This window comes from Haloplanus sp. XH21 (genome assembly GCF_023276355.1).
GTDB classification, from domain to species: Archaea; Halobacteriota; Halobacteria; order Halobacteriales; family Haloferacaceae; genus Haloplanus; species Haloplanus halobius.
This window is the reverse complement of record NZ_JALLPL010000001.1, coordinates 835,414-890,465: the sequence shown is the minus strand read 5'-3', so window position 1 is coordinate 890,465 and position 55,052 is coordinate 835,414. Positions and strand designations below refer to the sequence as shown.

General features: G+C 67.6%; 54 protein-coding genes (2 of these 54 only partly in view). 27 read left to right on the top strand and 27 right to left on the bottom strand.

The genetic code is table 11. The annotated features are described in order from the left end of the window. Both MXB53_RS04605 and MXB53_RS04600 read left to right on the top strand, forming a co-directional pair. Positions 1 to 619, top strand: the 3' portion of a protein-coding gene (locus tag MXB53_RS04605) for an aromatic ring-hydroxylating oxygenase subunit alpha (RefSeq protein WP_248896024.1). 548 nt of this gene lie to the left of the window's left edge; 619 of the gene's 1,167 nt are visible here — the last part of the coding sequence; its start codon lies off the left edge, out of view; its stop codon occupies positions 617 to 619. A gap of 8 nt (positions 620 to 627) precedes the next feature. Beyond that, the gene (locus MXB53_RS04600; RefSeq protein ID WP_248896023.1) at positions 628 to 966 is read left to right on the top strand and encodes a hypothetical protein; all 339 of its coding nucleotides are present in this window, start codon (positions 628 to 630) and stop codon (positions 964 to 966) included. A 26-nt stretch (positions 967 to 992) separates the two neighbouring features. Here MXB53_RS04600 and MXB53_RS04595 read toward each other — a convergent pair whose 3' ends face one another. Then, on the bottom strand, positions 993 to 1,643 hold the full coding sequence (locus MXB53_RS04595) for a helix-turn-helix domain-containing protein (protein WP_248896022.1): 651 nt from the start codon (positions 1,641 to 1,643) through the stop codon (positions 993 to 995). Between the two features lie 157 nt (positions 1,644 to 1,800). On the opposite strand from MXB53_RS04595, the gene MXB53_RS04590 reads away from it, so the two are divergent. Further along, positions 1,801 to 2,589 (top strand): SDR family oxidoreductase, encoded by a 789-nt coding sequence (locus MXB53_RS04590; protein WP_248896021.1) that lies wholly within the window; start codon positions 1,801 to 1,803, stop codon positions 2,587 to 2,589. A 46-nt stretch (positions 2,590 to 2,635) separates the two neighbouring features. After that, positions 2,636 to 3,709: a sodium:calcium antiporter gene (locus tag MXB53_RS04585; RefSeq protein ID WP_248896020.1), complete on the top strand. Its 1,074-nt coding sequence runs from the start codon at positions 2,636 to 2,638 to the stop codon at positions 3,707 to 3,709. A gap of 23 nt (positions 3,710 to 3,732) precedes the next feature. Here the strand turns inward: MXB53_RS04585 and MXB53_RS04580 are convergent, their stop codons facing one another. Together MXB53_RS04580 and MXB53_RS04575 are read right to left on the bottom strand one after the other, a co-directional pair. Continuing rightward, positions 3,733 to 4,944 carry a sodium:calcium antiporter gene (locus tag MXB53_RS04580; protein WP_248896019.1) on the bottom strand — a complete coding sequence of 404 codons (1,212 nt, stop codon included), beginning with the start codon at positions 4,942 to 4,944 and terminating at the stop codon, positions 3,733 to 3,735. Between the two features lie 99 nt (positions 4,945 to 5,043). Next, entirely contained in the window at positions 5,044 to 5,343 is a 300-nt protein-coding gene (locus MXB53_RS04575; protein ID WP_248896018.1) for an ArsR/SmtB family transcription factor, read from the bottom strand. Between the two features lie 56 nt (positions 5,344 to 5,399). On the opposite strand from MXB53_RS04575, the gene MXB53_RS04570 reads away from it, so the two are divergent. Genes MXB53_RS04570 through MXB53_RS04560 form a run of 3 tightly spaced genes read left to right on the top strand, consistent with a single transcriptional unit; the run spans position 5,400 to position 7,605 of the window. Beyond that, on the top strand, positions 5,400 to 5,690 hold the full coding sequence (locus tag MXB53_RS04570) for an amphi-Trp domain-containing protein (protein WP_248896017.1): 291 nt from the start codon (positions 5,400 to 5,402) through the stop codon (positions 5,688 to 5,690). Positions 5,691 to 5,743: 53 nt separating this feature from the next. Beyond that, positions 5,744 to 6,808 carry an ABC transporter substrate-binding protein gene (locus MXB53_RS04565; RefSeq protein ID WP_248896016.1) on the top strand — a complete coding sequence of 355 codons (1,065 nt, stop codon included), beginning with the start codon at positions 5,744 to 5,746 and terminating at the stop codon, positions 6,806 to 6,808. Further along, entirely contained in the window at positions 6,808 to 7,605 is a 798-nt protein-coding gene (locus MXB53_RS04560) for an ABC transporter permease (protein ID WP_248896015.1), read from the top strand. The genes MXB53_RS04565 and MXB53_RS04560 overlap by 1 nt, the downstream gene beginning before the upstream one ends. A 39-nt stretch (positions 7,606 to 7,644) precedes the next feature. On the opposite strand, the gene MXB53_RS04555 is transcribed toward MXB53_RS04560, so the two are convergent. From MXB53_RS04555 to MXB53_RS04545, 3 genes are read right to left on the bottom strand one after another with little or no spacing between them, the layout of a single operon-like run. Then, complete coding sequence (locus tag MXB53_RS04555) at positions 7,645 to 8,400, bottom strand: ABC transporter permease (protein WP_248896014.1); 756 nt, start codon at positions 8,398 to 8,400, stop codon at positions 7,645 to 7,647. Further along, on the bottom strand, positions 8,397 to 9,176 hold the full coding sequence (locus MXB53_RS04550; RefSeq protein ID WP_248896013.1) for an ABC transporter ATP-binding protein: 780 nt from the start codon (positions 9,174 to 9,176) through the stop codon (positions 8,397 to 8,399). The genes MXB53_RS04555 and MXB53_RS04550 overlap by 4 nt, the downstream gene beginning before the upstream one ends. Continuing rightward, complete coding sequence (locus MXB53_RS04545) at positions 9,173 to 10,456, bottom strand: ABC transporter substrate-binding protein (RefSeq protein ID WP_248896012.1); 1,284 nt, start codon at positions 10,454 to 10,456, stop codon at positions 9,173 to 9,175. The genes MXB53_RS04550 and MXB53_RS04545 overlap by 4 nt, the downstream gene beginning before the upstream one ends. Positions 10,457 to 10,598: 142 nt before the next feature. On the opposite strand from MXB53_RS04545, the gene MXB53_RS04540 reads away from it, so the two are divergent. The 5 genes from MXB53_RS04540 to MXB53_RS04520 all read left to right on the top strand — a co-directional run bounded on the left by MXB53_RS04540 (position 10,599) and on the right by MXB53_RS04520 (position 15,476). Then, entirely contained in the window at positions 10,599 to 11,114 is a 516-nt protein-coding gene (locus MXB53_RS04540; RefSeq protein WP_248896011.1) for a plastocyanin/azurin family copper-binding protein, read from the top strand. A gap of 166 nt (positions 11,115 to 11,280) precedes the next feature. Continuing rightward, positions 11,281 to 12,201: a hypothetical protein gene (locus MXB53_RS04535; RefSeq protein WP_248896010.1), complete on the top strand. Its 921-nt coding sequence runs from the start codon at positions 11,281 to 11,283 to the stop codon at positions 12,199 to 12,201. A gap of 3 nt (positions 12,202 to 12,204) precedes the next feature. Continuing rightward, a complete protein-coding gene (locus tag MXB53_RS04530) occupies positions 12,205 to 13,932 on the top strand; it encodes a pyrroloquinoline quinone-dependent dehydrogenase (protein WP_248896009.1) in 1,728 nt (575 codons plus the stop codon). Between the two features lie 113 nt (positions 13,933 to 14,045). Beyond that, on the top strand, positions 14,046 to 14,636 hold the full coding sequence (locus tag MXB53_RS04525; RefSeq protein ID WP_248896008.1) for a PGF-CTERM sorting domain-containing protein: 591 nt from the start codon (positions 14,046 to 14,048) through the stop codon (positions 14,634 to 14,636). 51 nt (positions 14,637 to 14,687) lie between these two features. After that, a complete protein-coding gene (locus MXB53_RS04520) occupies positions 14,688 to 15,476 on the top strand; it encodes a DUF8054 domain-containing protein (protein ID WP_248896007.1) in 789 nt (262 codons plus the stop codon). On the opposite strand, the gene fdhF is transcribed toward MXB53_RS04520, so the two are convergent. Further along, complete coding sequence (gene fdhF, locus MXB53_RS04515) at positions 15,473 to 17,599, bottom strand: formate dehydrogenase subunit alpha (RefSeq protein WP_248896006.1); 2,127 nt, start codon at positions 17,597 to 17,599, stop codon at positions 15,473 to 15,475. The two genes, MXB53_RS04520 and fdhF, sit on opposite strands and share 4 nt — an antisense overlap. Positions 17,600 to 17,765: 166 nt before the next feature. Between fdhF and MXB53_RS04510 the strand changes: the two genes are divergently transcribed. Then, the gene (locus tag MXB53_RS04510) at positions 17,766 to 18,365 is read left to right on the top strand and encodes a hypothetical protein (protein ID WP_248896005.1); all 600 of its coding nucleotides are present in this window, start codon (positions 17,766 to 17,768) and stop codon (positions 18,363 to 18,365) included. Here the strand turns inward: MXB53_RS04510 and MXB53_RS04505 are convergent, their stop codons facing one another. From MXB53_RS04505 to MXB53_RS04490, 4 genes are all read right to left on the bottom strand, one after another. Further along, the gene (locus MXB53_RS04505; RefSeq protein WP_248896004.1) at positions 18,366 to 19,334 is read right to left on the bottom strand and encodes an ABC transporter substrate-binding protein; all 969 of its coding nucleotides are present in this window, start codon (positions 19,332 to 19,334) and stop codon (positions 18,366 to 18,368) included. Then, positions 19,331 to 20,323, bottom strand: coding sequence for an ABC transporter substrate-binding protein (locus tag MXB53_RS04500; protein WP_248896003.1), 993 nt, complete (start codon positions 20,321 to 20,323; stop codon positions 19,331 to 19,333). Before MXB53_RS04500 ends, MXB53_RS04505 begins: the two co-directional genes overlap by 4 nt. A gap of 196 nt (positions 20,324 to 20,519) precedes the next feature. Further along, positions 20,520 to 21,512: an ABC transporter substrate-binding protein gene (locus MXB53_RS04495; RefSeq protein WP_248896002.1), complete on the bottom strand. Its 993-nt coding sequence runs from the start codon at positions 21,510 to 21,512 to the stop codon at positions 20,520 to 20,522. After that, positions 21,509 to 22,405: an ABC transporter substrate-binding protein gene (locus tag MXB53_RS04490; RefSeq protein ID WP_248896001.1), complete on the bottom strand. Its 897-nt coding sequence runs from the start codon at positions 22,403 to 22,405 to the stop codon at positions 21,509 to 21,511. Before MXB53_RS04490 ends, MXB53_RS04495 begins: the two co-directional genes overlap by 4 nt. 88 nt (positions 22,406 to 22,493) lie before the next feature. Here MXB53_RS04490 and MXB53_RS04485 point away from each other — a divergent pair, with 88 nt between their 5' ends. Continuing rightward, on the top strand, positions 22,494 to 22,835 hold the full coding sequence (locus MXB53_RS04485) for a cupin domain-containing protein (protein WP_248896000.1): 342 nt from the start codon (positions 22,494 to 22,496) through the stop codon (positions 22,833 to 22,835). A gap of 1 nt (position 22,836) precedes the next feature. Here the strand turns inward: MXB53_RS04485 and MXB53_RS04480 are convergent, their stop codons facing one another. Together MXB53_RS04480 and MXB53_RS04475 are read right to left on the bottom strand one after the other, a co-directional pair. Continuing rightward, positions 22,837 to 24,525, bottom strand: coding sequence for an aldehyde ferredoxin oxidoreductase C-terminal domain-containing protein (locus tag MXB53_RS04480; protein ID WP_248898067.1), 1,689 nt, complete (start codon positions 24,523 to 24,525; stop codon positions 22,837 to 22,839). A 113-nt stretch (positions 24,526 to 24,638) separates the two neighbouring features. Continuing rightward, the gene (locus MXB53_RS04475) at positions 24,639 to 25,205 is read right to left on the bottom strand and encodes a hypothetical protein (RefSeq protein ID WP_248895999.1); all 567 of its coding nucleotides are present in this window, start codon (positions 25,203 to 25,205) and stop codon (positions 24,639 to 24,641) included. Between the two features lie 74 nt (positions 25,206 to 25,279). Between MXB53_RS04475 and MXB53_RS04470 the strand changes: the two genes are divergently transcribed. After that, positions 25,280 to 25,957, top strand: coding sequence for an HAD family hydrolase (locus MXB53_RS04470; protein ID WP_248895998.1), 678 nt, complete (start codon positions 25,280 to 25,282; stop codon positions 25,955 to 25,957). Positions 25,958 to 26,026: 69 nt separating this feature from the next. Further along, complete coding sequence (gene msrB, locus MXB53_RS04465; RefSeq protein WP_248895997.1) at positions 26,027 to 26,428, top strand: peptide-methionine (R)-S-oxide reductase MsrB; 402 nt, start codon at positions 26,027 to 26,029, stop codon at positions 26,426 to 26,428. Here the strand turns inward: msrB and MXB53_RS04460 are convergent, their stop codons facing one another. The 5 genes from MXB53_RS04460 to MXB53_RS04440 all read right to left on the bottom strand — a co-directional run bounded on the left by MXB53_RS04460 (position 26,429) and on the right by MXB53_RS04440 (position 29,957). After that, the gene (locus MXB53_RS04460; RefSeq protein WP_248895996.1) at positions 26,429 to 26,860 is read right to left on the bottom strand and encodes a universal stress protein; all 432 of its coding nucleotides are present in this window, start codon (positions 26,858 to 26,860) and stop codon (positions 26,429 to 26,431) included. Positions 26,861 to 26,908: 48 nt separating this feature from the next. Beyond that, positions 26,909 to 27,217, bottom strand: coding sequence for an antibiotic biosynthesis monooxygenase family protein (locus tag MXB53_RS04455; RefSeq protein WP_248895995.1), 309 nt, complete (start codon positions 27,215 to 27,217; stop codon positions 26,909 to 26,911). Between the two features lie 55 nt (positions 27,218 to 27,272). Continuing rightward, positions 27,273 to 27,992, bottom strand: coding sequence for a fumarylacetoacetate hydrolase family protein (locus tag MXB53_RS04450; protein WP_248895994.1), 720 nt, complete (start codon positions 27,990 to 27,992; stop codon positions 27,273 to 27,275). A gap of 57 nt (positions 27,993 to 28,049) precedes the next feature. Then, on the bottom strand, positions 28,050 to 28,661 hold the full coding sequence (locus MXB53_RS04445; protein WP_248895993.1) for a translation initiation factor IF-2 subunit beta: 612 nt from the start codon (positions 28,659 to 28,661) through the stop codon (positions 28,050 to 28,052). Positions 28,662 to 28,739: 78 nt separating this feature from the next. Next, a complete protein-coding gene (locus tag MXB53_RS04440; protein ID WP_248895992.1) occupies positions 28,740 to 29,957 on the bottom strand; it encodes a CaiB/BaiF CoA transferase family protein in 1,218 nt (405 codons plus the stop codon). A gap of 85 nt (positions 29,958 to 30,042) precedes the next feature. Here MXB53_RS04440 and MXB53_RS04435 point away from each other — a divergent pair, with 85 nt between their 5' ends. Further along, entirely contained in the window at positions 30,043 to 31,203 is a 1,161-nt protein-coding gene (locus MXB53_RS04435; protein WP_248895991.1) for a lycopene cyclase domain-containing protein, read from the top strand. A 209-nt stretch (positions 31,204 to 31,412) separates the two neighbouring features. Here MXB53_RS04435 and ilvD read toward each other — a convergent pair whose 3' ends face one another. Continuing rightward, positions 31,413 to 33,152 carry a dihydroxy-acid dehydratase gene (ilvD, locus tag MXB53_RS04430; RefSeq protein ID WP_248895990.1) on the bottom strand — a complete coding sequence of 580 codons (1,740 nt, stop codon included), beginning with the start codon at positions 33,150 to 33,152 and terminating at the stop codon, positions 31,413 to 31,415. A gap of 68 nt (positions 33,153 to 33,220) precedes the next feature. Beyond that, positions 33,221 to 33,772, bottom strand: coding sequence for a MogA/MoaB family molybdenum cofactor biosynthesis protein (locus MXB53_RS04425; RefSeq protein ID WP_248895989.1), 552 nt, complete (start codon positions 33,770 to 33,772; stop codon positions 33,221 to 33,223). Between the two features lie 94 nt (positions 33,773 to 33,866). Here MXB53_RS04425 and MXB53_RS04420 point away from each other — a divergent pair, with 94 nt between their 5' ends. From MXB53_RS04420 to MXB53_RS04400, 5 genes are all read left to right on the top strand, one after another. Then, the gene (locus tag MXB53_RS04420) at positions 33,867 to 34,031 is read left to right on the top strand and encodes a DNA repair protein RadA (protein ID WP_248895988.1); all 165 of its coding nucleotides are present in this window, start codon (positions 33,867 to 33,869) and stop codon (positions 34,029 to 34,031) included. A 52-nt stretch (positions 34,032 to 34,083) separates the two neighbouring features. Then, a complete protein-coding gene (locus MXB53_RS04415; RefSeq protein ID WP_248895987.1) occupies positions 34,084 to 35,124 on the top strand; it encodes a zinc-binding dehydrogenase in 1,041 nt (346 codons plus the stop codon). After that, entirely contained in the window at positions 35,114 to 35,347 is a 234-nt protein-coding gene (locus MXB53_RS04410) for a DUF7977 family protein (protein ID WP_248895986.1), read from the top strand. Before MXB53_RS04415 ends, MXB53_RS04410 begins: the two co-directional genes overlap by 11 nt. Before the next feature lie 76 nt (positions 35,348 to 35,423). After that, complete coding sequence (locus MXB53_RS04405; protein WP_248898066.1) at positions 35,424 to 35,780, top strand: DUF5802 family protein; 357 nt, start codon at positions 35,424 to 35,426, stop codon at positions 35,778 to 35,780. Between the two features lie 103 nt (positions 35,781 to 35,883). Next, on the top strand, positions 35,884 to 36,777 hold the full coding sequence (locus MXB53_RS04400) for a Vms1/Ankzf1 family peptidyl-tRNA hydrolase (protein ID WP_248895985.1): 894 nt from the start codon (positions 35,884 to 35,886) through the stop codon (positions 36,775 to 36,777). Between the two features lie 4 nt (positions 36,778 to 36,781). Here MXB53_RS04400 and MXB53_RS04395 read toward each other — a convergent pair whose 3' ends face one another. From MXB53_RS04395 to MXB53_RS04370, 6 genes are all read right to left on the bottom strand, one after another. Further along, positions 36,782 to 38,842, bottom strand: coding sequence for an ArnT family glycosyltransferase (locus MXB53_RS04395; RefSeq protein WP_248895984.1), 2,061 nt, complete (start codon positions 38,840 to 38,842; stop codon positions 36,782 to 36,784). 3 nt (positions 38,843 to 38,845) lie between these two features. Next, complete coding sequence (locus tag MXB53_RS04390) at positions 38,846 to 39,997, bottom strand: ABC transporter ATP-binding protein (RefSeq protein WP_425601191.1); 1,152 nt, start codon at positions 39,995 to 39,997, stop codon at positions 38,846 to 38,848. Continuing rightward, a complete protein-coding gene (locus MXB53_RS04385) occupies positions 39,987 to 41,588 on the bottom strand; it encodes an ABC transporter permease (protein ID WP_248895983.1) in 1,602 nt (533 codons plus the stop codon). The genes MXB53_RS04390 and MXB53_RS04385 overlap by 11 nt, the downstream gene beginning before the upstream one ends. A gap of 10 nt (positions 41,589 to 41,598) precedes the next feature. Then, positions 41,599 to 42,744 (bottom strand): extracellular solute-binding protein, encoded by a 1,146-nt coding sequence (locus MXB53_RS04380; protein WP_248895982.1) that lies wholly within the window; start codon positions 42,742 to 42,744, stop codon positions 41,599 to 41,601. Between the two features lie 284 nt (positions 42,745 to 43,028). After that, entirely contained in the window at positions 43,029 to 44,192 is a 1,164-nt protein-coding gene (locus tag MXB53_RS04375) for an alpha-1 4-glucan-protein synthase (protein ID WP_248895981.1), read from the bottom strand. Positions 44,193 to 44,329: 137 nt separating this feature from the next. Continuing rightward, positions 44,330 to 46,633 carry a DEAD/DEAH box helicase gene (locus MXB53_RS04370; protein ID WP_248895980.1) on the bottom strand — a complete coding sequence of 768 codons (2,304 nt, stop codon included), beginning with the start codon at positions 46,631 to 46,633 and terminating at the stop codon, positions 44,330 to 44,332. Between the two features lie 74 nt (positions 46,634 to 46,707). On the opposite strand from MXB53_RS04370, the gene MXB53_RS04365 reads away from it, so the two are divergent. Together MXB53_RS04365 and MXB53_RS04360 are read left to right on the top strand one after the other, a co-directional pair. Continuing rightward, positions 46,708 to 47,139: a GIY-YIG nuclease family protein gene (locus MXB53_RS04365; protein WP_248895979.1), complete on the top strand. Its 432-nt coding sequence runs from the start codon at positions 46,708 to 46,710 to the stop codon at positions 47,137 to 47,139. A 220-nt stretch (positions 47,140 to 47,359) separates the two neighbouring features. Then, positions 47,360 to 48,166, top strand: coding sequence for a helix-turn-helix transcriptional regulator (locus MXB53_RS04360; protein ID WP_248895978.1), 807 nt, complete (start codon positions 47,360 to 47,362; stop codon positions 48,164 to 48,166). On the opposite strand, the gene MXB53_RS04355 is transcribed toward MXB53_RS04360, so the two are convergent. After that, a complete protein-coding gene (locus tag MXB53_RS04355; RefSeq protein WP_248895977.1) occupies positions 48,159 to 51,224 on the bottom strand; it encodes an FAD-binding and (Fe-S)-binding domain-containing protein in 3,066 nt (1,021 codons plus the stop codon). The two genes, MXB53_RS04360 and MXB53_RS04355, sit on opposite strands and share 8 nt — an antisense overlap. A gap of 290 nt (positions 51,225 to 51,514) precedes the next feature. Between MXB53_RS04355 and MXB53_RS04350 the strand changes: the two genes are divergently transcribed. The 3 genes from MXB53_RS04350 to MXB53_RS04340 all read left to right on the top strand — a co-directional run. Beyond that, positions 51,515 to 53,248 carry an L-lactate permease gene (locus MXB53_RS04350; RefSeq protein ID WP_425601190.1) on the top strand — a complete coding sequence of 578 codons (1,734 nt, stop codon included), beginning with the start codon at positions 51,515 to 51,517 and terminating at the stop codon, positions 53,246 to 53,248. 162 nt (positions 53,249 to 53,410) lie between these two features. Beyond that, the gene (locus tag MXB53_RS04345) at positions 53,411 to 53,923 is read left to right on the top strand and encodes an LUD domain-containing protein (protein WP_248895976.1); all 513 of its coding nucleotides are present in this window, start codon (positions 53,411 to 53,413) and stop codon (positions 53,921 to 53,923) included. Further along, positions 53,916 to 55,052 carry the 5' portion of an LUD domain-containing protein gene (locus MXB53_RS04340; RefSeq protein WP_248895975.1) on the top strand. It continues 1,074 nt past the right edge of the window, so 1,137 of the gene's 2,211 nt are visible here — the first part of the coding sequence; it begins with the start codon at positions 53,916 to 53,918; its stop codon lies beyond the right edge, outside the window. Before MXB53_RS04345 ends, MXB53_RS04340 begins: the two co-directional genes overlap by 8 nt.

Here is a 55,052-nt window from a genome sequence, read left to right as displayed (position 1 = left end):
GGAGGACCCGTCGCTGTCGCTCGCCGAACAGGCGGGGAAGCTCAAGACGCGCCTGGAATCCCTGCCCCTGGAGGAGTACGAACACGCCCGGCGGTACGTCTCTGAAGTGGAGTGCAACTGGAAGACGTTCGGCGGCAACTACTCCGAATGTGATCACTGCCAGGCGAACCACCAGGACTGGATCACGGGCATTCAGCTCGACGAGTCCGAACTGGAGGTCAACGACTACCACTGGGTCCTCCACTACACCCACGAGGAGGACGTCGAGGACGAACTCCGTATCCACGACGAACACGAGGCCCAGTTCCACTACTTCTGGCCCAACTTCACGGTCAACATGTACGGCACGGCGGACGGCTACGGCACCTACATCATCGACCCCATCGACGAGGGTCGGTTCCAGTTGATCGCCGACTACTACTTCGCGGAGCCGGAGCTGACCGAGGAAGAGGAGGAGTTCGTCCGGACCAGTCGCCAGCTTCAGGAGGAGGACTTCGAACTGGTCGAGCGCCAGTACGAGGGGCTCACGTCCGGCGCGCTCGCACAGGGACAACTTGGACCCAACGAGCACACGCTCCACCGGTTCCACCGACTGGCCCAAGAGGCGTACAACGCGTGACCACCTGCATGGACGCCTTCGTCGCCGAGTGCCCCGCCTGCGGAGAGCGGGCGGCGACCGAGCAGCCGAACGACATCGTGGCGTTCTACCGCCGCCACACCGCGGTCACGGGTCACGACATCGTGTGGGAGCGGTGTCCGGACGAGATGCAAGCGGCCCCGGCGGAGCAGGGACTCATCGCCGTCATCGACGGCCTCGCGGACGGCGAGGGCGTGCCCCTCGGCGCCGTCAGTGCCGCCATGAGCGAGCAGGGATGGACCGTCGGGGAGACGCTCGAGGCCGTCGACGATCACCGCCTGACCGGCGTGCTCTGGGAGCCGCGGGACGATCACGTCAACGTCGTGTGAGCCGACGGCGGACCCGGAACCGCCACTTACTCCTCGTCGACGAGCGTCCGCTCGATGAGCCGAGAGGCGCCGCGTCGGATGCGGCCGCCGACGGCGGTCGGCGAGATACCGAGGTCGTCGGCCAGTTCCTCGAGCGACGTGCCGCGGGGTTCCTCGAAGTACCCTTCCGTGTAGGCTTTCACCAGCGTTTCGCGCTGGGCGTCGGTGAGGCCGACGCCGCCGTCGTCGACGGAGAACTCGTCGAGGCTGTAGATGTGACCGAGCGTGTACTCGATGCCCTCCCGCTCGCAGAACTCGCAGAACTGGCTGAGCGTCTCGCGGTCCGGGAGCTGCATCCGGATCGACCAGCCCGACGCGGTGCTCTCGGCTTCGAGCATCAGTCCGCCGACTTCGGTGGTGGCCGGCGAGACCAGTTTCGTCCCGGGGGTGTGCCGAAGGCGGTAGATGCGCGCCGTCGACGCCTCGGCGACCAGCATCGAATCCGCGACCGTCTCGTCGCGTTCGAGCGCCGCCTCGAAGGTCGGGAACGAGTCCGCCTCGACGAGGAAGAAGAACATGCCCGTCTCGGCGTCGGTCGCCGCGTGCGTGACGACCTGAATCTCCGCGGCCGTCGACCGGATCGTCGGCGTCAGCGCGAGATCCGGATGAGTGAGGTCGACGACGGCGACGAGGCTCATCGGACCGCCCCCGACAGCAGGTGCGTCCCGCCGCGTCGTCCGGGTGGGGGACCGACGTGGCCGTTCATACCCCCGCTGGGGGACCGACTGACTTGACCGTTGGGGCGCGATTTCCGCCTTCGGTGACTCTTTGGGGGCCCGCACGACACGTCAGCGTATGGATCTCGGACTCGACGGCGATACGGCACTGGTTTCGGCTTCGAGCAGCGGCCTGGGGAAGGCGGCGGCGACGGCGCTCGCGGCGGAGGGCGCGAACGTCGTCGTCAACGGCCGTGATCCCGACCGTCTCGACGCGGCGGTCGCCGACATCCGCGCGGACGCGACGGGCGAGGTCATCGGCGTTCGCGGCGACATCACCGACGAATCGGCCGTGATGCACCTGGTCGACCGGACGGTCGAGGAGTTCGGTGGCCTGGATCACCTCGTGACGAGCGCCGGTGGGCCGCCGAGCGGCCCCTTCCTGGAGACGAACGATGAAGACTGGTACGAGGCCTTCGACCTGCTGGTGATGAGCGTCGTCCGACTGGCGCGGGAGGCGACGCCGCACCTGAAAGACGGCGGCGGTACTATCACCACCATCACCTCCGGGAGCGTCAAGGAGGCCATCGACTCGCTGGTGCTCTCGAACGCGGTGCGGATGAGCGTCGTCGGCCTGGAGAAGACCCTCTCGACGGAACTCGCGCCGGACGTACGCGCGAACACGGTGTTGCCGGGCACCCACGAGACGCCGCGGATCGAGGAACTCGTCGAGCAGGGCGTCGAACGCGGCGACTACCCCGACTACGACACGGGACTCGAGGAGTGGAGTGCCGGGAATCCGATGGAGCGCATCGGGCAACCCGAGGAGTTCGGCGACGTGATCGCCTTCCTCTGTTCGGAGCGAGCGAGTTACGTCAACGGCGCCGCCATCCCCGTCGACGGCGGGGGCCACGCCTCGAATCTGTAAGGTCGGGGGCTTTATGTGGCGGTGGGCGTATGCCCTCTCAAATCGCATGGTACTGGGACTGTCGGGCGAACTGCTCTCGGTCGTGTTGTTTCTGGTCGGCGTCGCCATCGTCATCGTCAGCGTCGAGACGTTCATCGAAGCGGTGGCCGAAGGGGCGCTGGCGCTCGGCGTCTCCGGCTTTTTCCTCACCGTCGTGCTCGCGGGGACCGACCTCGAAAACGTCATTCTGGGGGTCGCAGCGGCGTTCGAGGAGTTACCCGATCTCGCGCTGGGCACCGTCTTCGGCGAGGCGATGTTCATCCTCGGGGCCGCCGTCGGTATCGCCGGCGTGCTCGTCCCCTTCGAGACGAAGGTGCCGCGGAACTACCTGGCGATGACGCTGCTCACCCCGTTTCTCCTCTTCGGTCTCGCGCTCGACGGCACGCTCTCGCGGTTCGACGGGATCGTCCTCACGGCGACGTTCATCCCCTATCTCGCGATCATCTACGGGCTGGAACGGTGGAGCGAGACGCGGTATCTCTCGGCGGAGGAAGTCGAGATCATGGAGCGCGAACACGAGGCGGGAGAGGAACGCGAGGACGACGAAGACGGCTGGTTCGACGTCGACCTAGATCTCGACGTCGACGAGTTCGTCGAGAAGCGCGTCCCCGAGCAGTACGAGGGGCCCGCGTTTCTCGCCATCGCCATCGTGGCCGCCATCGGGATGACCGTCGGCTCGGAAATCGCCGTCTCGGGCGCGGAGGACCTGCTCGCGCTGCTCGGCGTAACCGGTCTCGCGTTCGGCGCGACGGTGATGAGCTTCATCGCGTCGCTGGAGGAACTGTTCCTCACCGTCGAACCAGTGCGGCAGAACCGACCTCACCTCGGCGTCGGCAACGTCGTCGGCAGCATCCTCTTTTTCGTCAGCGCGAACGCCGGGTTGATCGCCATCGTCCACCCGCTGGATACGACGGGCACGGTGTTGACGGTCCACTGGCCATTCTTCTTCGCGACCCTCGGCGTCGTGAGCGTGGCCTTCCTCCGCGGGAAAGTGGGCCGCGGGACCGGCGTGCTGTTGCTCGGGATGTACGCCGCGTACTGGGTCGCGAACTACAGCGATGCAGTGGCGCTCCCGCTCTGATCGGGGAACCGTCGAACGGGCCTCTACTCGCCGATGGGCACCCCGCTGAACACGATCAGGGCGATGATCCAGTAGGCGACGTAGAGGCCGCCGAGCAGGTAGCCGTGCCAGCGCTTCATCTCACCCTCGTAGAAGAAGTAGGCGGCGAGCGCGGTCACGACGATCATGGCCGGGAGGTGGAAGGAGAGCACCGACGAAGAGATGTTCACTTCGCTCAGGAACATGATGACGCCGATGTTACCGGTCACCGAGAACAGCACGCTCCCGATGACGTTGCCGACGCCGATCTCGGGGAAGCCCCGCCGGACCGGTTCGATGGTGAGCATGATGTCCTCGAAGGTGAGGATGAGCGTGAGGAAGGTCGCACCGAAGACGGTCTCCTCGATGCCGAACCCTTCGATGACCACCTCGGAGCCGCCTTCGAGCAGCATGGCGGCGAGGACGATGCCTGCGAGCGCGACGATGGAGAGACTGATCCACACGATTCCGTAGTCGGCGAAGTCACCGAGCGCCCGATCCTCGGGGATCTCTTCGAGCGACTGGGGCCGAGCCATGCCGCCGTCGGGACTGAGTTCCTCGCCGAGTTCCGTATCGCGGAAGACGGGGATCTCCCGCTGGCGCTCCCGGACGAGGAAGTAGCCGAAGGCGAACACGAAGAAGGCTGTCAGAACGAGGCCGTGGACGAACGTGAGCGTCCCGAGCAGGACGAAGGGAACGAGGAGAACTGGCGCGACGCCGAAGATGGCGATGTAGTCGTTCGGAAGATCGACCGGGAAGGGCTTGATGACGGCGGCGATGGCGAGCGTCACGCCGATGATGGCGAGACCGGTGCCGAGCGCCGTCCCGAGGGCGGCGCTCTCCAGGCCGCCGCCCGAGAGCACCAGCGCGAGGATCGTGTCGTCGAACTCGAACCCGGTGAAGATGATCGCGAGCGCGAACAGCGACATCTTCATGTTGATCGATGCGCGCGCGAGGTAGCTGATAAGTTTCTCCGTACACGCGGTCAGGAGCAAGACGCCGCCGAGGAGGACGATGACCGCCCCGATGGTCCCCTGGGCCTCGACGAAGCCGGAGATAGCCCCCTCGATACCGCCTTCCTCTTCTTCCTCCTGGGCAACGACGGTGTCGACCGGTCCGGCCGCACCGAGGTCGTCGGCGACCGCCGAAGCGGCCGGCGACGCGACGAGAAGCGACAGTAACAGCGCGATACCGACGACCACCCGCATTCGTACCATGGACCGTCGAAAGGTGTGGACTATTATGTAGGTTGGTACGCGGGTATCACCGTACGTTGAATTATTATACACGCAACGGTTCGGGCGCGTCGCCGTCGGTCAGCGCGACCGTGATTCGGCCTCGTCGACCTCGACGTCGTCGGCGTGGAGGAGAAACATGGGGTCGGGTTCGGGCGAGGCCCGGAGTTCGATGCGCTTGGCCAGTCGGTAGTATTTCCGCCGGCTGGTCCGGTAGCTCTCGACGATACCCGCCTCCTCCAGCGTCGAGAGGTGATGGACGGCCGTCTTGCCGTCCATCCCGACTCGATCCGCGAGTTCCGAGACGTACCGTGGCTCCGTCGCGAGTTCGCGGATGATCTTGAGACGCGCCTTGCTCCCGAGAACGTCGAACAGAGACATCGATTACCGGGGTGTATGGGCGCACACTATTTACCTCTCTCCTCTCTAGACAGTCCATGGCTGACCTACCGGACGCGAACGACGGGACTCGAACGGTTACCGACGGCTACTTCGAACGCGAGGTGCGCCTCTCCCGGCAGTCGACCGCCGACTTCCTGCGCGACCTGGCCGACCAGATCGAATCCGAACCGCGCCTCACCATCTCGACCGACGAGTGGGAGATTCCTTTCGAGTTCGACGAACCCATCGAGGTCGAAGTGGAGTTCGTCGGCGAGACCCACCGGCAACTGGAACTCGAACTCGAGTTCGAGTGGTCGCCGCCCGAAGACGATATCGGCATTCGGTAGTATATAAACCTTCCACCGGAATTTTTATTTCAACCGTGTCCTGATAGCCGGCTATGAGACAGACGCCGACGAGACGGCGCTTTCTCGTCGCGGCGGGCGCGGCGGGGGCGACTGGGCTCGCGGGATGCGGCGGAACGAACGCCGCAGGGACCACGACGAGGACGGCGATTCCGGGCGAGGCGTCCCTACTGCTCAACTGGAAGCCGAGCGGTCTCCACGTTCCCTACTTCGTCGCGAAGGAAAACGGGTTCTACGAGGAGGAGGGATTGACGCTCTCGTCTATCAAGTCGGGAGAGGGTTCGACGTTCTCGGCGAAGCAGGCGGGCCTCGGCAACGCCAAGTTCGCGGTTAGCAGCAGCGACCAGGTGCTGAACATCAACAGCCGCGACCTCTCGCCGCAGTCGGTCGGCGTCGTGATGCAGAAGAGTCCGGCCGTGGTGTTTTCGACCCGCGAGACGTTCGGCGGCGAGCTATCGAACGCCGATCAGCTCGCCGGCAAGACGGTGGGGACCGGGCCGGGCATGGTCCGGATGCTCACGGAACTCCTGCTGGAGGAGGCAGGCGTCCGTGAGGACGTGGAGATGGTCGATACGGGGTACGACACGGTCCAGCAACTCCTCTCGGGGAACGTCGACGCCGCGGGCGGGGTCTTCGGCGACGCCATCAGCGCCGGAGCCCAGGGCTACACCGTCGACAGCCTCGCCGTCGGCGACACCATCCCGTCCTACGGGCACGTGATCGCCACGAACCGGGAGTGGGCCGGATCGAACCCGGACGCCGTCCGGGCGTTCCTCCGGGGAACCGCCCGCGGCGCGGCGTGGGCCCACCAGCGACCGGGCGAGGCGACGGACATCCTCGTCGAGGCCAACGGCGTCCTCGAGGAGTCGCACGCCCAACAGCGCCGGAAGTGGGAGACGATGGCCGCGGAGTTCGCCCTCAGCGACGCGGTCAGGGAGCACGGCTGGGGGTGGAGCCAGGCCGAACCCTGGCGCGTGATCCACGACGCGCTCGCCGACGCGGGCGCCCTCGACGGCGACATCGATCCCGACGCCGTCTGGACGAACGAGTATCTCGACACCGACGCCGAGTCCGTGGGTTCCTACGCCGACATGGTCTGATGGCGACGAACGACCGCCGACGCCGGGGAATCGGGCCGGTGGGCGGCGACACGCTCCGGTCGGCGTTCAGCGCCGTCTGGCCCCCGGCGGTCGTGTTCGCGGTCGCCGTCGGCGGATGGCAGCGGTTCGTCGCCGCGACGGGGGTCCCGAGCGTGATCCTGCCCTCGCCGGTCGACGTGGTGGTGGCCGGGATGGCCGCCCGCGAGACGCTGCTCGCGGCCGCGGCCACGACGGCGGTGACGGCCGGTCTCGGCCTCGCCGGCGGCGTCGCCGTCGGCCTCGCGCTGGCGTTCGCGATGGTCGGCTCGCGGGTGGCCGCCGCGGTGGTGCATCCGTATCTGATCGCGCTCCGTATCGCGCCGCTGATCGCCATCGCGCCGCTCGTCTTCCTCTGGATCGGCGACGGGATCCTCGCGCGCGCACTGCTCGTCACCACCATGACGGTGTTCCCGGTCGCCATCGCGTCGGTCGACGGACTCCGGACGGTGCCCCAGGAGTACACCGACCTCGCCCGCTCCGTCGACGCGCCGCCCCGTCGCGTGTTCCTCCGGGTTCGCGTGCCCGCGGCCGCGCCGAGCGTCTTCGCCGGCGTGAAACTCGCCGCGGCGCTTGCGGTCGTCGGCACCGTCGTCGCGGAGTTTCTCACGCTCCAGACGGGGCTGGGGTATCAGCTGTTCGACAGCGCGGAGTATCTGCGGACCAGTACCACCTTCGCCGCGCTCGGAGCGCTGACGCTGCTCGGTCTGGGGTTCTATCTCGTCCCCGCAACGATCGAACGGCGCCTCGACTGGGGCTGACGCGCCGGCCGTAACACGTCACCGTGCGTCGTCACCGAATCACTGCCAGGAGACGGCGCGCTGGCAGAGCGTCACGCCGCCGTAGAGCAAGAGTCCCATCGGGAGGAGGACGACCAGCGCCGCGAGCATCACGTCCACCTGGACGTTCTCGGAGGCGACGAGGATCAGCGCGCCCAGTCCGTCGTTCGAGAGGATCCACTCGGCGACGACGGCGCCGACCACCGCGAGCGTGACCGCCTGTTTCACGCCCGCGAAGACATCCGGCAGTGCGTGCGGGAGGCGGACGGCCAGGAAGGTCCGGAGCGGATCGGCGTCGACCGACCGCAACAGATCGAGGTGGGCGTCGGGCGTGCGGTCGAGGCCCGCCGCCGTCCCGACGACGACGGGGAAGAAGACGACGAGCGCGACGAAGAGCACGGCCGTTCCGAAGCCGACGCCGAAGTAGATGAGGAAGATGGGCGCGATGGCGATTTTCGGCAGGACACGGGCGGCGACGAGATAGGGGTAGATCGCCCGCCGGAGAACGGGCACCGCCGAGACGACGAGCGCGAGCGAGAACCCGACGGCGATGCCGGCCGCGCCGCCCGCGACGATCTTTCGGAGCGTCTCCGTCGCGTGGGACAGATACAGGTCGGGGTTGTCGACGAGGCGCGTGGCCACGGCTGTCGGCGAGGGGAGCAGGTAGGGAGGAACCGCGAAGCCGACGACGAGTGCCCACCAGCCCGCGACGGCGGCGACCAGCGCCGACACCGGCAACACCACGTCCGGGAGCGGGACGCGGTCCGCGACGCTCATCGGTCGCCGTGGAGCGCGCGGCGCACCCGGGCGACCTGGGTGCCGAACGCCTCGGAGCCGAACACCGACTCGTCGCGGGGGCGGGGGAGGTCGATGTCGAACTCCCCGACGATGCGGCCGGGGGCGCCGTCGCCGGTCGTCGACCCGGCGTCTGGACGGTCGTCGCCCGAAACGACGAGGCAGCGGTCACCGAGGAAGACCGCCTCGGGGACGCTGTGGGTGACGAAGACGACCGTCTTGCGGTTCTCGCGCCACAGGCGGAGGATTTCGACCCCCATCTCGTCGCGGGTGATCTCGTCGAGTTCGCCGAACGGCTCGTCCATGAGCAACACGTCGGCGCCGAGGTGGATGGCCCGTGCGATGGCGACGCGCTGTTTCATCCCCCCGGAGAGTTCGGCGGGGCGGGCGTCCTCGAAGCCGTCGAGGCCGGTCGTCGCCAGCAGTTCACGGGCGCCGGTGGGGTCGGGGTCCTTCCCCGCCATCCGGCGGAGGAACGTGACGTTCTCCAGGGCCGTCTTCCAGGGGAGGAGGGTGTGATCCTGGAAGACGAAGCCGAGGCGGGCGGCCGACTGGGCGACTTCGGGCGGGTCGCCGTCGACGCTGACGTGGCCCGTCGTCGGCGTTTCGAGGCCGCCGATGGTCCGCAGGAGCGTGGTCTTGCCACAGCCGGACGGGCCGACAATGGTGACGAACTCGCCGTCGGCGATATCGAGCGAGACAGCGTCGAGCGCGCGGAGGTCGCCGTAGCTCACGGAGAGGTTGTCGACGGAGATCATGGTGGGATCCCGAGGGCGTCCGCCTGTTCGAGAGCGATCGCGAGTCGCTGCCACGTTTCGACGGAGTGCCAGCCCCAGCCGTGTTTGTCCACGGCGTCGCTGTCCGCAAAGCGGTCGATCGCCTGCTCGAGTTTGCGGCGTTCGGCCGCGGGCGGTTCGCCGTTGCGGTCGACGACGGCGTCGACGGCGGCCGCGGGATCCAGTCGCGCAGCGGTCCACCCCGCCATCGTTCCCTCCAGGAACCCACGGACTGCGTCGGGGCGTTCCCGGAGCGTCTCGCGGTCGACGACGAACGCGGGACCGGGGACGGGGAAGTGATCGGCGACGAGCACGGAGTCCACGTCGTGACCCGCCGCCTCCAGTTCGAGCGGGTCGGTGAAGACGCCGGTCGCCACGTCGGCGTCGCCGCCGAGCAGTGCCTCGCGCTCCTCGCCGTCGGCTCTGACGACGGTCACGTCGTCGACGACGCCGGCCTGAGAGAGGAACAGGCGGCCGAGCGCGCCGGTTTCGGAGCCGTCAGGCATGGCGACCCGACGGCCGCGGATATCCTCGACGCTCCGGAGCGGCCCGCCGAAGACCGATCGCGTCGTGTAGAGCACCACCATCGCGCGCTGGTAGTACAGCGCGAGCGGGACGAGGTCGTGACCCGCCTCGTGCGCGCGAAGAAGTGTGGCGGCGCCGGTGAGGCCGATGTCGACATCGCCGTCGGCGACGGCCGAGAGCGCCGCACGCGATCCCCGACAGCCGGTGAGCGTCACGTCGACGCCGTGGTCGGCGTAGGCGCCGGCAAACAGCGGGGCGTGGAGCCCGTTTGGCTCCCAGTTGAGGCCGATGTCGAGGGCGCCCGCGTCCCGGTCGTCCGGCGCCGGGCCGGTGGTGTCGACAGCGATGTCGTCGCCGAGAGCCGAGCCGACGGTCGCCGCGCGGTCGAGCAACGCCGCGGAGTGGTGGGCACGAACGTGCGTGCCCGTCGAGTCGCGGCCGTCCGCGGCGCGCCAGCCTTTCGGCGGCCGCCCCGGGGCTTCGCTCTCGACGGTCGTCTCCGCGATCAGCCCCTGCTCCGTGAGCGTCGACAGCGCGTCGGAGACGCGGCCGCGGCCGAGGTCGACGCCGACGCGGACGGCGAGCCGCGAGGCCGCTTCGTCGGCGAACCGGTCGGACTCCTCGCGACCGACCAGATACGCCAGGACGCGTGCCGCCTCGCGGTCGAGACCGGCGGCGAACGTCTCGACCGTCCGTTCGTCCTCGTCGCCGAGGACCGGAAACTCTCGAATTCGCACGCTCGCCCTTTGGCGCTACAGGGTATATAAACTGCGGGCGACCGTCCGCTGTCGTATAGATAGAGGTACACTTCTGGCCGTGTGTGGGAGTCACTGACGGATTTTCACCACATTTATTGCCCCGAAAGCGAAGTTCGACTCGATGGTCTCAAAGCAGCCGAAAGAGGTTCTGTCACGACGAAAGTTCGCAGCGACGGTCGCCAGTGTTTCACTCGCCGGAATCGCTGGATGTTTCGGCGGAAACGGTGAGACAACGGCAACGCCGACGGAAACGGCGACGGCAACGGCAACGGAAACAGCGACGCCGACATCGACGCCCTCGGAACCGGCAGACGCGACGATCACCGTCGGTCCCGGTGGCAGCCTCGAGTTCGACCCTGCGAACACCGCTGTTTCCCAGGGCGACACCGTCGAGTGGGTTTTCGACTCCGGCGGCCACAACGTCTCGGGGCATCCCGACGCCCACAGCGACGTCGAACTCCCCGAAGGGGCTGACCCGTTCGCGAGCTACGACATCTCGGGCGACGAAATCAACCACGTCTCGCTCGACGAAGCAGGAACGACCTACCGCCATACCTTCGAAGTCACCGGCGAGTACACGTACGTCTGCGTGCCCCACGCAGCCTCGGGCATGATAGGCCATATCACGGTCCGATAACGCGAACAAATTCGGCAAACAGCGGCTAGACGCTCCCATTCTCGCGGCTACGACGTTTCGCTCTATATCCCCTTATACAGACTAATTTAATTAACATCCTAAATTGTGAAATATATCACAAAGTTAAATATAGACAATTCCTACGCTACGTACGGAGTGGTATGGCATGTCGCAATATGTAAACGACGGAATGCCCGAAATCGGCCAAGAGGATCGTCGACAGTTCCTCAAGGTCGTCGGGCTCACCGGCGCAGTGGCAGCAGGTAGTGAGTTCACCCTGAGCGATCTCAGGGGCGAAGTAGAAGGCGAAGCGGCGGGGGAACTCGCCGCGATGGGCGAAGCTATCAGCGAGGACCTGACCGGCGAACTGGACGCAGGTCTGCTCGGTAGCGAGCTCGCCTCCCTCGAAGAACAGATCACCCGGCTTCCGGAGCTGCGGGCGATGGGCGTCCCGGCCGAGGGAAGCACGGAGTACCAGCAGCTCGCCGAGCCCGGTTGGGCTATCCACGAGCATCTCGTCGAAGTCGGCTTCTTCGAGAGCGTCGAGGAACACCTTCCGGAGTTCACCCCCGAGCACATCGGGGCGACGGCGCGCGAGTTCATCAACACGGGCGCACTCGCGTCCGCGCTGCACGAACTCGGCTACAGTGAAGAGGAACTGACTTCGACGGTCGTCAACGTCGTCAACAACAAGGAACGCCTGGCCATGTGGGTGCCGACGAAGAACATCCCGGCCGGCGTCGAAGGGTTCGACCCCGCAAACATCGCTCCGCTCCACCAGCGATCGGCGGCCGGTGTGCTGCTGTGGACGGACTACCTCGACACGTATCTCTGGCAGAACGAGGTGCTGCTGACGGATACGATCCTCGACAACAACTACGGCGACCTCAAGCAGATGTACGCCGGTCTGCACCTGCTCTCGAGCGCCGCCGAAGATCTCGCCGGCGCTCAGGAGCTCAGCGACGCGCAGCTCACCGCTGCGCTGTCCGCTGGCGCGGCGATGATGATCGTCGGACAGGAAGATCTGACGAACGATGTGATGCGCATCACGGACGAAATGCGCGCCCCACGCACGGGAGGTGCGTAACGCATGGCTAGCATTCACGAACACGACAAAGCAGTAGAGGCCGCACAGAACATCGAGATGGTGGAGGTCGAGGACGGGTACACGCTGACGAACCTGCCCGACGAGTCCATCACCCAGCAGTTCGATATCGATCAGATTCCGGAGAAAAACGTCACCCAGGACATGCGGGAGGCCTCTGCGAAAGAGGACCCCACCAGCTGGCTGATGTACGGTGGCGGCTATCAGCAGCAGCGTCACACCTCTGCTGATGTCATCACGCCGGACAACGTCGACAATCTCGAACTCGAGTACCTGGTCCAGAGCGGCGTCGCCTCCAGCATGGAAGGCGTCCCGATCGTCGTGCCCGGCGACCCGCCGGTCATGTACCAGACCAACGGGCCGAACCACGCGAAAGCGATCAACGCCCGCACCGGTGAGACGCTCTGGAGCTACACGTACGCGAACCCGCAGGGGCTCCTTCTCTGCTGTGACGCGAACAACCGTGGCTTCGCCGTCCACAACGACAAGGTCTTCATGACCACGCTCGACTCCGGTGTCGTCGCACTCAACCGATACACCGGCGAAGAGGTGTGGTACACGTCGACCGGCGACCACGAGATCGGCTACTCCGCCACGTGGGCTCCGATCGTCCACGAAGGCAAGGTCATCACCGGCTCTGCCGGTGGCGAGTACGGCGTCAGCGGCTTCGTCGCCGCACTCAACCCGAGCGACGGGAGCGAGATCTGGCGCACGAACACGACGCCGCCCGAGGAATGGGCCGGCGACTCCCACGAACACGGCGCCGGTACGGTGTGGATGACGCCGACGCTCGACCCCGAGAGCGGCATGCTCCACGCCCCGGTCGGCAACCCCGGTCCGGACTTCGACGGCACCGTCCGTCCCGGTCCGAACCGCTACACCATCGGGACGCTGACGCTCAGCGTCGACGACGGTTCCATCCAGTGGCACTACGGCGAGTCCCCCCACGACGTGTGGGACTACGACTCCTCGGCGACCAAGATCCGTGTCAACGACATGGAGATGGGCGACGGCGAGACGCAAGACGTCGTCATCAGCCCCGGCAAGACATCCTGGGTCTACACGATGGACGCCAACAACGGGCAGCTCCTCGAACGGTCCGAGGAGACGACCCAGCACATCAACATGTGGAAGATGATTCCGCACACGGACGAGGACCGTCGGGTCGCCTTCGTTCCTGGCGCACACGGTGGCAACGACTGGCAGCCACCGTCGTACAACCCCGAAACGGGACTCGTGTACCTCAACCAGAACAACGCACCGCACGAGATCTTCTGGGAAGAGGCGCAGTACGAAGCGGGTCAGACCTACTGGGGCGGCGGCCTCAACGACTGGCCCGACGTCGACGAACCCGACAACTGGAACGGCAACCTCAGTGCCGTCATCGCGGTCGACCCCGCCACCGGTGAACGGGTCTGGCGTGACTGGATCTCCCAGGATGTCACCAGCGACTATCTCTGGGGCGGCTCCATCACGACCGCAAGCGGCCTGACCTTCACGGGTACCCAGACCGGCCACATCATCGCCTACGACGGCGAGAACGGTGACCGACTCTGGGAGTTCCAGCTCGGCGCGCCGATCTGCTCGTCGCTCTCCAGCTGGTACGACCCCGGCGAGGGCAAGCAGTACGTCGCGGTTCAGGTCGGTGGCTCCGGTTGGCTCCACGGCGGCCGTCGTGGCTCCACCGTCGCCGTCTTCGGCCTCAGCGAGTAACGCGTCACTACCGACTTCTTCCTTTTTTTCCAGGCCGATAGCGCTGCGGCCGTGCCAGTGTGTCTCAGTGATATTCCCATAATTTTATTTAATGCGGGATACACTGGACCGATATGGCGACGCGAAGAAAATTCCTGATCGGTGCCGCAGCAACGACGACTGGACTCGCTGGCGCCGTGGGATCCGTGACGGCGCAGGCCCAGACATTCGAACTTGAACTGACCGAGGACGGCTTCGTCGGCCGGGCGCCCTCCAGCATCGAAGGCGAAACCAACCCGACGCTGGAAGTCGAGGCTGGCAACCGGTATGCCATCCAGTGGACGAACAGCTACGTCCCCGAATCCAGCCAGTCCGGAACGGCCCGGCACAACCTCGTCATCGCGAACAGCGACGACAGCGTCGTCCGGCGTGGTGACTACGTGTTCGAAAGCGGCGTGACCAAGACCGTTCAGTTCCAGGCCACCGGCGACCTGGCGACGTACTTCTGTGAGGAACACATGGACGAGGGCGGCGAGTTCAACGTCTCCGGTGGCGCCACGGCGACGCCGGAGCCGACCGCCACTGCAACGCCGACCGAATCCGGCGGCGACGGCGGCAACGGCGGCGAAGAGACCAGCGGCAACGGTCCCGGCTTCGGTGTCGGCGCGGCCGTGACGGCTGTCGGTGCCGCGGCCTACGGCGCCCTGCGTCGCAGCGACGAGTAAGTCGACCCCAGCGCACAGCTTTTTTCGAGGTGCACACCCAACCCGAGAGCGATGCGTACCCAACTCAGCGCTGTCGGAGATCGACTGCGGCGTCCAGAGTACACCGGCGAGAATCGGTGTCTCCCCTGTACGGTCGTGAACGTCTGCATCGCGCTCCTCGCGGCCGCCGTGGCCGCGTTCGTCCTCACCCCGCTCGGTGGCCTCCTCGTGCTTACGGTCGCACTGGGAGCCATCTACTTCCGCGGCTATCTCGTTCCCGGAACGCCGACGCTCACGATGCGATATCTCCCGCCACGCGTGCTCGGACTGTTCGGGAAGGAGCTACGGCTCCCCGATTCGCTCGCGCCGCTCGACGGCACGGCCGTCCGGGCCACGCCCGAGGGCGGCCGTCTCGTCGGCTCGTTCGCGTCGGCGTGGCAGGACGAGATCGAGCGGCTGCGGACTGACGGCGTCGACGACGACGACGTGGCCACCCTGCTCGGCGTTCCGGAGGCATCGGGCGTCTCCGGCGGCGTGGCGTACGTCGTCGACGGCAGTCTCCGACAGTGGCTCTCGGAGTCCGCGCTCCTGGCCGACGCCGCGGCGGCCGCGGTCCTGGCCGATCGTGGCGACGACGACTGGGACACACTCGACTCCGACGATCGGGTGGCGGCGCTCCGTGACCTCCGGAAGTATCTCGATCGCTGCCCACTCTGTGACGGGGCGCTCAACCGCGACGAGACGGAGACCATCGAAACCTGCTGTACCGAATCCGAGCGCGTGCTGATGGCGACGTGCACGGACTGCGATACGCGACTGGTCGAGGACCTCGGCGAAAAGAAACTCGGCGGCGCGCCTTAGTCGTCGGCCGGCGCGTCCGCGGTGTCGGTGTCGACCGTGACCTCGATTTCGGCGGCGGCGGCCTTGTACTCCGGAATCTTCGCGCGCTCGTCGAGCACGTCGTTCGTGAGGCGGTTGCCGGCGGAGTCAGCGAAGTGCGGCGTCGTCCACACGGTGCCTTCCTTGATGTCCTCGGTGACGCGGGCTTCGACCTCGATCTCACCGCGTCGGGACTTGAGCGTGATGTATTCGCCGTCCTCGATGCCGTACTCCTCGGCGTCGTTCGGGTGAACGTCGACGAAGTTCTCGGGTTCGACACGGTTGAGCGTCTCGGAGCGCCGGCTCATCGTCCCCGTGTTGTAATGTTCGATGATGCGGCCCGTTGTGAGGATGAGCGGGTACTCCTCGTCGGGCGTCTCCTTCGGCGGCTGGTGGTTGACGCCCTCGATCTGCCCGAGACCGCTCTCGGTCGTGAAGCCGTCGCCGTAGAGGTAGTCGTCACCCTCGTCGCCGGGTTCGTAGCACGGCCAGTGGATGCCCTCCTCGCCGAGGCGGTCGTAGGTCATGCCGTGGAAGATGGGCGCAACCTGGCGGAGTTCCTCGAACACGTCCTCGGGACCCTCGAAGTCGAAGGAGCCGTCGCCGAACAGCCGGTTGCCGACGTCACAGAGGATCTCGAGGTCGTCTTTCGTGTTCGGATGCACTTTGTCGACGCCGCGCATCCGCTGGGTCCGGCGGTCCGTGTTGACGACCGTGCCGTCACGCTCGGCCCACGAGGTGGCGGGCAGGATCACGTCGGCGTATTTGGCCGTCTCCGTCTCGTAGATGTCCTGAACCACCATGAACTCCAACTCTTCGAGCCGCTTCTCGACCTGGTTGGTGTCGGGTTCGCTCATCACGGGGTTCTCGCCCATGATGTAGAGCCCGTGGACGGTGTCGCCGATTTCGTGGGAGAGTTCGACGTTGGTCAGGCCGGGTTCGGACGGAATCTCGAAGTCCCAGACCTCCTCGACGTCCGCGCGGACCTCGGGGTCGCTGACGGGTCGGTAGCCCGGCAGCACGTTCGGCATCGCGCCCACGTCGGAGGCGCCCTGGACGTTGTTCTGCCCGCGGAGCGGGTTGACGCCCGTGCCCGGACGGCCCAGGTTGCCGGTGATGAGCGCGAGGTTGATCTCGTTCTGGACGTTGTCGACGCCGCAGGTGTGCTGGCTCATCCCCATGCCGGTGAAGATGGCGGCGTTGTTCGCCATCGCGTACTTCTCGGCGGCGAGTTCGATGTCTTCGAGGGGGACGCCGCACTCCTCGGCGGCCTCTTCCTTGTCGAAGTCTTCGAGCGTCTCCTTGAGGTGTTCGAAGCCCTCGGTGCGCTCGGCGATGAACTCCTCGTCGACCCAGTCGTTCTGCAGAATCGTCTTGATGACGATGTTGAGCAGCGGGATGTCGGTCCCCGGCTCCAGCTGGAGATGCATGTGCCGGTCGGTCTCGTCGATCTCGAAGGACTGCGTGGTCTTGTTCGCGTGGGGGTCGACCTGGATGACCGTCGCACCCTCGAGGACGGCCTGCCGGAAGTACTGGCTGTTCGCGATCGGGTGCTGCTCGCCGGGGTTGGCGCCCTGGATCCAGAAGACGTCCGCCGCCTCCTCCAGATCTTCCATGCTGTTGGTCATCGCGCCCTCGCCGAGGCTGTTCTTGAGCGCGTACACCGTCGAGGAGTGGCACATTCGGGTACAGGTGTCGACGCTGTTGGTGCCGTAGCGACGGGCGAGCTTCTGGATGAGGTAGTTCTCCTCGTTCATGGCCTTCGAACAGCCATAGAAGCCCATCGCCTGCGGACTGTAGTCGTCGCGGATGCGCTCCATGTTGTCGACGATGTAACTGTAGGCCTCGTCCCAGGAGACTTCCTGCAGTTCGCCGTCGTCGTCGCGGATGAGCGGGTCGGTCAGTCGGTCCTCGTGGTTGACCGACTGGGTCGCCGCACCACCCTTGATACAGATGCTCCCCTCGTTGACCGGCGCGTCGCCCCACGGCCGGAACGTGACTTCACCCTCGTCGTCCTGCGAAATCTGAATGCCACAGCCCACACCACAGTACGGGCAGATCGTCTTGGTCGGCCCGTCCGATTCGCTGCTTGAGTCGGATGACATTATGTGTGAAGAATCAGGATGGTCAGCCATTAATGTTGTCATCCGGTACCGTGGGTAACCGGGTCTATCCGGCGGTCACGGTCGGTATCTGTCCAGTCTTGTCGTCATCTCGGCGCCCCCGCCGAGCGACGAAAACGTTCACCCGTCGGGGGACGAATAGGAACGTATGACGGACCGGAACGACGGGACGAACGAGACCGACCTCACTCCCGCGACCATCGACGAACTGGTCGACGAATACGAACGCGACGAGCCGTTCGACCTGGTCGAGCGCGAACACACCGAGACGCTCCCGCCCGTGTTCGCCGACGGCGCGTTCGGCCGGCGCGGCGCCGAGTGGGTCGTTCAGTGGTATTATCGTCGCCGCCAGCGCGTCGGCTCCGTCTCCGACGCCGAACGCCGCGCCGCCGAGTCGCAGTTTCTCGACAACGACTACGAGGCGATGGTCGACGCCATCCAGGGCGCCGCGCGGGCGGACGCGTTCGAGACGAAAGTGGAGCGACTGACCGCGCTGACCGGCGTCGATATCGCCGTCGCCGCGGCGTTTCTGGCCTTCACCCACCCGGATCGCTACGTCTCCGTCGACCCGCGGGCCTGGCGGGCGCTCCGCGTGACCGGCGAACTCGACGGCTCGTATCCGACCGACCTCACGGCCGACGACTACGAGCGATATCTCGAAGCGGTCCGAGCGGTCGCCGATCGGGCCGACCGCGACCCCTGGACCGTGTACCGTGCGCTCTGGCAACTCGGCGGGAAAATCGCGTAGCTACCGCCCGATGCGCTCGGCGTAGTTCGCGATGACGGGGTCCGACTCGTCGACGTACTCGTTCGTCCACGCCTCGTCGGGATCGACCGACGATTCGAGGAGGTCCGTCTCGGCGAGCATCTCGGCTAGGTTCTCCCAGCGCCGGCCGTCGTGGTGGCCCCAGCCGGCCTCGCGGACGAACTCCGTGAACTGCAGGTCCTCGGCGGAGGCCAGGAACTTCATGCGTTCGACCGCGCGGTTGTGTTCGAGTTGGGCGTTGCGGTCGATGAGCGCGTCGATGGCGCGGTCGGGGTCGGTCGTCGCCAGTTCCCATCCGCGCGCCGTCGCCCGGAGGAACGACCGCACGGTGTCGGGGTTCGACGCGGCGAACTCGGGGTTGCTGACGACGGTCATGCCGTAGACGTCGAGGTGGTTCCCGATGAGGAGTTCGTCGGCCATCCGATCGTACTCGCGTTCGAGTTCCTTCCCGTTGGTGACGACGCCGACGGCGGCGTCGACATCGCCATCGAGCAGTTGGTGTTCGACGCGGTGGTGCGTGTGTTTCTGGACGTCGTGAACCTCGACGTCGTCGCGGATGCCCCGGTCTTCGAGCAACTGCAGCGTCAGGATGCGGGTCTTGGTCGCCGAGGGGGCGACCGTCCGGCCGCGCAGTTGTTCGGGGTCGGTGAACGGTTCGCCGAACACGTCCCGCAGGCTGTAGATGGTCGCGGGCGTCTTCTGACTGACCGCCGCGACGGCGAGCGGATCGAGGCCCTGGCTCCGAACGGAGAGGACGGCGCTCCCGCCGGCCAGACCCAGGTCGCTTCGCCCTTTCGCCGTCTGTTCGGCGGCGAACGGGGAGCCGTGGCCCTCGACGAACTCCACGTCGAGACCCTCGTCGTCGTAGAACCCCTCGCGACGCGCGAGGAAGTACGGTGCCTGGAAGCCGTTGGGCTCCCAGTTCAGCTGGAAGGTGACGGTGTCGCTCATGGGTCGGTGTTGAAGGTACCCTCCGGAATCTCGTCGACGCCGAGAGCCTCGGCGCCGGCGACGGCTTGCAGGTGATCGAACAGCCGATACATCCCGTCGACGCTCTCCTCGTCCCAGTCGCGGACGACCATGTCGCGCCAGCCGTCACGCACGGCGCGCATGACTTCGGGGTCGTCGTAAGTCATGAGTTTCTCGGCGATTTCCTCCCAGAGTTCGTCGTCCTCAACGAGGCGGTCGACGGCGTCGCGGTAGGCGCGCGTGAACGCCCGCACCGTCTCCCGCTGCTCGTCCAGATACGTCTCGCTGGTGAGGAAGGCGGCGACGGGAAGTTTGTTCTCCGTCTCCGAGAGCCGCTGGACGAGTTCCGAGACGGGCAGGACGTTCTCGTAGGGGCCCGTCTCGGTGATTTCGGGGATGATCTGCCAGAACTGGAAGCCGGCGTCGACCTCGCCGTCGCGGATCATCCGCGTGAGTTCGACCTTCGATCCGGCCTCGACGGGCGTCGCCGTCTCGTCGGGGTCGAAGTCGTGGAACTCGCGGCAGGCCGCCCGCGTCAGAATCCAGTTCTTGTCGAGACGGCGCACGACCCCGATGCGCTTGCCGGAGAGGTCCGCCAATCCGTCGATGTCCGTGTCCTCCGGCGCGACGAGGCCGCCGACGGTTCGCCCGTAGGGGTGGAAGGCGACGATGTCGGCGCCCTCGGCGCGCTCGCGGGCGATGGAGATGTAGTCGATGTCGATGAGGTCGGCGGCGCCCTCCTGGAGTTGGGCTTCGACCGTCTCGATGCCGTCTTCGAGGGCGTCGGAGACGAGCTGCACGTCGAGATGGAAGTCGTGATCCAGATCGTAGCCGAACCGCTTGATCGTGTACAGCAAGTAGCGCGGACTGCCGTTGTGTTCGAAGCGGGCGCGCATCACCGGTAGGTCGCCCGAATCGTCGTGATACTCGTCGAGTGCGTCCTGTTGGGATTCGATGTGGCTTTGGCTCATGGTGATCGGAAAGCGAAAGGAGATCGGCGGGGTAGTTCGGCGCGCACGGCGCCGCCGGGAGACGGGCCGAATCGGGAGCGCGCCGCGTGGTTCGTGGTCGGCACACGCCCAGGGTGCGACTGTACCGTGATAAAATTTCCCTGAGACCGGTCATCTCGGTGTCGTGATCGCCGGACAGCGAGACGGGAAAGGGCGCTCATGGCTCTGGCTGAAGCGTGCCCGCCGGAATCTCCTCGACGCCGAGGGCCTCGCTTCCGGCGACGGCGGTCAGGTGAGCGAACAGGCGATGCATTCCCTCGACGCTCTCTTCGTCCCAGTCCCGCACCACCATCTCCCGCCACCCGTCACGCACCGCGCGCACGACGGCGGGGTCGTCGGTCGTCATCAGTCGCTCGCCGATGGTCGTCCAGATGTCGTCGTCCTCGGTGAGGCGGTCGGCGGCGTCGCGAGCGGCGCGGGTGAACGCCCGCACCGTCGCCGCGTTCTCCTCCAGGTACGTCTCGCCGGTGAGGAAGGTGGCGATGGGGAGTTTGTTCGCTGTTCCGGAAAGACGCTGCACCAGATCCGAGACGGGCAGCACCTCCTCGTAAGGGCCAGTGTCGACGATTTCGGGGACGATGGGCCAGAACTGGAGTGCGGCGTCGACATCGCCGTCGCGGAGGAGTTGGGTAAGCCCCGCCCGCGACTCGGCCTCGACGAGCGTCGCCGTCTCGTCGGGGTCGAAGTCGTGGAACTCGCGGCAGGCCGCCCGCGTCAGAATCCAGTTCTTGTCGAGACGGCGCACGACCCCGATGCGGTGGCCAGAGAGGTCCGCCAATCCGTCGATAGCCGAGTCCTCCGGCGCGACGAGACCGCCGACGGTCCGCCCGTAGGGGTGGACGGCGACGATGTCGGCGCCCGCGGCGCGCTCGCGGGCGACGGAGATGTAGTCGGTGTCCACGAGGTCGGTGTCGCCGTCCGCCAGGCGGTGTCGGATGGTCTCCATCCCGCTTTCGAGTTCGTCGGAGACGAGGGCCACGTCGAGGTGGAAGCCGTGGGCGTGGTCGTAACCGGACCGCTTGATCGCGTACAGCAGATATCGGGGGCTGCCGTTGTGTTCGAAGCGGGCGCGCATCACCGGCCGGTCGTCCGGGTCGTCGTGGACCGCGTCGAACGCCGCCCGCTGGGCGTCGAGGTGGCGCTGGCTCACCGTACCGGGGAGACGATGGCGTCGATGTCGGCGTCGTCGTCGATCAACTGCCGCTGTTTCATCCACGAAAGGTGATGGTCGAGGTCATCGCGGTCCGCGAGATCCGGCACCGCGTACTCCGGTACCTCGATGGCGTCACGGATGGCGTCCGTATCGATATCATCGAAGAGGTCGGGCGCCACCTCGGCGTCCTTCCAGAGCATGTCGAGATACTGGTCGCGGTAGGCCTCGGGGTCGGCGTTGATGGCCTCGACCGCGCGGCGGTACGCCCGCATGAACGCATCGAGCGTTTCGCCCTCGAGCCCCTCGGCGCCGACGACGCCCATGTGGTTCTCGAACTCGAGGACCTTCTCGAAGCCGAGGTGTTCGGCGAGGGTGATATGCGGGTCGAGCAGGGTGACGGCGTCGACGTCGCCGTCGCGGAGTGCGCGCAGGCGGTCCGTCGGCATCCCGTGACCCTCGATGACCACCTCGTCCTCGTCCATGTGCGCTTCGAGCGCGCGGATGGCGGTGTACTCCTGCCCCGTCCGCCGGTTGACGCCGACGGGCGTGTTCGCCAGATCCGCGGGGTCCTCGATGTCCGCGTCGGGGCGGACGAACACCGCGTACGGTTGGTCCGCGAACGTGCCCTTGGCGACGATGCGGCCGTCGTCGAACTCCCACGTGCGCTTGAGGCTCTCCCACTTGCAGATGGGGTAGAGGTCCACGTCGTTGTCGCCGGTCAGCGTCTCCTCCGCCGGAATGTACTTGTTCGTCACGCAGGTGCGGTCCCGTTCGATCAGGTCCACGTCCAGTCCCTCGTCGGCGAAGTAGCCACGGTCGGCCGCGACCCGTTGCGGTAGCATGAACGAGAACGGCAGGTGGAACACCCGTATCGTGTCGTCGCCTGACATACCCGCACCGTTCGACTGTATAAGTATAAAAGTTTCTCGGGAACATTTATTAGTAACCCTTCGTATGCCGGATGTGGGGACAGATCGAATGAGGCGGATCAACGACGAAGCGGCTGACGGCGAGGAGGTCGCGAGCGGCGTGTATCTCGCTGACCTCGCAGCGGGCGAACGAGCGTCGATGAAGCGCTGGCGAGTCGAGCCCGGATCGACCCTGCCCGTCCACCGGCACGACAACGAACAGATCGGTTACATGATCAAGGGGACGCTAACGGCGATCACCGACGACGGGGAGGTCACGCTCCGACCCGGCGACTCGTACCTCTTCACCAGCGACGAGCGACACGGGGCCGAGAACCGCGGCGACGAACCCGCGGTCGGCATCGGTGTCCTGTCGCCGCCTCGTTCCGCCCCCGACTGGAAGCAGTCGTAACTCACTCGCCGAGCAGTCGCTCACGCCGTTTCTCGGGGACGACGCCCTCAGTCGTCCAGCCCCGCCGGCCGTAGTACGTATCGAGCGCCGCGTCTAGCCCGTCGAGCGCGTACGGAAGGGCGTCGTCATCGCGTCGGTCACGGCCGCGCCGGTTGTTGAACCCCCGCTCTAAATCAACGATGCGGGCACCCAGCGCCTGCAGGTCGCCCGGGTCCGCGTCGAGAAGTGTCCGTAACCGCTCGTCGGTGAGCGTGCCCCGCGAGAACCGACAGGCGATGGCTGCATCCATCGCCGCGTTGTGGTTTTCGGATTCGACCAGTTTGGCCGCCTTGCCGTCGAGTTCGTCGGCCGGCAACGCGTCCTCCCGGTCGACGAGCGGGTATTCGTAGACGTAGAGACTGCCGTAGAGGTGGTCGGCCCCCCGGTTCGACGTGGCGAAGGCGAGCGCCTGCCCCGCCAGCGCGCGGCCGTCGTGGGCGGCGAACTCCATGCCCTTCATCGTCCAGTCCGCCACGCCGAGGGCGTCGTGACAGCGGTGGATCCCCTCGGCCAGTCGGTCGCCCACGCCCTCGCGACGGGCGATTTTCTCCAGCAGGTCGTGGACGAGTTCGGCGTCACCGAAGGCGTCCTCGGCGGCGAGATACGCCGACACCACGTCGCCACACGAGATGGTGTCGAGGCCGAGTTCGTCACACCGGTCGTTGGCGTGCATGACGGCTGGCAGGTCGTCGACGCCCGCGTTGCTGCCGAACGCCATGATGGTCTCGAACTCCGGGCCCTCCGTCTCGATACCTGTCTCCTCGTCCGACGTGGGCAACTTGCAGGCGAACGCACACCGTGCACAGGTACCCCGTCCCTCCTTCTTCGCGGCGACCTGTTCGCCGCCGATGGCGTCGGCTCCTTCGAAGGAGCGCTCCGAGAAGTACCGCGTCGGCAGCGCGCCGACCTCGCTCGCGAAGGACGTGAGACTCGCCGTTCCCTGGTCTTTCATCACGTGGTCGCTTTCGGCGGCTTCGCGGTGGACTGCACTCGCCACCGTCTCGGCCGCCGCGTCCAAGTCCGGCCCAGGATCGGCGTCGCCGTCCCACGTCACCGCCTTCACGCCCTTCGCGCCGAGGGCGGCCCCGAGGCCGCCGCGCGCGAACGCGCGGTGCTCGGTCGTCATGATCGCGGCGAAGCGCACCCGGTTCTCCCCCGCCGGGCCGACGCAAGCGACGTGTTCCGCCGAGAGGTCGTGGTCGTCCCGCGCCCACGCTGTCACCGTCGACACCTCGGCCCCGGTCAGGTCGGGCACGGGTTCGAACGCGACGCCATCCTCGCGGACATGCACCGCCAGCAGGTCGTCGCTCTCGCCGACGAGCTCGACGGCGGGATAGCCCGCGCCGACGAAGTTACCCGCGAGAAACCCGCCCGCGTTCGACGACAGGAGGCCGTTGGTCAGTGGCGATAGACCGGTACAGGAGAGCCGGCCGGCGAAACTCGTCGTCGCCGTCTGGAGCGGCCCCGCCGTGAAACACAGGCGGTTCTCGGGGCCGAACGGGTCGGCGTCGAACGGGATCCGCTCGTAGGCCAGGCGCGTTCCGACGCCGCGCCCGCCGACGTAGGTGTCGAGCACGTCGTCGATTCGTTCGGTCCGCCACTCGCGTGTGCCGACATCGATCGTGAGCAAGGGTCCGCGAGCGTGTCGCATCGCTCGCAGGAAGGGGAGCAGTCCACAAAGGTTCGGGGGTCGGTCGGCGTGGCCGGCGACGTGGTCGTCGCGTTCGCGGGAGCAGTCCACAAAGGTTCGGGGGTCGGCCCCGCTCACCGGGACACGATCCGCCGCACCGTCAGTTCGATCGAGAACCGGTCGGTGTCGGTCGACTCCTGGGCGCGCCCATCCCGTTCGAACCGGAGGTTTCCGCGGACGGTTTCGGTCTCGCCGCGTCGGAGTCCGTCGTCCTCGTCGTCGGTGTCGAACCGAAATCGAGGGTACGCCGAGCCGACGCTGCGGGAGATGTCCTCGTGTTCGTACCGGAGCGACACCCGGAACTCGATGGCGTCGATAACCCGTCTGCCGGTGTTCTCGACGTCGAACCGGTAGTCGACGAGCGCGAACGTCTCGAGTTGGCTTCGCTGGATCGACAGCCGGCGGCTGCGCACGTCGATGAGATCGCTCGGTAACGGTTCGGGCGTCGCGGTCGGCGTCGTCGTCGGTTCGACCGTCGGCGCCGGCGTTGGCGTCGGCGTCGGTTCGGGCGTCGGCGTCCGGCCGCCCGGCGTGTCCGTCGGTTCGGGGTCGATGAACAGCCCCCCGCATCCGGCCAGTGACGCCAGCAGCGCCGTCCCGGCGCCGAGGATCGATCGCCGTCCGACGCGCTCCTCCTCCATCGACCCGAACGTCGCAGGCAATCGAATTAAAGCCCCGGTGAAACGCTTTTGCGCTCCGACACGAACGCTCGGGTATGAGCTACGAGGCGGTCCTGTTCGACAACGACGGAGTGCTCGTCGAACCCATCGAACGGGCGGTCCTCCAGCGGGCGACGTGGGAGGCCTTCGACGCGCTCGGTGTGTCCGATCCCGCCGACGGCGACGTCGAACGCCTCGCGGTCGGCGTCACGCCCGACCTCCTCTCGGAGGTGTGTGCGACCTACGACCTCGACCCCGAACGCTTCTGGCGCGCCCGCGACTACCACTCCTCGCACGCCCAGCGCGCGGAACTCCGGGCCGGGCGGGCCGTCCTCTACGACGACTTCGACACCGTCCGCACCGTCGACGCGCCGCGCGGCATCGTCAGTTCGAACCAGCAGTCGACCGTCGAGTTCATGCACGACTTTTTCGCGACGGGCGACCTCTTCGAGACCACCTACGGGCGCGAACCGACGATCCGCAGCCTCGAACGGAAAAAGCCCGACCCCCACTACCTCCACCGGGCGCTCCGTGACCTCGATGCCGACTCCGCGCTGTTCGTCGGCGACAGCGAGTCCGACGTGTTGGCCGCCCGGAACGCCGGCCTCGACGCCGCCTTCGTCCGCCGCCCGCACCGCCGCTCGTACGAGCTATCGGTCGACCCGACCTACGAACTCGACGGGCTGGACGAACTGACCGCCATCGACGGCGTGCCGACGACCGATTCGGCCTGATCCGGTCGGCGTACAGTCGGCAGCACGAGCAACGCCGAGGCTATCCGTCTGGGTGTCGTATCACTAGCTATGAGCGACGACCGAACCCTCGCCGACCTCTCCGAGGACGAGTGGCGCGACCGACTCTCGGAGGACGAGTATCACGTCCTGCGCGAACGCGGCACCGAACCGAAGTTCAGCGGCGACTATCTCGACGTGTCCGAGGACGGCGTCTTCACCTGCGCGGGGTGTGGCGCCGCGCTGTTCGACACCGACACCAAGTTCGGCTCCGGCACCGGGTGGCCGAGTTTCTACGACGCCATCGAGGAGGCCGTCGAATTCGAGACGGACACCCGCCACGGCATGACCCGCACCGAAGTGTCGTGTGCCCGGTGTGGCGGCCACCTCGGCCACGTCTTCGAAGACGGCCCCGATCCGACCGGCGAACGCTACTGCATCAACTCCGCTGCCCTGGAGTTCGACCCCGAGTGATCACTCCTCGGCGATGTTGACGGTCAGCACCGGCACGTCGGCCATCGTCACGACCTTCTGCGAGACGCTGCCGAGCATGTTGCGCTGGTGGTCGGCGCCGTGGGTGCCCATCACGACGAGGTCGATAGCCGACTCCTCGGCGTAGTCCAGAATCTCGTCCGCCGGGTTCCCCTTTCGGATCGCCGTGTGGACGGCGACGCCTTCGCTTTCGAGACGGCTCGCAATCGCCGTGGTGGCCGTCTCCCCCTCCTCCCGGAGTTCGTCGAGGACGCTCGCCTGCATCCCCTCTTGGAGCGTCAGGAAGGAGCGGTCGTCGATGACGTAGACGACGTGGACCGTCGCGTCGCGGCGGCGGGCGATGTCGGCCGCGTGATCGATCACCGCATCCATCGACTCGCTACCGTCGGTCGGGAGCAGGATGTCCTCGTACATCGTTGGCCGTCGGTTCTCCCCCGACACCCTCACGCTTTTCGGTTCTCGTCAGTGCTCCGGCTCCGCCGACGTGACGACGCGGTGTTTCTCGATGTCCGGATGGCCCTGGACCAGCCCCTCGGGCGTCGACTCGCTGTGGGCCGTTCGGAACGCCTCGCTGTCGGTCCACGCCTCGAAGTCGTCCTCGGACTCCCAGTGGGTGAGGACGACGTATCGGTCCGCGTCGACCGGGCGCAACACCTCCAGACGGACGAAGCCCTCGCGGTCCTCGACCAGGCCCGCCCGCTCGCGGAATCGGTCCTCGAACTCCTCGCCTCGGCCCTCGGCGACGGGTATGCGGTTCGCAACGACGAACATGAGTCAGTGTTGTCGGGGACCACCAAAGGCGTGTCGCGGGCGGCGGGACGCCCGCTTACTCCGACACGATCGTATTTCGGAGCGTGCCGACGTCCTCGTAGGTGATCTCGATCGTATCGCCCGGTTCGAGCAGGCCGGGATTGGCGGGGCTGCCGAACGAGATCACGTCGCCGGGGCGGAAGGTGTAGCGCTCCGAGAGGAAGGAGACGATTTCGGGCGGCGAGAAGATCATCTCGTCGGTCGTCGCCGACTGTCGCTGCTCGCCCGAGATGACCGTCTCCATCGCCATCCCGTCGAGGTCGACGTCGGTCTCGATCCACGGGCCCAACGGGGCGCTCCCGTCGAACGCCTTCCGTGCCGTGCGGCGGTCCTGGTCGTAGGCGTCGAGGTCGTTCAGGATCGTATACCCCCGCAGCGCGTCGTCCACCTCGTCGACCGAGAGGTCGTGACACCGCTCGTCGACGACGGCCGCGAGTTCACCCGCGTACGTGAAGGCGGACACCCAGTCCGGATACTCGATCGGCTGCTCCGGGGCGTGGAGCGCGTGCGGAGGTTTGATGAACCAGTCGGGGCGGTCGGGTCGGTCGCCCTCGCCCATCTGTTCGATTTTGGCGCCGAAGTTGCGGCCGGTACAGAAGATGGCCGCCGGATCACAGGGCGCCATCAGCGCCGCGTCCTCGCCGACGACGTACGCGTCGTCATCGGCGTACACCACGCCGTCGTCGTACTCGCCGGTGAGCGGTCCGTTCGGCGTACAGATGCGTGCCAGTCGCATGGGTCGAGGACGGACGGGGGTGGGCTATCGTTTTCGCTTTCGGGTTAGGGTGCGAGCCTAGGACAGCTGCGCGAACGCGAGCGTCCCGCTGATGTTCTCGATGTACGCCTCGACGACCTGGCCCTCCTGAGCGCCGGGGACGAAGATGGTGTACTTGCCACGCTCGGCGACGCCGTCGCCCTTGCGGCCGGTGCCCGTGATCTGGAACTGGTAGGTCTGGCCCTCCTCGAGGGTCGGCTGCGCGGCGTCGGACGTCTGTTTCGGCCGCTTGGCGACCGGGCGGAACGCCCCACAGGCCGTACACCGAAGCATGTCGACGCCGTCCTCACGGACGAGGTTGGTGTCGGGCAGGCCACATTCGGTACACGTCACGTATTCGGTCACGTAGGCGTCGATGGCGGCGTCGAACTCGTCGACGGTGAACGAGCCGTTGTAGCGGGCGCGCTCGCCGTCGAACTGGCCGTTGGTCCCGAGTTCGCGCTGGATCGACCGGTGGAGGTGTTCGGCGTCCCGGGAGAGCGCGTCGGCGATGTCGCCGAGGTTCGTCAGGCGGGTGAAGGCGCCGTCCGTCTCGCCGGCGGGGTCGGGGACCTGCAGGCGGTCGCCCGCTTCGCGGGTTCGCTCCGGTAACGTGTCGTAGGCCCGGTCGAGCGCAGCGTCGTAGTTCATACGGAAATGAGGGGCTTCCGTCCTAAATCCGTTCCGTGAGGTGCAGTGGCACGACGCGAGCGCCCTCGACAGCGGGAATTAGATGATCCCTTCCTCGCGGAGGCGGTCGTATTCGGCCTCGTCGAGGCCGAGTTCGTCCACGAACACCGCCTCGTTGTGCTGTCCGTGCCGGGGGCCGGCGTGCTCGACGGTACCCGGCGTGCGACTGAACCGGGGCACCGGCGCCGGCGTCTTCAGCGACCCGAGTTCCGGGTCGTCTACCTCGACGATGTCGTTCCGTGCGTCGTACTGTTCGTCCTCGAAGATGTCGGCCATGTCGTAGACGGGGCCGACCACGGCGTCCGCGTCCTCCATCGCCGCGATGGCCTCGTCGGTGGTGCGCTCGCGGGTCCACGCCTCGATGATGTCGTCGAGTTCGTCGGCGTGGTCGACCCGACTCTCGTTGTCGGCGAAGCGCGGGTCGTCGAGCAAGTCGGGGCGGTCGATGGCCTCGGCCAGGTTCTCGAAGATCGACTGCGCGGAGGCCGAGAGCGTCATGTGGCCGTCGGTCGTCTCGTAGACGTTCCGCGGCGCCGCGTTGGGGTGGTGGTTTCCCATCCGCTCGCGGGTCTCGCCCAGGCGGTCGTAGGCCTCGACTTCCGAGAGGAAGAGCCGAAAGAGCGGTTCGTAGAGGCTCACGTCGATGACTTGCCCCTCGCCGCTGCCGCCGCGGCCGATGTCGCGTTCGAAGACGGCGAACATCGCCGCCTGCACCGCGAACTGCGCGGCGGTGAGGTCGGCGAGACTGATGGGCGGCAAGAGCGGCTTGCGGTCGGCGAAGCCGTTGACGTTCGCCCAGTTCGAGATGCCCTCGGCGACGGTGCCGAAGCCCGGCTTTTCCGCGCGTGGCCCCGTCTGCCCGTGTCCCGACTGTCGGACCATGATGAGTCCCGGGTTCTCCTCCCACAGTCGTTCCGGGCCGAGCCCCCACTTCTCGAAGGTGCCGGGGCGAAAGTTCTCGAAGAGAATGTCGGCGTCGGCGACCAGATCGAGGAGGAGCGCGCTCCCCTCGGCGGTGCTCAGATCCAGCGTGACACACCGCTTGTTGCGCCCGATGGACTTCCACCAGAGCGAGGTTCCCTCGTCGAAGGGCGGCCACTCGCGGAGCGGGTCCACCTGCTTCGGATGTTCGACGTTGACGACATCGGCCCCGAAGTCGGCCAACTGCGTCGTGGCGAACCCACCGGCGATCATGCTCGAACAGTCGATAACGCGGAGGCCATCGAGTGGTCCGTCTCGGTCGCGTGGCGAGGGCATGTCGCCCCGATACGCCCGGTCGGCCGATAAGGTGTCGGTCCGGACGGGCCGACAGTATATGTCGGCGTGGGACACAGTGTCACTCATGACTCTCGCTCGCCACGGGACCGGCCCGCGCGCGACGCTCGCCGCCGTCGCCTCGCAGGTGCATCCCGTCTTCATGGCACCTCCGCTCGCGGCCTCCGGATTCGGGGCCGTCCTCGGCGGGTTCACCGCCCCACGGTTGACGCTGTTGCATCTCCTCGTCGTCTTCTGGGCGCTCTACACCGCCCACGTCGTGGACGGGCTCGTCGACTTCCATCACCGCGGCGAGGACGACGACCACCCCCTGACGCGACGGGGCTGTCACCTCGCGCTCGCCGGATCGACCGCGTGGGTTTTCGTCGGCGTGGTCGGCCTCGCGATCCTCGTCGACCCCGTCGCCGCCCTGCTCTCGCTCCCGGGGTGGATCGTAGCCATCCTCCACGCGCCGCGACTCGACACCCATCCCGTGGGCGCGACGCTCGGCTACCCCGTCGGCATCGGGTTCGCACTCCTCGGCGGCTACTACGTCCAGACCCGGACGCTGTCGACGACCGCCCTCGCGTTCGCCGCCATCTTCGTGACGGTCCTCGCGGGCATCAAGGTGGTCGACGACGCGACCGACTACGCCTACGACCGATCCATCGGCAAGCGGACCGTCGCCGTCGTCGTCGGCCGTGACGGGGCGCGCCGTCTCGCCACAGCCCTCATGGGCGCCGGGATGACCGCCGTCCTCGCGCTCTCTCTCACTGGTGTCGTCCCCCGGAGCTCGGCGCTCGCCGTCGTCCCCTTCGTTACCGTCGCGCTCGTCGCCCGTCGGGCCGACGCCGCCCTGGCGACGAAACTCCTGGTCCGGGCCTCCTACCTCTTTTTCGCTGTCTTGGTGCTCGCAGTGTGGCTCCGGCCCCTCGCCGGAGTCTCCGTTCCCGACGTCACCGCCCTCGGCCCCTACACCTACCTCGCGACGGAGGTGGTGTGGGGCGCCGTCGCGCTCGCGCTCGTCGTTCGCGCCGGCGCGGTCCGGGCGGCCGCCCGAACGGTCGCCGTCCTCTACCCCGTCGCCTACGTGTGGGACTGGTACACCCTGACCGTCGGCGTCTTCGCCATCCCGATGCGCACCGGCGTCGATCTGCTCGGCATCCCCGTCGAGGAACACCTGTTCATTCTCGTCGTGCCGGCGATGGTCGTCGGCGTCCACGAACTGCTAAACGACGAGTCGTCGTGAAAAAAAAAATCGAACCCCGGGCGTTGCTCGGAGTTCGTGCCGGGATCGTCACCGTTCCAGTCCCGATCAGTCCTGCTTCGCACCGGGGTTCGTCACCGCGCCAGTTCCACCTTTTACGTCCTCGGATCGCTCCCGTTGGTCGCGACCACTCGTCGCAAAAGCTGGGCCAAAACGACCTGTTGGCTCGCTCCGCTCGCCAACAGTCCCGATCAGTCCTGCTTCGCACCGGGGTTCGTCACCGCGCCGTTGGCGGCGGAGTCGAACATCGCACCGTATTTCGCCAGCACGCCGGACGTGTAACTCGGTTCGGGATCGTAGCCATCGAGACGCGCCGCCATCTCGTCGTCGGCGAGGTCGACCGAGAGTTCGTGGTCGTCGATGTCGATGGTGATCACGTCGCCGTCCTCCAGCGCCGCGATGGGGCCGCCGACGTGTGCCTCGGGGGCGACGTGGCCGATGGAGAAGCCGCGGGTCGCACCCGAGAACCGACCGTCGGTAAAGAGCGCCACGTCCTCGGCGTGGCCCTGGCCGGCGACGGCGCTCGTGACGCCGAGCATCTCGCGCATGCCGGGGCCGCCGCGGGGGCCCTCGTTCCGGATGCAGATCACGTCGCCGGACTCGACGTTCCCCTCTTGGACGTACTCCATGGCGTCCGCCTCGTTCTCGAAGACCCGCACCGGGCCCTCGTGGTGGAGGTGGTCCTCGCCCGTGATCTTGATGACCGCGCCCTCGGGCGCGAGATTGCCGGTGAGGATGCGGATGGCGCCGCGTTCGTGGATCGGATCGGCGACGGTGTGCAGGAAGTCGGCGTCGAGGTCGGCGATAGCGGGCGGGTCGTAGCGCTCGATGGCCTCCGCCATCGTCTCGCCCGTCACCGTGAGCGCGTCGCCGTGGAGCAGGCCGGCGTCGAGCAGTTCGCGCAGGACGACGGGCACGCCGCCGACCTCGTGGAGGTCGTTCATGACGCGCTCGCCGCCGGGCTGGAGATTCGCGATCTTCGGCGTCCGCTCGCTGATGCGGTTGAAGTCCTCGATGTCGAGTTCGATGCCGGCCTCGGCGGCCATCGCCAGCAGGTGGAGGACGGCGTTGGTCGATCCGCCGACAGCCACCTGGAGCGCGATGGCGTTCTCGAAGGACTCCTTCGAGAGGAAATCGGAGGGCTTGCGGCGGTCCTCGATCACGTCGACGACGAGTTCGCCGGTCTCGCGGGCGACCTCGTAGCGAGCCTCGTCTTCGGCGGGCGGCGAGGCGGAGCCGAGCGGCGCGAATCCGATGGCCTCGCTGATGGAAGCCATCGTGTTGGCGGTGAACATCCCGCCGCAGGAGCCAGCTCCGGGGCAGGCGTTCCGCTCCAGGGTGTCGAGTTCGTCGTCGGACATCTCGCCATCGGCGACGGCGCCGACGCCCTCGAAGACGTTCTGGATGGTGACCTCGCGGCCCTCGTGCTCGCCGGGCATGATCGACCCGCCATAGAGGAAGACGGAGGGCAGGTCGGTGCGGATGGCGGCCATCATCATCCCGGGCATGTTTTTGTCACACCCGCCGACGGTGACGAGGGCGTCCATCCGTTCGCCGAAGGCGACGAGTTCGACGGAGTCGGCGATGACCTCCCGAGAGATGAGCGAGGATTTCATCCCCTCGGTCCCCATCGAGATGGCGTCCGAGATGGTGATGGTACCGAACTCGATGGGCATCCCGCCCGACTCGTCGATGCCGTCGATGGCCTCGGTGGCCACGTCGTCGAGATGGACGTTACACGGCGTAACGTCGGCGGCCGGGTTGGCGACGCCGACCATCGGCGACGAGAGGTCGGCGTCGTCGAATCCCATCGCGCGGAACATCGATCGGTGGGGGGCGCGGTCCCGCCCCTCGGTCACTTCGGCGCTCCGGAGCTCTGGGTCTTTCTCCCCCGCGTACGGGTCTTTCGCCTCGGGTTCCTGCTGACTCATGTACTGCCTCTACTCGGCCGGAGGCTTAAACCCTGACGACGACGCCCCGTGAGTGGGAACGCCCGCGATCACCCTTCGTCTCGCGTCGCCAGCCCCGACAGATGCCCCACGGCGGGAACGACCACCTCTTCGGCGCCGAGCGTCGCCGCGTTCTCGCTCCCCGGTAGACAGAACACGGGCGTCCCGGCGACGATACCCGCGACGGCCCGCGTCCCCACCACCCGGACGCCGATGTCGTCGTAGGAGAGACGGCGGAAGAGTTCGCCGAAGCCGGGCAGCGTCTTCTCGAACAGCGGCCGGGCCGCCTCGACGGTGACGTCATCGGGCGTCACGCCCGTCCCGCCCGTGCTCACGACGGCATCAACGTCGTCGCGCCTGGCGAGCGTCCGGAGCGTCGACTGGACGTGGTCGTAGTCGTCGCCGGCGAGTTCCCGCACCACGAGTTCGTGGCCCGCCGCCTCGAACGCGGCGGCGATGGCGTCGCCCGCCGGGTCGTCGTCGAGCGTCCGCGAGGAGGAGACGGTCACCACCGCGGCGCCGACCGTCTCGACGTCGTGGTGGTGATGGTGGTCGTGTCCGTGGTCGTCGTGCTCTTCGTCGTGGTCGGGCGTCTCGGTCATGCGATCCGATTCGGCCGCCGTCCACTAAACGTCGCGGTCCGGCGGGACCACGCCACGAGAAACATCTATGCGGGATGCTCTCGTACCGCACTGTATGGGTGACGAGTCCATGCGTCAAACCACGACCCGAGTGGCGTGTCGCAACTGTGGCTTCGAGGCACCGACCGGGAGCGACGAGTGGGAGACGGCCGCCCACCCCTCTCACGGGACGCTGACCAGATGCCCCGACTGCGGGAGCACGAACACGACGGGACGGTGATCTCAAGGGCGGGAACCACAGCGTTTTGTCCGTCGCCGGGGATTGCCCGCCCATGCAAGCGGTCCAGTTCGCGGAACACGGCGGTCCCGAGGTGCTCGAATACGGCGACTTCCCCGCGCCCGAGGTCGGCCGCGACGACGTGCGAGTCGACGTGAAGGCGGGGGCGCTGAACCACCTCGACATCTGGACCCGCCGCGGACTCCCGGGACTCGACCTAGACCTGCCACACGTCCCCGGCAGCGACGCCGCGGGCGTCGTCCGCGAGGTGGGCGCGGACGTGACCCGCTTCGAACCCGGGGACCGCGTCGCCGTCACTGCGGGCGTCGCCTGTGGGGAGTGCGAGTTCTGCCGCCACGGCGACCCGTCGATGTGTGCCACCTACCACATCATCGGCGAGCACGTCCGCGGCGTCCACGCCGAGGAAATCGCCGTCCCCGAGGAGAACCTCGTACCGGTGCCCGAGGGGGTCGACTGGACCGTCGCCGGGTCGGCGTCGCTCGTCTTCGGCACCGCGTGGCGGATGCTCGTCGACCGGGCCGACCTCTGTCCGAACGAGTCGGTGCTCGTCCTGGGCGCGTCGGGCGGCGTCGGCCACGCCGCCGTGCAGGTGGCCGACCACCTCGGTGCGGAGGTGTTCGCCACGGCGAGCACGGCGGAGAAACTGTCGTTTGCGGCCGAGGTGGGCGCCGAACACACCATCAACTACGAAACGACTGACTTCGCCGACGAGGTTCGCGCGCTGACCGACGGCCGCGGCGTCGACGTCGTCGTCGACCACGTCGGCGCGGAGACGTGGCAGGACTCCCTGCGAAGCCTCGCCAAGGGCGGCCGGCTCGTCACCTGCGGAGCCACGACCGGGAGCCACCCGGAGACGGACATCAACCGCATCTTCTGGGACCAGCTCGAAGTCGTCGGCTCGACGATGGCGACGCTCGGCCAGGTCGACGACGCCCTCGAACGCGTCTGGGACGGCACGTTCCAGCCGCGGATTCGGGAGGTCCTCCCGATGAGCGAGGCGGCGCGCGCACACGAACGCCTCGAGAACCGGGAGGGGTTCGGCAAAGTCGTCGTCGTTCCGGACAGTGAGTTCTGACGGGCCGGCGGCGGACGACGCCGACGGACTGGGCCGCCAGGGCTGGGTGCTGGTCGCCGCCGTCATCCTCGCCGTCCTCGTCGTTCCGGGGCTGGTGTATCTCCGGCCCGGCGGCGCGATCGGGGCGCACTACCGAACGCTCATGCTCGTCTTGCCCATGCTGCCGGCCGTCCTCCTCGGCATCATCGCCGTCTGGTCGATGACGCTCGGTCGCGACCAGTGACGGGCTGAAAGCGGTTCGGCATAAGTGCTGCCGACAAGACTTATACCGTGTCGTGTGGTACCGTGTGACGAACAGTATGTTCGAAGAGTTCTCCGCTGGCTACTACCTCGGGCGGTTGTACGTCGAACCCCACGACGGCGACCACGCCGTCATGCACCCGACGGACCACGAACGGATGAACGAGCGCCTCTATGCCACGGGCGAGGGCGTCGAACGCCTCGACGCCCCCCTCGTGATGAAACTCGACGGGCGCCACTTCCCGGTGCTCGGCGAGGAGGGCATCCCCTCCGGGTCGCTGGGACTACCACCGGACGTGACGGAGACGACCCTCCCCGACCGCTGTGAGGTGTTCCTCGCCAAACCCGCCCGCGCGGCCGAACTCCTCCGGTATGCGGGCTACGACCCCGGCGCCGTCGCCGGTCGAGCCATCTGATCCGTCGGCGGCCCCGTTTCGAGAACCTCCGCGTGACCGTCTCGGGAGTCAGCAGTGTACGAAAGCCACAGGCTAGAAGGCCCCGGCGCCCGCGCGCTCTACCATGCTCGATAGGTTGCTCGGGCGGGCCTCTCTGAAGGCGCGTATCGAGGAACTCGAAGAGGAGAAGCGGCATCTGGAACGCCAACTCGAGGCCGAGAGCGAGCGCCGGGCCGACGCCGCGACCGCCCGACAGGAAGCCGAAGAGCGCGTCAATCGTCTCGAAGACCGCATCGCCGACCTGGAAGGCCGCCTCGACGGCGACGCCGACGCCGAGAGCGCACAGGCGCTCACCCCGCGCGAGACGACGGCGCTCCGCGGTGACCGACTGGTCGAGGTACTCGACCGCTTGCGGAGTCTCGACACCGGCCCCGAGGGCGCCCTGACCGCGATGGTCGCGGACGAACGCCCCGGCGCCGTCGACGACGCCCTCGGGGACCGGGCACCGCTCGTCGACCGCACCGCGCCGTGTCTGGTCTGTGTCGACGACGCACGCCTCGTGAGCGTCGCCCTCGACCCGCCGCTCGCGCCCGACCCCTTCGCGGAGTGGGACGACGGCTTTCGCCTCGACGACGCGTGGTTTCGGCCGACCGACGGTCTCACCGTCGCGCTGGTGCGCTCGGACCTCTTTGCCGTCGGCGTCTACGAGGACGGCGACTTACAGCATGTAGAGACGGTCGAGACCGACGTCAAGGGAAGCCACTCCAAGGGCGGATTCTCGCAGTCGCGGTTCGAGCGCCGGCGCGAGGAACAGGTCGCGGCCCATCTCGACGACTGCCGGACGGTGCTCGACCGGCGCGACCCCGACCGCCTCGTCTTGCTCGGCGAGCGGACCGTCCTCGACGACATGGACCGCGAGGCCGTCGCCACCGCACCGGTCGACGCCAGTGGCGATCCCAGGCCAGCGCTCGAAGACGCCGCCGACTCCTTTTTCACGACGCGACTGACCCGTCTGTGAGCGGTCACGCCGCGCTGTCGTTGCGCGCCGTCGCCGACGTCTCCACCGACACGCCCGAGACGTAGTCGCCGTCGGGGCCGACGTACGTCCCCTCGGACCCGCAGTCGGTCGTGAGCGAACAGACCCGCGTCTCCGGCGGCCAGATGACCCGGACGCTGTCGCCGGTCCGTTCGACGCTCGCCGTCTGTCGGTAGGTGACGGTCGTCCCCTGCGGTTCGACGAACGTGACGCGGAGCGTCACCTCGCTCACGCCCGACGGAAGCGGCGCGCTCTCGTTGGAGAGGGTGGTCGCACCGACGCTGTCGCCGCCGATGGTCCAGTCGACGGTCACGGGACCGTCGACGCGGCCGATGTCGTATCGGGCGGTGCCGGCTTCGGTGACGACCGTCGCCCGTGCGTGGGTCGCCCGCGCGGGCACGCCGAGCGTCGTCGTCGCCGTCACGCGGTCACCGCGCTCGACCGACAGAGGTACCAGCGCCGGGTCGACGCCTGTCACCGCTCCCTCCCACTCGCCCCGGTAGGTGAAGCGGTAGGGTCGGCGGTCACCGGTCGCGTCGATGGTCTCGAACCGCTCGACATCGCCCTCGTTGCGGACGTAGACGACATCGCCGTCGAGGCCGGGGTCGTTCCGCAGGTACTGGAAGGGGTGCTGGATCCAATCGCCGTAGGGTTCGGGGACGAACACGACGGCGTTCGTGAACGACTGCCCCTCGAAGGGCGCGTAGGTGTCGGCGAGGTTCGCGGTGCGCAGTCGGTTCTCGTCGTAGGGGTCGCTGACGGCGTCGACGCCAGCGACGCCGCCGACGCCGAGACCGACGACCAGTACCGCGGCGAGGGCGACCCGACGGTACCGGGAGTCGAGGCCCGCGGTCGCGGCCCGGGCGCGTCGCCAGACGACGAACACCCCGGCGGCGGCGAACGCGGAGAGGGGGAGGAGCAGGTCGAAGTGGTAGTACGGCCCGAGCAGACCGATCAGGCCGTTGTTGAGGCCGTTGAGCGTTCCCCAGAAGTAGGCGTTGCCGAGGACGACGGCGGGAGCGAGGCCGGCGACGACGACCCGAAGCGCCGGAGGGGAGAGAGAGGGATCGGCGATGGCGTCACGGTCGGTCGGCAGTTCCGAGAGGCCGATCAGGGCGAGCAGCGTGCCGACGGGGCCGGCGACCGTCCACTCCGTCGTCAGGATGTCGAGCAGTCGGACGGTCGTCTCGGCGGCGAGCGCCGGCGAGTATATCCGGTCGTAGCCCAGCAGTTCGTGATGACCGAAGCCGATGCCGTCCTCCGGCCCGAAGGCCTTGTACGGGAAAAGCAGGGGATCACCGGTCACGATCGCGTTGTAGCCGAGGGTGATGGCGACGCCGGCGAGGCCGGCGGCGGCGACGGCCAGCAGGCGAACGAGCGTCGGGCGGAACCGGTCGTCGCCCCACGTCCACCAGAGGGACCCGATGGCGTGGGCGATGAACGGCGTGGCGAACAGGACGGCGGTGTACGAGCGAGCGAAGAAGGCGAGGCCGATAGCCGTGCCGGCGACGAGGCCCCAGCGCGGCGAGTCCTGACGCATCGTCCGAACGTACGCCAGCGCGAAGGCGAGATTCAGGAGCGTCGCCGGGGCGTACGAGAGGAAGACGGCGGAAGTGAACAGGAACAGCGGGGTGGCGACGAGCGCGACGACCGACAGCCGACCGGTCCGGCGGTCGAAGGCAGCGGTCGTCAGGCCGTAGACGAGTGCGGCGTTGCCGGCGGCGACGAGGCCGAGCGAGAGGTTCGCGTCGCCGAGCAGTTTGCCGACAGCGAAGACGCCCGCCGCGACGGGGGAGTATTTCGAGTAGTAGCGGAGCGTCCCGCCGGTCGTGTCGCTGACGAAAAACCACGGCCGCACCAGGTCACCGAGCGCGCCGGGGTAGAGAAACAGGTCGCCTTCGAGCAGCATGGCCGCCTGCATGAGGTAGACGCCTTCGTCGTCGTTGACGGAGTGGTACGGAAAGAGGTCGACCGCGAACCAGTAGACGACGGCGCCGGCGAGGGCGACGAGTGCGGCGGCCAGCAGTTGGTCACGGCGGCGCGGCACGGATTATTCGGCGTCTCCGTCTTCGGGCCGCTGATCACCCGGGAACCACGCGAGTTCGTGGTCGGCATCGAGTTCGATGCGGACGCGGGTGTCGAGCGGGATAGACTCGTCGTGGTTGTGCATACACTGGACGGTGGTGTCGTCGTCCAGCCGGACCTCGTAGAGGATGGTCGGGCCGAGGTAGCGACGGGCGACGATCCGACCGTCGGCCTCGCCCTCGACGGGGACGGCGCGGATGTCGTCCGGGCGGACCAGTACGTCGATGCGCGTCCGGTCGTAGGTGCCCGCGAGGCCGTTGATCTGGTCGCGCGGGATGGGGCCGAGACCGGTCGTCACCTCGCCACCGTGGACGTAGCCGGGGAGGAAGCTGGCGTGGCCGAGGAAGCCGGCGACGAAGCGGGATTCGGGCTGCTGGAACACCTGTTCGGGGTCGCCGACCTGTTCGATCCGGCCGTCGTTCATGACGGCCACCCGGTCGCTGATCGACAGCGCCTCCTCCTGGTCGTGGGTGACGGAGACGGCGGTGACGCCCGTCTCCTTGAGGATGCGGCGGACCTCCTCGCGCATCTGCACCCGGAGGTCGACATCGAGATTCGAGAAGGGTTCGTCGAGGAGGAGCACGTCGGGTTCGGGCGCGAGCGACCGGGCGAGCGCCACCCGCTGCTGTTGCCCGCCGGAGAGTTCGTCCGGGTAAGAATCACCCTGTGTCTCCAGACCGACGAGGTCCAGCAGGTCGTCGATGCGTTCCTCGCGGGCGTCGGCATCCCAGTCCTCCAGGCCGAAGCCGACGTTCTCGGCGGCGGTCAGGTGCGGAAAGAGCGCGAACTCCTGGAAGACGACGCCGACACCGCGGTCCTCGGGAGCGACGAAGCGGTCCGCGTTCGACACCGGGTTACCGTTGAGCGCGACCCGCCCGGCGTCGGGTTGTTCCAGGCCGGCGATCAGCCGGAGGGTGGTCGTCTTCCCGCAGCCAGAGGGGCCGAGCAGGGTGAGGATCTCTCCCTCGTGGACCGACAGCGAGAGGCCTTCGATGACGCGTTCGGGGCCGTAGTCCTTGTCCACCTCGTCGAGTTCGAGGACGGGCGTGTCGTCCGCCGTCGGTTCCGTCGAGCCATCCATCCGTTCGTCGGTTGCGTGCATCGTCTTATTGGACATCGTATCCCTCCTGAGTGAGGATCACCAGCATCGAGAGCCCGGAGACGAAAAGGAGAATGAGCGCCGGCACCGCGGCGTGGCCGTAGTAGCCGGATTCGGTCGCCGTCCAGATGTGGGTCACGAGCGTCTTGAACCCGGACGGGCGGAGCAGCAGCGTCGCCGGCAGTTCCTTCATGGTGGTGAGAAAGACCAGCGCCGCGCCGCCGAGCAGGCCGGGCGCGATGAGCGGGAGCGTCACCGCGCGAAAGGCACCGAAGGAGGTGCGGCCGAGCGTCCGCGCCGCCTCGGGAAGCGCGGGGTTGACCCGGAGAAAGGACGCTCGCATCGAACCGACGGCCTGGGGCAGAAACCGAATGACGTACGCGGCCACGAGCAGGTAGAGGGTCTGGTAGATGGGTTGGGCGTACGACGTGCCGAGATAGACGAGCGCGAGGCCGAGGACGACGCCAGGAACGGCGTAGCCGACGTAGGTCGCGCGCTCGAAGGCGTCGGCCAGGCGGGAGCGATAGCCCGCGGCGAGATAGGCGACGGGCAGGCCGACGACGGTGGCGACGAGCGCGGCCGCCGCCGAGACGCCGATGGAGTTGAGCGCGTACGCGGGCTGGAACGCGAGCGCGCTCCCGACATCGGTGTTGATCCGCGTCAGCCACGTCAGCAGGATGCCGAGGGGCACGAGCAAGGCGAGTCCCGCGATGGCCAGACAGGCCGCGCAGGCGACGTACTTCCACCGGCCGAGGGAGACGGTGCCGCTCGTCCGCCCGCCCTGGCGCCCGGCGTACAGCGGTTCGTTGCCCCGGACGCGCGACTCCAGGCCGAGGATAAGCAGGGTGACGGCGACGAGTTGCAGGGAGAGCAGGGACGCCACGTCACGGCCGAAACTCGTGAACTCGACGTAGATGACCCGCGTGAAGGCGTCGAACTGCATGATCGCGGGCGTCCCGAAATCGGAGAGGGTGTACAGCGCGACCAGAAGAGCGCCGGCGGTGACGGCCGGCCGAATCTGGGGGATCGTAACGCGGCGGAACGCCTCCCACCGGGAGTGTTCGAGCGTCCGCGCGGCGTCGATGAGCGTCGTATCGAGCGACTTCAGCGCCGCGCGGGTCGTGATGAACACGTAGGGGTAGGTGTAGAGCGTCACGACCAGCGCGGCGCCGGGGAAGCCGTATATCTCGGGAAGTCGCTCGACGCCCAGGGGAGCGAGCAGTCGCTGGAAGGCACCCTGTGGGCCGAACGCCGAGACGAAGGCGAAGGCGCCGACGTAGCTCGGGATGACGAGCGGGAGGGAGACGGCGACGGTGAACGCCCGGCGGAAGGGGAGGTCCGTCCGCACCGTCAGATACGCGAGCGGCACGCCGATGAGTACCGACGCGACGGTGACCGTGACGACGAGGGCGGCGCTGTTGACGAACACCTGGAGGGTCGCAGGCCGCGTGGAGATGGCGATCGCCTCCGCCAACCCCACGTCGAGCGCGGTTCGGACCAGCCACACCAGCGGCAGGAGGACCGCCGCGGCGATAGCGCCGCTGGCTATCGTCGTCGGTAAGGGGAGGTCCTCGTGAGCGTCGTTGCTGGTGTGGTGGTCGGCAGCCATGGGGTGTGTCTCAGAGCATTCCGACATCGCGAAGGAGGGTCACCGTCCCCTCCAGGTCGGACAACTGAGTGAGGTCTAATCCTTCGGGCGGGTTCAATTCATCGATACTGGGGAGACGGCCGATCGGATCGACGCCCGGCACCAGCGGGTACTCGAAGGTCTCCCGCGCGAAGTAGTCCTGGGCCTCGGCCGACAGCAGGTGGCGCACGAAGTCGGCCGCGAGGTCGGGGTCCTCGGCCGTATCGAGCGCGGCCGCGCCGGCGACGTTGAAGATGGCGCCCGCGTCGCCCTCGGTGAATGCGGTGGCGATGGGGGCGTCGGGGCGGCCAGCGAGGACGCGCTGGATGTAGTAGTGGTTGGCGAAGCCAGCGCGGAGCTCGCCGTTGGCGACCGCCTGACTGACCAGGAACTCGTCGGCGTAGTTGTGCTGCAGACCGAGTTCCTGCATCTCGTTCAGCCACTGGCGGGTCTCCTCCTCGCCGTTGAGGACACGCATCGCGGTGATGAACGCCTGGAACGAACTGTACGAGGGGGCACAGCCGATGGCGTCCCGGAACGCCTCGGTCTCGGGGAACGCGAAGATGTCGTCGGGGATGTCCGACTCCGAGAGCGCGTTCGTGTTGTAGGGGATCGTTCGCGCGCGCCCGGACGTGCCGATCCAGGTGCCGTCGGGGTCGTGGAACTGATCGGGCACCATATCGAGGACCTCGGTCGGGAGTTCGGTCGTCCGTCCGCGGTCCTTGAGCGCGCCGAGCGAGCCGGCGTTGACCGAGAAGAAGACATCGGCCGGACTGCCCTCGCCTTCCGTCGCTATCTGGTTCACCAGTTCCGACGCCGAGTTGTACCGCGGTCGGATGGTCAAATCGGGGTAGAGTTCCTCGATGAAGCTGACGAGGCGCCCAACCAGCGGTTCGCCTCGACCCGAATAGAGCGTCAACTCGCCGCTCAGATCCGGCATCTCGGACATCGACGTGCCGCCCGAGATGTCGCGATCGCCGAACGGCGACCGACCGGAGCCGATCTGTCCGACGGTATCGCCACCCGAGTCGTCGGTGCCGCCACCGCCGAGGATCCCGTTACAGCCCGCGATCGATGCCAGTCCAGCAGCGCCTCCAACCCGCAGAATGCGCCGGCGGGAGCTTCGAGTCTCGTCCATACGTGATTTAGGCCGCCCTAAAACACTTATACTTGCCGGTTCGGTTAGCGGGGGTCACGGTAGATTCGCACCGCAGACCGCCCTTTTGCCGCGGTCGCTCGCTCCCTGACAAAAGCTCGACCAAAAGCCTGCGAGCCTCCCGTTGGTCGGCTCTTGGCCGCTCACTCCGTTCGTTCGCGGTGGGTGGGTGCTCTAATACGGTTTATTGGAAGTCAGTACCGGTAGGTCGCCGATCCGTCGTGGCGATCCACCGGAAGACAGGGACAAGAACCCGTATAAATCGTTCAGTCGTCGGCGGGGACCGACCGCTGGGCGGTCTGGAGTTCGTCGAGACAGTCGAGCCAGTCGTGCATGTACGTACCGACGTGAGCGAGGAAGTCGCCGTTGCGGTAGTCGGCCTCGGCGTCCACGAGTCGGTCGGCCATCGACTCGAAGATGACGGCGTACGGGTCCTCGTCCTCGCCGACCGACGGCGCCGCGTCGTCGATGAGTTCCCACAGGTGTTCGTTGAGCTCCAGCCCCGCCACCTCGTTGTGGAGGTCGTCGAACGTCGACCGAGGCGCCTTGTTGTGCTCACAGAGCGGGTCGCCCGTAACGATCTGCTTGTCGAGCAGATCGGCCGCGCGTTTGAGGAAGACGCCGCTCCAGATGTCGTCGAAGCGACCGACCGACCACTCGTTGTCGTCCATCGGTAGCTGGTAGAACGCGGGGACGACCTCCCGGCGGAAGGCGAGGTTCATGGAGCAGACGGTGAGATACTGGCCGGATTCGGCCACGAAGTCGGGGCCGAAGTCGGCGGCGGTCAGGCGCGTCTCGGCCTGTCCCTGCAGGTCGCCGTCCATCAGGATGCGCACCGCGTCCAGGTCGGGAACGTTCGTCCACAGGCCCTGGGAGGCGACCACGTCGTCGACCGTGGTCTCGCCCGTTTCGACCGTCTCGTCCATCGCCGAGTAGGGGTAGCCGCGGGGGTAGAGACCGTGTTCGTCGGCGGCGTGATAGAGCACGTTCACCCAGTTCTCGTCCGACCGCACGGATTCGACGGTGCGCTCCTCGGTCAGATTCCGCATGTGCGTGCCGAAGAAGTCCACGTCCTCGTGGGGGAGGGTGTCGTCGTCGATGAAGACGGCGTAGGGGTGGTCGTGGGCCCAGAGGTACAGGAGGCCGAAACTCGTCTGGGCGTGGCTCCGCGCCGGAATCAGGTGGGTGTAGTCGCCGACATCGTTGGCTTCCATCCACTCCTCGCGACGACTCCCATCGAACACCTCGCCCTCGACGCCCAGGTCGTCGAGCATGGCTTGCATGTCGTCGGTCGGACAGTGATCCTCGGTCACCAGGACGAACTCCAGTCGGTCCGTATCGAACCCGTGCTTCTCGGCGTTCGCGACGTACGACCGCACGCATTCGTACTCCCTGATCGTCGGGATGATTACGCAGACATCTGCACTCATGCCCGCCAATCTTTAGGGCGGCCTAAAGTACCTGTCGTTCTTCGGCGATCCGCCTCATACGGTTTATCGGCAGTCAGTACCGGTGGTTCGCGGGACCGTCTTGGCGACCCACCGGGAGACAGTGACGATACTCCGTCTCAGCCCCGACCGCTCAACGCGTCCAGGAGATATGCGGCGGGGTCGGGTGCGAGGGGGTCGTTCGCGTTCCCGCAGTGGGGCGACTGGACGCAGGCCGGACAGCCGTCGGCACAGTCACAGGCGCGGAGCATCCGCGCCGTGCGCTCCAGGAGCGGTTCGATGCGCTCGTAGCCGGCGCGGACGAGACCGACGCCGCCGGGGTGGCCGTCGTAGACGAAAACCGTACTCGCGCCGGTGTGGGGGTGGTGTGGCGTCGAAAGCCCACCCACGTCCGCCCGGTCACAGAGGAGTTCGAGCGGGAACAGCGAGATGAGACCGTGTTCCGCGGCGTGGATTCCACCATTAAAGTCGCCGATGGCACGCATCTCCCCCTCCAGATCCGTGGGGACCGTGAAATACAGCGCCGTCGTGGACAGCGTCGTCTCGGGCAGGTCGAGCGCCTCCTCGCCCAGCGTCTCGCCCCGCCCCGCGTCGCGGCGTTCGTAGCCCGTCACCCGTTCGGTAACGGTGACATCGGCGAGGGTGACGGCCACGTCCGGTCGGGCCGACAGGGCGGTCGACGCCCGGTCCCGGTCCACCGCGATGGATTTCTCCGTCAGGACGCGCGTGTAGTAGTCCGCCCAGGTGGACTGCAGGGTCGCCACGTCGCGGTCCAGATCCAGGTCGGCCACCTCGTAGGACTGGCCCTGGTGGTGGTAGATGGCGCCGGGGTGGGCGTCACGGAGGGCGTCGCCGAGGCCGAGCGTGGCGATGACGTCGCCGTCGGCCAGCAGGTCCACGTCGCGGTCGTCGATCCGGCGGAGATTCGTCTCGTGCTGGGGGCTCCGGTCGCCCGCGTGGGTCCACCGCGGGCCGTCCTCGGTCTCGCGGCGCTCCAGGCGGCCGGCATCGACGAGGTCGGCCATCACATCGTCGAAGGTCTCGCCGAAGTGGGCGTCGTCGTCGGCCGACAGCCAGTTCTCGGCGGCCGCCGCCGCGACGTGATCCGGGAGCAGGTGGTCGTTCGCGGGGTCAACCATCGCGCGCTCGGGGTCGCCCGCGAAGAGGTCGTCGGGGTTCGCGACCAGATACTGGTCGAGTTGGTCCTCGCCGGCGACGAGGCCGATGAGCGCGGCGTCGTCGCCACGGCCCGCCCGGCCGGCGCGCTGAAACGTCGCCATCCGGGTCCCGGGGTAGCCGTCGAGGAGGACGGCGTCGAGACCGCCCACGTCGACGCCGAGTTCGAGCGCGCTGGTGCTCCAGACGCCGGCCACGTCGCCGTCGTGGAGACCGTCTTCGATGTCGCGCCGGCGGTCGTCGCGCAGTGAGGCCTGGTAGGCCTCGATCCGTCTCGCGAGGTCGCTCGCGCCCCGGTCGCGCAGGGCGTCGGCGCTCTCGGTCGCGTAGCGCTCGGCGGTTTGGCGCGCCCGCGTGAACACCAGGGTCTGGTGGCCGTCCGACACGAGGTCGGCGAACAGGCGTTTCGTCTCGACGTGGCTCGATCGCCGGCGACCCGAGCCACGATCCCCCTCGTACTCCGGCGGGTTCCACAACACCCAGTGGCGCGGCCCGCGACCGCTCGTCGCCTCGTCGACGAGCGCGAACCCGGATTCGGGGCGGCCGGTCAGCCGAGCGGCGTGGTCGACCGGGTTGCCGATGGTGGCCGAGCAGCAGACGAACTGGGGGTCGCTGTCGAACCGCTCACAGAGGCGCGCGAGACGGCGGAGGACGAGAGCGACGTGGCTCCCGAACACCCCGCGGTAGTCGTGTATTTCGTCGATGACGACGAGATCCAGGGAGGCGAACAGCCACTCCCAGAGGCGGTGACCGTGGGGCAAGAGCCCGTAGTGAAGCATATCGGGATTCGACAGCAGAACCGTCGGCCGGCGGTCGCGCACGTCGCGCTTTTCGGTCTTCGAGAGGCGGCCCGTGTAGGTGTCGACCGAGACGCGACTACCGAATCCGAGGTCGCGGGCGAGGCCGTCGAGGGTGTCGGCCTGGTCCGCGATGAGGGCGTTCTGCGGGCCGAGATACAGCGTGCGTCCGCCGTGGTCCATCGCGCGTTCGACCGCCGGAACGGTGTAGGCCAGGCTCTTGCCGCTGGCCGTGGGCGTCGCGAGCACGACATCGCGGCCGTCGCGGACGGCCTCGATGGCCGCGGCCTGGTGGCGATAGAGGCGGTCGATGCCGCGGTCGGCGAGCGCGCTTTCCAGCCGGGGTTCGAGGTCACAGTCGGCGTACGTCGGGTCGCGGCCGGGACGGCGACGGTAGTCCGCGAGTTCCCCGTCGGCGCGTGCCCGGAGTCGGTCGACGGCGTCGTCCACGACCCCGCTCGGGTCGGCGCGACCATACCGGTTGCGGTCGGTAGCGTTTTGCAGGGGCGGTCCCCCGACTCCGTATGGCCGACGACGGGCAACACACTGGGGGGACGTACACGCTCGTCCTCGAACTGTCGCGAGCGGCGGATGTCGAGGTCGGCGCGCTCGGCGACCACCGCGTGCCGGCCGGGGCGTACGCCTACACGGGAAGCGCGCTCGGGAGCGGCGGGTTCAGCCGCGTCGATCGCCACCGGCGGGTCGCGGCGGGCGACCACGACGTTCGCCACTGGCATATCGACTATCTCGCCGGGCATCCGGCGACCGACCTGCACATCGTCGTCACCACGTCCGGGACCGACGCCGAATGTGCGGTCGCGGACCGCCTCCCCACGGGACCGATTCCCGGCTTCGGTGCGTCGGACTGTAACTGTCGCTCACACCTCGCGGCCGGGAAGGATGCCGAGACGCTGACCAATACCGTCAGCGCAGCACACCGAGCGGCGGAGAAGTAACTGGCGCGTTCGGTCACCGGGGACACCCGGCAGCGAGCGAGTCCGGGCAAACTCGCTCGCCGCCGGGCACCGGGAAGCAGGTCGAACGACCCGCCACGACCCCGTGTGTCAGAGGCACCCCGGCACTCACAGCATTACCCACCGCCATATTCATGTTATCTGCCGCGAAATGCGTCACGCGCTGATAGATGATATATAAGGATATCGCCGAAAGTGCTAAATGGCGATCGGTCAGCCGCGGATCGGTCGGGGGGCGATGACCGACCGATCGCCCGCGGCTATCGTCGAGCGGCGACGGACAACGCTTCGCGCGCTCGACCCGGAGCCGCAGCCGAAAGCGACGCTGCTGGAGGCGGTTGATGTCTCGCGGTCGACCCTCGACCGCTCGCTTCGTGAACTGTCGACCGTGGGGTTCGCGGCGTCGACGACGGCCGGGTATCGCCTGACGCCGCTGGGTCGGCTCGCGCTCGACGAGCACGACCGGCGGGTCGAGCGGATCGGCGCCATCGCCGACGCGGCGTCGCTGTTCGAGGGCGTCGATCTGCAGACCGAAATCGCACCGGGCGTCTTCGACGGCGCGACGCTCGTCGAATCGACGCCACACGCCCCCTATCAGCCCGTCGATCGCGTCACCACGCTAATCGAGACGGCGACCCACGTCTCGGCCTATTCCGCGCGCTTTCTCGACCGACACGCCAGCCTCTATCACGACCGGATCGTCGAGGACGCGATGACCGGGACGTTCGTCACGACCGACCGGGTGCTCGACCGGATCGCGGAGACGCGGCCGGACGACCTCCGGGAGTCGGTCGCACTCGGCCGCGTCGGGGTCCGGCGCACCGACCACGCCGCCCCGATCACGCTCGTCCTCGCGGAGACGCCCGACGGCCCCGAGATGGGGCTGGTGGTCTACCGCGACGACACGCCGCTCGGCTTCGTCGGCAACGACGACCCCGCGGCGACCCGATGGGCCCGCGCGTACGTCGACCGCCTGTGGACCGCGGGAACGCCGTTCGATCCTACGTGAGCGCGGCGGCGACCTGCTCGATCGGCGTCGGTGGCTCCTCGTCGAACTCGTCGCCGAGCTGGGTCCGACAGGAGGCGCCGGGGGCGACGACCTGGTCGCCCGGACTCGCGTCGACCTGCTCGAAGAGGATGTTCCCGATGGCCTGACTCATGGAGTAGTGTTCGGCTTCGTAGCCGAAGGACCCAGCCATGCCACAACACCCCGAGTCGAGGGGGTCGACGTCGTACCCCGCGCGGCGCAACACGCCGACGGCGTGGTGGTCCTTGTTCGTCGCCTTCTGGTGACAGTGGCCGTGGTACGTGAGCGACGTCGCCGGCGCGTCGACCGCGAGGCGCTCGTCGAGACGGAACGTGTCGAGATACTCCATGACGCCGTACGTGTTGGAAGAAACATCGTCGACGTCGTCACCGGAGAGCAGGTCGCGGTAGTCCGACTGCATCATCACCGCGTCGGAGGGTTCGACGACCACCACGTCCCAGCCCTCTCGCACGCGAGGCGCGAGGGCGGCGACGTTCTCCCGTGCTCGGTCACGCGCTGTCTCGATAAATCCCTTCGAGAACGGCGGTCGGCCGCTCCCGGTCACGTCCTCGGGAACGTCGACGTGGACGTTCGCCGCTTCGAGCACCTCGACGGCTGCCTTCCCCACGTCGGGGTCGTTGTAGTTGGTGTGAGAGTCGGGGACGAGCAGGACGCGCCGGTCGGCGTCGGTGACGGGGACCTGGGCGCCGCCACGGGACTCGAACCAGTCGAGGAGCGACTCGCGGTGGAACGTGGGGAGCGAGCGGTCCGCGGCGATGCCCAGCGTCTTCTCCATCACGGTTCGGGCGCCGGGCACCTTGCTGGCCAGGTTCGAGAGGGGCGCGAGCGCCGACCCCACGGCGTTGAGAGTGTCGATGTTGGCAAAGAGCCGATCACGGAGCGAGGCGCCGTGGCGCTGGTGGTGTTCGTGGGTCACCTCCGCTTTGAGTTTCGCGAGGTCGACCTCGCTGGGGCAGTCCTTCGAACACCCCTTACAGCCGATACAGAGGTCGAGCACCTCGTGCATGAACTCCACGTCGAACTGCTCCTCGTCGTCCAGGTCGCCGCTCATCGCCTGCCGGAGCAGGTTCGCCCGCCCTCGCGTGCTGGTGATCTCCTCCTGGCTGGCGCGGTACGTGGGGCACATCACCCCGCCGGTGGTGTCCTGCGGGCCGCGACAGCCACCACAGCCGTGACAGAGTTCGACCATCCCCTGGAAGCCGTTCTCGTTGTCCCAGTCGAGGGCGGGGTCGAACCCCGCGTCGAACTCGTAGTCGGCGCCGAACCGCAGGTTCTCGGTCATGTCGAAGGCGGCCGCCCGCTCCGGCGTGCGGTCGGGCATCGGTTCGTCGTCCGCGTACCCACAGACGTTGCCCGGGTTCAACAGCCAGTCCGGGTCGAACGCCGTCTTCAGGTCGCGGAACGTCGTCCAGAGGCGGTCGCCGTACAGTTTTCGGTTCCACTGCGTGCGCGCGTGACCGTCGCCGTGCTCGCCCGACACGGAGCCGTTGTATTTGACGACGAGGTCGGTCGCCGCGTCGGCGATGGCCTCCATCTCGGCGATGCCCTCGACGGTCTTGGTGTTGACCAGCGGGCGGATGTGGAGCACGCCCGGCCCCGCGTGGGCGTAGTACGTGGTGCGCGTTTCGAAGTCCTCGAGCAGCTCCTGGAAGTCGGCGACGTAGTCCGGCAGGTTCGCCGCGGGAATGGCCGTATCCTCGATGAACGCGAGGTGTTTGTCGTCGGTGGTGCGCCCGAGCAGAATCGGGAGCCCGGACTTGCGCATCTTCCAGAACTTCGCGCGCGTCTCCGCGTCGTGGGCCTCCATCGCGCTCCGCGCACGGCGGGGGTCGACCGTGTAGTCGGCGGCCCCCTCGTCGGGGGCGACTGCGGGATCACCGTCCGGAACGCGGTCGGCGATGAGGTCGGCCACCTTCTGTTGCCCGTCCGCGTTGCTGTCGGCGTAAAACTCCACGAGCAACACGGAGTCGGTGCCCTCGGGGAGCATCCCGACGACATCGGCGAACTCCGCGGTTTCACGCGCCAGGCCGAGCAACACGTCGTCCATCACCTCGACGGCGGCCGGATCGTGTTCCAGAATCGGCTCGACGTCTTCCATCGCGTCGAGCAGGTCGTCGTAGGTGAGCAGGGCCACCGCCTTCGTCTCGGGGACGGGTTCGAGCGAGACGGTAGCTTCGGTGACGAGCGCGAGCGTTCCCTCGCTGCCCGCGAGCAGGCGCGCGAGGTTGACCGACCCCGTCTCGGCCTCGTCGATCAGCATATCGAGGTTGTAGCCCGAGACGTTGCGTTTCATGTCCGGGTAGCGCTCCGCGACCTCGTCGGCCTCCTCGTCGATGATACGACACACCTCGGCGTAGATGCGGGACTCGATGTCGCCGTCGGGGTCGGCGCCCGCGCGCAGAGCCTCCAGGCTCACCTCACCGAACGTCGTGACGGTTCCGTCCGCGAGGACGGCCTCGACCTCCTCGACGTAGGCGTCGGTTTTCCCGTATTTCAGGGAGTGTGATCCGGTTGAGTTGTTGCCGATGGCGCCGCCGAGTGCGCTCTTATCGCCCCACGCGGGGTCCGGGGCGAACTTCAGGTCGTGTGGCTCGAGTTCGGCGTTGAGATCGCCGAGGTTCACGCCGGGGTGGGCGCGAGCGCGTCCCTCGCCGGGGTCGACCGCGAGCACGTCGGTCATATGCCGCGAGAAGTCGACGACGACGGCCTCGTTGACGGTCTGCCCGGCGAGGCTGGTGCCGCCACCCCGCGGGAGAACCGGAATCCCCCGGTCGGCGCAGTATTCGACGGCCGCGACGACATCGTCGGTCGACGTCGGGAAGACGACGCCCACTGGCGTCACTTCGTAGGCGCTCGCGTCGGTCGCGTACAGCTGTCGAGAGTAGTCGTCGAAACGTACGTCGCCGTCGAGCAGCGTTTCGAGGTCGTCGACCATCCCCGGCCGGTCGACATCGTCGCTCCGATAGTCGTAATCGCCCTCCGACGCGGGGTCGTCGAGGGAGTCCCCAGTCGTTGCCATTGGCTCTCAGTTGGTCCATGGTCGCATAAAATGCCGGTACTCCGAGGTCGGTCTCGGCCCCGCCATGCGCTGCGGCGGGAGAGCGGGCAGGGCGTCCGACGACACGTAGTGTCACAAAGAAATAAAAAATATATCACACATACAGACAATATTTCAAATAATATGGATGTATATAATACATAACGGAAATAATTCCAGTTGATTTATAACCAATGACTAACACCCACCGCACGTATTATGCGAACGCTGGCCATATCGGCTATACTGCGGTCTAATCGGGTGAATCGAGTGTGGTGACTACTGGAGAGACGATTCTGGCGGCACTGCCGCTGCTACTCGCGGGCATGATGCTGGTCGGTCTCCTCTGGCCGGCGACGCGAGCGATGCCGATTGCGTGGCTCTCGGCGCTGGTCGTCGGTTACGTGGCCTGGGACATGCCCACGGAGTGGCTGGCCGCGGGCTCCATCGTCGGCGTGATGACGGCCGTCGAGATCCTCTGGATCGTCTTCGGCGCGCTGTTGCTCCTGTACACGCTGATGGAAGCCGGGGCGTTCGACCGCATCAACCGAGGGTTCGCGGCGGTCAGCGACGACCGCCGGGTACAGATCGTTCTCATCGGCTTCTTCCTCGCGACGTTCATCGAGGGGGCTGCCGGGTTCGGGACGCCCGCCGCGGTCGTCGCACCGCTGTTGCTGGGTCTCGGCTTCCCGGCGCTGGCGGCGGTCATCGCAGCGATCATCGGTCACATCATCGCCGTCACGTACGGCGCCGTTGGCACCCCCATCGTCGTCGGCATCCGCGACCCGCTGTCCGCCGCTGGCTTCGGCGACGTGATCCAGGCGGGCGGGTTCACCGTCACCGAATACTCGAACCAGGTCGCGGCGTGGGCCGCGACCTACCACGCACTGGTCGGCTTCGTGATGCCCCTGTTCGCCGTCGGGATGGTCGTCTACTTCTTCGGCGGCGAAGACCGATCGCTGAAGCCGGCCTGGGAGGTCGCCCCGCTCTGTCTGTTCGCGGGGATCAGCTTCGCCGTCCCGTACTGGCTGTCGGCCTGGTTCATCACCGCCGAGTTCCCCAGCCTCATCGGCTCGATGGTCGGCGGCGCCATCGTCCTCAGCGTGCTCCGGGCCGGTTACCTGCTCCCCGATACGCACTGGGACTTCCCGCCACGCGAGGAGTGGCCCGACCACTGGGTCGGAACGATCGAACCCGGACAGAACGGGAGCGCCCCCGATACCGAGGCCGTCACCGACGGCGGGACCGCGAGCGCGACCGAGATGTCCCTGCTGAAGGCGTGGTCGCCGTACCTGCTTCTCGTCGTCCTGCTCGTCGTCACGCGCGCCGTCGCGCCCGTCTCGTCGTTCATCAACAGTTCGTGGTTCGTCATCACCTGGAGCGACATCCTCGGGACATCGCTCGGCAACAGCATCGCGTGGATGAACGTCCCCGGGTTCTGGCTCATCGTCAGTGCCGTCCTCGCGATTCCGATCTTCGGCATGACGGCCGAGGAGGTTACCGCCGCCTGGACGGAGACGGCCCAAAAGATCGTCGCGCCGTTCATCGCGCTGATCTTCGTCATCGCGATGGTGCAGGTGATGATCAACTCCGGTGCGCATCCGGGTGCCCCCGAAACGGGCAGCATGATCGTCGTCCTCGCAACGGTGACGGCCAGTTTCCTGGGACCGGCCTACCCCTTCGTCGCGGCGCTCATCGGTGCACTCGGCGCCGCGATGGCGGGATCGAACACCGTCTCGAACATCACCTTCGGCGGGTTCCAGTTCGAGGCCGCACAGCAACTCGGACTCCCGACACAGATCATCGTCGGCGCTCAGGCGGTCGGCGGCGCCATCGGCAATCTGGTCGCGGTTCACAACATCGTCGCCGCGGTGGCGACCGTCGGGCTCGTCGGCTCGGAGGGTCGCGTGATGCGGTACAACCTCATCCCGCTACTGTACTACTCCATCGCCGTCGGCGTCCTCGCGATGCTGTTCAGCTACGTCCTGTTCCCCGGGCTGTTCTGAGACGGCTGTTGTGACTGTGCCCCGGCGGTCGACGACCGCCGGAACTGACTTCCAACAGTCCGTATCGCGGCCCACCATCACCGTTTTTTGACCCATCGCGGGCACCGTTAGCGCACAGCACGGGACCGAAGCACCAAAGCCCCAGCGCAACAACGCCCGTCCATGGCCACCACGAACACGAACCCGACACTGTCGACGTTCGAGGACTCCCTCGCCGAACTCGGCGTCGACTGCACCCGGGTGACGGTGGACGATTTCGCGGAGACGCTCGACGGACTCGTGCGCGAGCCGGCCGTCGGCGTCTCGCTTCCCTTCGACGTATCGTACCCCGACAACGTCACCGTGGATCCGACCCCTGCCGCCCTGGAACGCGCCGCGACCGGCGTCACCCCCGCCTCCTTCGGCGTCGCGAACTACGGGAGCGTCCTCCTGCCCTCCACCGCCGATGGGGCGGAACCCGTCAGTCTCTACCCCGAACTCCACGTGCCCGTCGTCCGCGCGAGCGACGTTCTCCCCGACCTGCCCGAGGCGATGGACCGCTTCGGCGACGCGGCGCGCGACCACGGCGAGAGCGCCATCGTCGCCACCGGGCCGAGCGCCACCGCCGACATGGGTGAACTCGTCCTCGGGGCGCACGGCCCCGAAGCGGTCCACGTGGTGATGCTCGATGAGTAAGGGCGACAAAGCGGCCGAGATCCGACGCTTGATGGCGACCGAGGGGCCCGCCATCGAAGAGAACACCAAGGAGTTCAACCGGAACCGGCAGGCGGCCGTGGCGGGCCTGGAGAACTACGAGGATCTCCGGGACCAGGTCCGAGAGATCAAAGAGGACGCCATCGACCGCCTGCCCGAACTCATCGATGAGTTGCGGGAATCGGTCGAAGCGAACGGCGGCACGGTGTACGTCGCCGACGACGCCGCCGACGCCAATCGGTACATCCGCGAGGTGACCGACGACGCCGACGCCGACCGCGTGGTCAAGAGCAAGTCGATGACCACCGAGGAGCTCGACGTCAACGAGGCGCTCGAAGCCAACGGCGTCGACGTGGTGGAGACGGACCTCGGCGAGTGGGTGGTCCAGATTGCCGACGAGGCGCCCTCTCACCTCATCGCGCCCGCCATCCACCGCTCCGAGGGGAGCATCGCCGACCTGTTCAACGAGCGGTTCGATCCCGAGACGCCGCTCGAGACGGCGGACGAACTCACCAGTTTCGCGCGGGAACGCCTCGGCGAACTGATCCGCGACGCCGACGTGGGGATGACCGGCGCCAACTTCATCGCCGCCGACACCGGGACGATGGCGCTCGTCACCAGCGAGGGCAACGCCCGGAAATGTGCGGTCACGCCCGACACCCACGTCGCCGTCGCAGGGGTCGAAAAAATCGTGCCCTCGACGGACGACCTCTCGCCGTTTCTGGAACTGCTCGCGCGGTCAGGGACGGGCCAGGACCTCACGGCCTACGTCTCCCTGCTCACGCCGCCGGTCGACTCGCCGACGCTCGACTTCGACGACGACGAGACGCCGCTGTCCGAGCGCGATTCGGACCGCGACTTCCACCTCGTCCTTATCGACAACGGCCGGATGGCGATGCGCGAAGACGAGCAACTGCGGGAGACGCTGTACTGCATCCGGTGTGGGCAGTGTTCGAACTCGTGTGCCAACTTCCAGCACGTCGGCGGCCACGCCTTCGGCGGCGAAACCTACTCCGGCGGTATCGGCACGGGGTGGGAGGCGGGAATCGAAGGGCTGGACTCCGCCGCCGAGTTCAACGACTTCTGTACCGGCTGTTCCCGGTGTGTCAAC

What these genes read in the sequence shown, in the direction of transcription:
- MXB53_RS04580 (WP_248896019.1), bottom strand. Translation starts at nt 4,944, where the DNA reads ATGGTACGAATGCGGGTGGTCGTCGGTATCGCGCTGTTACTGTCGCTT.
- MXB53_RS04555 (WP_248896014.1), bottom strand. Translation starts at nt 8,400, where the DNA reads ATGAGCGTCGCGGACCGCGTCCCGCTCCCGGACGTGGTGTTGCCGGTG.
- MXB53_RS04590 (WP_248896021.1), top strand. Translation starts at nt 1,801, where the DNA reads ATGGATCTCGGACTCGACGGCGATACGGCACTGGTTTCGGCTTCGAGC.
- MXB53_RS04560 (WP_248896015.1), top strand. Translation starts at nt 6,808, where the DNA reads ATGGCGACGAACGACCGCCGACGCCGGGGAATCGGGCCGGTGGGCGGC.
- MXB53_RS04565 (WP_248896016.1), top strand. Translation starts at nt 5,744, where the DNA reads ATGAGACAGACGCCGACGAGACGGCGCTTTCTCGTCGCGGCGGGCGCG.
- MXB53_RS04575 (WP_248896018.1), bottom strand. Translation starts at nt 5,343, where the DNA reads ATGTCTCTGTTCGACGTTCTCGGGAGCAAGGCGCGTCTCAAGATCATC.
- MXB53_RS04490 (WP_248896001.1), bottom strand. Translation starts at nt 22,405, where the DNA reads ATGTCAGGCGACGACACGATACGGGTGTTCCACCTGCCGTTCTCGTTC.
- MXB53_RS04530 (WP_248896009.1), top strand. Translation starts at nt 12,205, where the DNA reads ATGGCTAGCATTCACGAACACGACAAAGCAGTAGAGGCCGCACAGAAC.
- msrB (WP_248895997.1), top strand. Translation starts at nt 26,027, where the DNA reads ATGAGCGACGACCGAACCCTCGCCGACCTCTCCGAGGACGAGTGGCGC.
- MXB53_RS04505 (WP_248896004.1), bottom strand. Translation starts at nt 19,334, where the DNA reads ATGAGCGACACCGTCACCTTCCAGCTGAACTGGGAGCCCAACGGCTTC.
- MXB53_RS04435 (WP_248895991.1), top strand. Translation starts at nt 30,043, where the DNA reads ATGACTCTCGCTCGCCACGGGACCGGCCCGCGCGCGACGCTCGCCGCC.
- MXB53_RS04405 (WP_248898066.1), top strand. Translation starts at nt 35,424, where the DNA reads ATGTTCGAAGAGTTCTCCGCTGGCTACTACCTCGGGCGGTTGTACGTC.
- MXB53_RS04550 (WP_248896013.1), bottom strand. Translation starts at nt 9,176, where the DNA reads ATGATCTCCGTCGACAACCTCTCCGTGAGCTACGGCGACCTCCGCGCG.
- MXB53_RS04500 (WP_248896003.1), bottom strand. Translation starts at nt 20,323, where the DNA reads ATGAGCCAAAGCCACATCGAATCCCAACAGGACGCACTCGACGAGTAT.
- MXB53_RS04525 (WP_248896008.1), top strand. Translation starts at nt 14,046, where the DNA reads ATGGCGACGCGAAGAAAATTCCTGATCGGTGCCGCAGCAACGACGACT.
- MXB53_RS04375 (WP_248895981.1), bottom strand. Translation starts at nt 44,192, where the DNA reads ATGAGTGCAGATGTCTGCGTAATCATCCCGACGATCAGGGAGTACGAA.
- ilvD (WP_248895990.1), bottom strand. Translation starts at nt 33,152, where the DNA reads ATGAGTCAGCAGGAACCCGAGGCGAAAGACCCGTACGCGGGGGAGAAA.
- MXB53_RS04535 (WP_248896010.1), top strand. Translation starts at nt 11,281, where the DNA reads ATGTCGCAATATGTAAACGACGGAATGCCCGAAATCGGCCAAGAGGAT.
- MXB53_RS04420 (WP_248895988.1), top strand. Translation starts at nt 33,867, where the DNA reads ATGGGTGACGAGTCCATGCGTCAAACCACGACCCGAGTGGCGTGTCGC.
- MXB53_RS04570 (WP_248896017.1), top strand. Translation starts at nt 5,400, where the DNA reads ATGGCTGACCTACCGGACGCGAACGACGGGACTCGAACGGTTACCGAC.
- fdhF (WP_248896006.1), bottom strand. Translation starts at nt 17,599, where the DNA reads ATGTCATCCGACTCAAGCAGCGAATCGGACGGGCCGACCAAGACGATC.
- MXB53_RS04380 (WP_248895982.1), bottom strand. Translation starts at nt 42,744, where the DNA reads ATGGACGAGACTCGAAGCTCCCGCCGGCGCATTCTGCGGGTTGGAGGC.
- MXB53_RS04415 (WP_248895987.1), top strand. Translation starts at nt 34,084, where the DNA reads ATGCAAGCGGTCCAGTTCGCGGAACACGGCGGTCCCGAGGTGCTCGAA.
- MXB53_RS04460 (WP_248895996.1), bottom strand. Translation starts at nt 26,860, where the DNA reads ATGTACGAGGACATCCTGCTCCCGACCGACGGTAGCGAGTCGATGGAT.
- MXB53_RS04540 (WP_248896011.1), top strand. Translation starts at nt 10,599, where the DNA reads ATGGTCTCAAAGCAGCCGAAAGAGGTTCTGTCACGACGAAAGTTCGCA.
- MXB53_RS04455 (WP_248895995.1), bottom strand. Translation starts at nt 27,217, where the DNA reads ATGTTCGTCGTTGCGAACCGCATACCCGTCGCCGAGGGCCGAGGCGAG.
- MXB53_RS04450 (WP_248895994.1), bottom strand. Translation starts at nt 27,992, where the DNA reads ATGCGACTGGCACGCATCTGTACGCCGAACGGACCGCTCACCGGCGAG.
- MXB53_RS04360 (WP_248895978.1), top strand. Translation starts at nt 47,360, where the DNA reads ATGGCGATCGGTCAGCCGCGGATCGGTCGGGGGGCGATGACCGACCGA.
- MXB53_RS04485 (WP_248896000.1), top strand. Translation starts at nt 22,494, where the DNA reads ATGAGGCGGATCAACGACGAAGCGGCTGACGGCGAGGAGGTCGCGAGC.
- MXB53_RS04400 (WP_248895985.1), top strand. Translation starts at nt 35,884, where the DNA reads ATGCTCGATAGGTTGCTCGGGCGGGCCTCTCTGAAGGCGCGTATCGAG.
- MXB53_RS04345 (WP_248895976.1), top strand. Translation starts at nt 53,411, where the DNA reads ATGGCCACCACGAACACGAACCCGACACTGTCGACGTTCGAGGACTCC.
- MXB53_RS04365 (WP_248895979.1), top strand. Translation starts at nt 46,708, where the DNA reads ATGGCCGACGACGGGCAACACACTGGGGGGACGTACACGCTCGTCCTC.
- MXB53_RS04475 (WP_248895999.1), bottom strand. Translation starts at nt 25,205, where the DNA reads ATGGAGGAGGAGCGCGTCGGACGGCGATCGATCCTCGGCGCCGGGACG.
- MXB53_RS04385 (WP_248895983.1), bottom strand. Translation starts at nt 41,588, where the DNA reads ATGGCTGCCGACCACCACACCAGCAACGACGCTCACGAGGACCTCCCC.
- MXB53_RS04390 (WP_425601191.1), bottom strand. Translation starts at nt 39,997, where the DNA reads ATGTCCAATAAGACGATGCACGCAACCGACGAACGGATGGATGGCTCG.
- MXB53_RS04425 (WP_248895989.1), bottom strand. Translation starts at nt 33,772, where the DNA reads ATGACCGAGACGCCCGACCACGACGAAGAGCACGACGACCACGGACAC.
- MXB53_RS04470 (WP_248895998.1), top strand. Translation starts at nt 25,280, where the DNA reads ATGAGCTACGAGGCGGTCCTGTTCGACAACGACGGAGTGCTCGTCGAA.
- MXB53_RS04520 (WP_248896007.1), top strand. Translation starts at nt 14,688, where the DNA reads ATGCGTACCCAACTCAGCGCTGTCGGAGATCGACTGCGGCGTCCAGAG.
- MXB53_RS04585 (WP_248896020.1), top strand. Translation starts at nt 2,636, where the DNA reads ATGGTACTGGGACTGTCGGGCGAACTGCTCTCGGTCGTGTTGTTTCTG.
- MXB53_RS04355 (WP_248895977.1), bottom strand. Translation starts at nt 51,224, where the DNA reads ATGGCAACGACTGGGGACTCCCTCGACGACCCCGCGTCGGAGGGCGAT.
- MXB53_RS04600 (WP_248896023.1), top strand. Translation starts at nt 628, where the DNA reads ATGGACGCCTTCGTCGCCGAGTGCCCCGCCTGCGGAGAGCGGGCGGCG.
- MXB53_RS04445 (WP_248895993.1), bottom strand. Translation starts at nt 28,661, where the DNA reads ATGAACTACGACGCTGCGCTCGACCGGGCCTACGACACGTTACCGGAG.
- MXB53_RS04595 (WP_248896022.1), bottom strand. Translation starts at nt 1,643, where the DNA reads ATGAGCCTCGTCGCCGTCGTCGACCTCACTCATCCGGATCTCGCGCTG.
- MXB53_RS04480 (WP_248898067.1), bottom strand. Translation starts at nt 24,525, where the DNA reads ATGCGACACGCTCGCGGACCCTTGCTCACGATCGATGTCGGCACACGC.
- MXB53_RS04440 (WP_248895992.1), bottom strand. Translation starts at nt 29,957, where the DNA reads ATGCCCTCGCCACGCGACCGAGACGGACCACTCGATGGCCTCCGCGTT.
- MXB53_RS04510 (WP_248896005.1), top strand. Translation starts at nt 17,766, where the DNA reads ATGACGGACCGGAACGACGGGACGAACGAGACCGACCTCACTCCCGCG.